The sequence below is a fragment of the Flavobacterium sp. TR2 genome, assembly GCF_025252405.1.
In the GTDB taxonomy this organism is placed as follows: domain Bacteria; phylum Bacteroidota; class Bacteroidia; order Flavobacteriales; family Flavobacteriaceae; genus Flavobacterium.
This window is the reverse complement of record NZ_CP104307.1, coordinates 230,687-288,357: the sequence shown is the minus strand read 5'-3', so window position 1 is coordinate 288,357 and position 57,671 is coordinate 230,687. Positions and strand designations below refer to the sequence as shown.

Here is a 57,671-nt window from a genome sequence, read left to right as displayed (position 1 = left end):
GTGTTGCAAATTTATACAAAATACAGTTAATATAGAGAATGAATTCAAATGAAATTGAAATACATAAAGAATTAAAGAAGTATTTCGGCTTTAGCCAATTTAAAGGCTTGCAGGAGCAAGTCATTACGAGTATTTTAGAAGGAAAGAATACATTCGTAATTATGCCGACCGGTGGAGGAAAGTCTCTTTGCTACCAATTACCGGCTTTAATTCAAGAAGGAACAGCAATTGTTGTTTCTCCTTTAATTGCTTTGATGAAAAATCAGGTTGACGCAATTCGAAGCCTTTCGTCTGAAAACGGAATCGCACATGTATTAAACTCCTCTCTAACTAAAACAGAAATTGCTCAGGTCAAAAAAGATATTACTTCTGGATTGACCAAACTTTTGTATGTCGCCCCAGAATCATTAACAAAAGAAGAATATGTGGCTTTTTTACAAAGTGTTCCAATTTCTTTTGTTGCCATTGATGAAGCGCACTGTATCTCAGAATGGGGACACGATTTTAGGCCAGAGTATAGAAATCTGAGAAATATAATTAAGCAGCTGGGTAAAGTGCCAATTATCGGACTTACCGCAACCGCAACACCAAAGGTTCAGGAAGATATTCTGAAAAACCTTGATATGGCCGATGCAAATACTTTTAAAGCATCGTTCAACAGACCGAACTTGTACTATGAAGTTCGTACCAAAACAAAAAACATTGAGTCGGATATCATTCGATTTATAAAACAGCATAAAGGCAAATCTGGAATTATTTACTGCTTAAGCCGTAAAAAAGTAGAATCGATTGCCGAAGTTTTGCAGGTAAACGGAATCAGCGCTGTTCCTTATCACGCAGGTTTAGATGCAAAAACCCGGGCCAAGCATCAGGATATGTTTTTGATGGAAGATGTTGATGTCGTTGTGGCAACAATCGCTTTCGGAATGGGAATCGATAAACCAGACGTTCGCTTTGTAATTCACCATGACATTCCAAAATCACTAGAAAGTTATTATCAAGAAACAGGACGTGCAGGACGTGACGGTGGAGAAGGACACTGTTTAGCTTATTACTCCTATAAAGATGTAGAAAAGCTCGAGAAATTTATGTCTGGAAAACCAGTTGCCGAACAAGAAATTGGCTTTGCGCTTTTGCAAGAAGTTGTGGCGTATGCCGAAACTTCGATGTCACGCCGAAAATTCCTTCTTCATTATTTCGGAGAAGAATTTGACAGTGAAACTGGAGAAGGAGCCGATATGGATGACAACGTTCGTAATCCAAAACATAAAGTTGAAGCCAAAGATCAAGTGGTTAAACTACTTGAAATTGTTCGAGATACCAAGCATATTTACAAATCAAAAGAAATTGTATTCACTTTAATTGGCCGTATCAATGCGGTTATTAAAGCGCATAAAACAGATACACAGCCTTATTTTGGATCAGGATCTGATCATGATGAAAAATATTGGATGGCATTGTTGAGGCAAGTTCTGGTGACAGGGCTTTTGTCAAAAGACATCGAAACTTATGGCGTAATAAAAATTACCAAAGAAGGTCTGGATTTTATCAAAAAACCAGTTTCGTTTATGATGTCTGAAGATCATGAGTACACCGAAGCAGATGATGAAACTATTGTGGCAGGAGGGAAATCTTCTGGAACTGCAGACGAAGTTTTGACAGGAATGCTTCGTGAGCTTCGTAAAAAAGTGGCTAAAAAACTTGGAGTTCCTCCATTTGTAGTTTTCCAAGATCCTTCCATCGAAGATATGGCTTTAAAATATCCGATAACAATTCAGGAATTATACAATATTCATGGTGTTGGTGAAGGAAAAGCAAAAAAATACGGAAGCGAATTTGTTGCTCTAATCAGCCGATATGTTGAGGATAATGATATTATTCGCCCAGACGATTTGGTTGTAAAATCTACAGGAGTAAATTCTGCCAACAAATTATACATTATTCAGAATATTGATAGAAAACTTCCGCTAAGTGATATCGCTTCTGCAAAAGGGCTTTCTATGGATGCGCTGATTAAAGAAATGGAACAAATTGTTTATTCTGGAACAAAGCTGAACATCAAATATTGGTTAGACGATATTTTAGATGATGATCAGCAGGAAGAAATTCACGATTATTTCATGGAATCGGAATCGGATAAAATCGAAGACGCCTTAAAAGAATTTGACGGCGACTACGATATTGATGAACTTCGTTTAATGCGTATTAAGTTTATTAGTGAAGTAGCTAATTAGATATAAGTTAAAAGTGAGATGTGAAATGTGTTTTCTTTGACACACAAACATCTCACTTTTTTCATTTTACATCTTACTCAGAATAAATTTCTCCACGGTGCGGTTTCAAAGCATCTCTCACTTGAATCATGTTTTCGTCTGTAACGACCATAAAAGCAATGGCATACATTTCGTCTATGACTTTAAATCCTGTAATATTCAGAGGCAATTTTTCTATTGCGATGTATTCTTTTAAATGAATTTCGTGGTGTTCGGCAGTCTTAGCCGAAGCAGGTCCGCGAAAATCCCAAATCAGTTTTATTTTTCTTGACATTTTTTTTTTATTAGGTGCAAAGGTTGTGAGGCGCAAAGGTACAAAGGTTTTTTTTAAGGTTCTATGTAGAGACGCACTGCAGTGCGTCTACGCAATGTATGTTAGTAATATGTTATACGAACTGCCGTAGTTTCTACGATATTCTTTGTGCTGAAAATCTGCTAATTTGCCTCAAACGGCGTGCAAATTTTACAGTAAATGTAAAATCTCATTTCAAAATAGTACTTTTGTATGTTCTTTTCATAGAAAGAAAAGCTAATAGAATAAATAAGACAAAATGCCTAAAGAACTTTTACTTCAAGTTACACCCGAAATCGCTGCAAACGAATCATTGCTTAAAGATTATTTGTCCAAGCAGATAAAAGTTTCTTCAAACGAAATTCAGCACGTTTCAATTTTAAAACGCTCTATTGATGCACGTCAAAAAGCGATTAAAATCAATTTGAAAGTTCTTATTTATTTAAAAGGCGAACCTTTTCAGGAAACTAAACTAGAGCTTCCTATATATAAAGATGTTTCCAACGCACAAGAAGTTATTGTGGTTGGCGCGGGTCCAGCCGGGCTTTTTGCCGCTTTGCAATTAATCGAATTAGGTTTAAAGCCAATCGTATTAGAACGCGGAAAAGATGTTCGAGGACGTCGTCGTGATCTGAAAGCGATAAACCGTGAGCATATCGTAAACGAAGATTCTAATTACTGTTTTGGTGAGGGAGGAGCAGGAACCTATTCTGACGGAAAATTATATACCCGCTCTAAAAAACGTGGAGATGTGACCCGAATTCTAGAACTTTTGGTGGCTTTTGGAGCTTCTGAGGATATTTTGGTTGAAGCGCATCCGCATATTGGGACTAATAAACTTCCGAAAATCATTGAAGATATTAGAAATAAAATCAGGGAATTTGGCGGACAGGTTTTGTTTGAAACCCGTGTTGATGATATTTTGGTAAAGAATAATGAAGTTGAGGGAATCGTAACGCAAAACGGAGATAAAATTCACGCCAATAAATTAATCTTGGCAACGGGACATTCAGCTCGTGATATTTTTGAATTATTAGATAAAAAGAAAATTTTAATAGAAGCAAAACCATTTGCTTTGGGAGTTCGAGCAGAGCATTCGCAAGAATTAATCGATAGCATTCAATATAGTTGTGATTTCCGTGGAGAACATTTGCCTCCAGCACCATATTCTATCGTAAAACAAGTTAATGGCCGCGGAATGTACTCTTTCTGTATGTGTCCGGGAGGCGTAATTGCGCCTTGTGCAACAAGTCCGGGAGAAGTAGTTACAAACGGCTGGTCGCCATCTAAACGTGATCAGGCAACAGCAAATTCTGGAATTGTGGTCGAATTGAAACTAGAAGATTTTAAACCTTTTGCAAGATTCGGAGCTTTGGCTGGAATGGAATTTCAAAAAAGCATCGAACAAAAGGCTTGGCATTTGGCTGGAGAAACTCAAAAAGTCCCAGCTCAAAGAATGATTGATTTTACAAAAAGCAAAGTTTCAGCAGACATTCCGAAAACTTCTTATGTTCCCGGAACAACTTCGGTAGAATTGGGACAGGTTTTTCCAGGTTTTTTGACTCAAATTATGCGTCAGGGATTTCAGGAGTTCGGAAAATCAATGCGCGGTTATTTAACTAACGAAGCTATTTTGCACGCACCAGAAAGCAGAACTTCATCGCCAGTAAGAATTCCGAGAGATCCTATGACTTTAGAGCATTTGCAAATCAAAGGATTATATCCATGCGGAGAAGGTGCGGGGTATGCCGGCGGAATCATTTCTGCCGCAATTGATGGTGAAAAATGCGCCTTAATGATTGCGGAAGCTTTGAAATAATTGACTTCAGGTTTTTTGCTGTAGTAAAAAGATTGCTATCTTAGTGGTTTGATTGTAATAGAATTTGCCCCAAAGATGACAATACAAGAAATAGAAAAGAAATACGGTTTCAATTTTCCACTTTTATACAAGCAATTAGACGCTGATGGAATGCTCGATGTTGGAGAATATGGCCCAAATTGGTATACAGAAGTTTATCCAACCTTAAAAGATAATCCGCCTTTGCTTTTGCATTCTTATGATTTTGAATCGCTGAACTTGAAATCGGTTGTAGAGGAAATAGAAGAACTTCAAGATCCTGAGGATTATCGAAACATCAACCCAGAATTTAAATTTATTCCGTTTGCCAAAAGCGGCGGCGGGGATCATTATTGTTTTTTCTTAAATGAAGAAAATAATGGCGATGTGCCTATCGTTTTTGTCTGGCACGATTCTAACGAGGTCAATTATTTGGCAAAAAACCTTCAAGATTTTATCTTCAAAGTTTTATTGATCGATATGTCAAAACAAGATGTGTATAATGAGCTTACAGATGAGGAGTTTAGAGAAGATATCGAATCGGTATTTAAATCGCACAAAAAGTATCTGACTGAGCAGCAAAATGCAATTCTATCATCCATCTTGGAAAGAGATATTGTGGATTATGAAATAAATGTTTCTCCAAAAATTATAGAATCGGCTAGAGGATTATTGACAGATTTCGAACTGGAATCAATTGTCAACGAAGTGATTCCTTTTGATAAGATGAATCAGAGTTTTAAATATTCAAACGATTAATTTTTAATGTAAAAATATATGGGCTTTTTCTCCAATTTATTTAATAGAAATAATGATCCGAAATCAATCATTTCTTTTGACGTTATTGATGCAATTTATAGCCATTTATATCATGAATGTAATAGTTTAGAATTCAAAGTAAAAGGAATTCATGACACGGTTACCGTAAATTTGTATTCGGTTCCTTCCTCGTTAGATCATGAAGACGGTAGGGTAGAAGTTAAAAGAGCTGGATTTAATAATGCTTATGAAGTTCTGAACGAACTTTATAAAAAACTGAATATTGGAGGCTTGTCAGAAGAAGCGATGCAGGATGATTTGCAGTATGATTTTATTCATATTCAGTTTTATTCGCGACCAAGTCAGGAAATGAAAAAGCACTTTACAAGTGTTATCAATAACTTCATGATTTTCTTTTGCTGTACTAATAGTTTAGAAATAAACGATTTTAGAATGTTATATTCTAGCAGCCATTTTTCTGATTATGTAAAAGGTTTGCTAGATTCTGAATATCTCGATTTTAACAATCCTCAGAGTGAAACTCAGGAAATAGGAATTAAGGATTTCAAAAAAGTTTTGCAGGCCATCTGCCAGTACTTTGCTATTGATATTCCTGCGGGTATTGAGCTTCCGTCTTCAGAAAATCTGCTGCAGGATGACATAGTTGTTATGGAGGAATTTGAAGAGTTTGTCAAATTGGTTTCAAGAAATAGCATTGAAGAAAATGAAGTGAAAAAATATTCAGAGAAGCTTTTTGAGAGTTTCAATGCTGAAACTAAAGCGTATTACGAAACCACAGAAGATCATTTTGCTTTTTTTGACGAAATAAATACGTGGCATAGCGATTGGAAATTTGATCCCGAAGATGCCGAATATTTTATTTCTGAAATGCTTGGAGAAGATTTTAAATTTGATTACCCAGAAGAAACCTATAGTCATGATCTGTTTCCGTACATTCAATCGGAATTGGAAAAATCAAATTTGGAGCTATTGACTTATGAAACCTACGGAGACAGTTATCTGTTTTTTGTGGTAAACAAAGATGAAGTGGAAAGAATTCTTGAGCTGTCTGACCGAACAAAAATTGAAGTTGCACAGTTGTAATAGATAGCCACGAATTCACGAATTATATTTTAAACAATTCGTGAATTCGTGGCGAAAAAAAATTAAGGAATCAAAATAATTTTTCCTGTGCTTTTTCTGCTTTCCAAGAAATCATGCGCTAGTTTTCCTTCGGACAATTTGAAAGATGTTGGTTCTGAAAGTTTGATTTTTCCTTCTGTAATCCAACTGAATAGTTGAGTGGCTCTTTTGATTCTTTCTTCTTTAGAATTTAAATAGCTCCACAAATCGCCTCCAGTTAAAGTTTTAGAATCATCCATTAGCATTCTAGGGTCTACTGGAGCTGGATCGCCGCCGGCCATACCGAAGAAAACAACTTGTCCGCATTCTTTGGTGACTTCAAAACTTTCCATTAAAGTGCTTCCGATACTGTCGTAAACAGTATCTACACCGTTTGGAACCACTTTAAAAACTTCCGATTTCCAATCGTCATTATAAAGAAAAACATGATCGGCGCCTTGTTCGAAACCAATTTTTGCTTTTTCGGCAGATGAGGTTAGCCCGATAACAGTAGCGCCCAAAAGTTTGCTGATTTGTGTTAGAATCTGACCGACTCCGCCTGCAACTGCATGAATTAAAACGGTTTCTCCTTTTGCTGTTTTGTGGCTGTCTGTAGCAAGATAGTGGGCTGTTAAACCCTGAAGCAAAACTGAAGCGGCGGTTTCAAAAGAAATTTTTTCAGACAGCGGAATGATGTGGTTTACATTTACTGCAACCAGTTCTGCATTGGCAAATGGCGCATCGGCAAATGCTACGCGATCTCCAATTTTATATTCTGGATGATTGTTGGCATCGACTACAATTCCTGCACCTTCATAACCAGCAATAAAAGGAGGATTTCCTTTTAAATGATAATTTCCTTTGCGTCTGTAAACATCAGCAAAATTTAATCCGATGGCTTTCATTTCGACTAAAATCTCGTCGTTTTTTAATTGCGGATTAGGGATATCTATATATTCTAAAACATCTGATTCTCCAAAAGAAGAAAAGGTAAGTGCTTTCATTTTTTACTATTTTAAGAAAGCAAAGTTCGTGAAAAATACGGCGCGGTGATGTTTTAAATTTATTGTTTTAACACATAGAAACATAGATTAGCTTTGTGTAAAAAGGCGTTTCACTTGCATCAATTCACATAGCTATGTGCGGAAGCAGGCTTCTTCTTTTTTAGAAATAAAAGATCTATTTTTTCTGTGTTTAAGGAAATTTTTACTGTTTTAAGAAAGAAAAGTTCGTGAAAAATACGGAGCGGTGATGTTTTAAATTTATTGTTTTAACACATAGAAACATAGATTAGCTTTGTGTAAAAAGGCGTTTCACTCGCATCAATTCACATGGCTATGTGCGGAAGCAGGCTTCTTCTTTTTTAGAAATAAAAGATCTATTTTTTCTGCGTTTAAGGAAATTTTTACTGTTTTAAGAAAGCAAAGTTCGTGAAAAATACGGAGCGGTGATGTTTTAAATTTATTGTTTTAACACATAGAAACATAGATTAGCTTTGTGTAAAAAGGCGTTTTACTTGCATCAATTCACATAGCTATGTGCGGAAGCTGGCTTCTTTTTTAGAAATAAAATGATCTATTTTTTCTGCGTTTAAGGAAATTTTTACTGTTTTAAGAAAGAAAAGTTCGTGAAAAATGCGCAACGATGATGTTTTAAATTTATTGTTTTAACACTTAGAAACATAGATTAGCTTTGCGTAAAAAGGCGTTTCACTTGCATCAATTCACATAGCTATGTGCGAAAGCTGGCTTCTTCTTTTTTTATGGAAATAAAATGATCTATGTTTCTATGTGTTAAAGTAATCTTTTAAAATTAGATCTTAGGAAGTTTCATATCGTTAAAAGTGCTTTTCTGTTTAGCCAAAGCTTCAATATCCTGCCATTTTCTTGGAGAATCTGCAGATAGGTTTTCGTATGAATTTTTAAGCATTAGAATATCATCTTCAATGCGAATACCAATATTCCACCATTTTTTGTCGCATTTGCTGTTTGCTGGAATGTAAATGCCAGGCTCAACGGTCAGGATCATATTTTCTTTTAAAGTTCCCATATAATTTCCTTTGTCGTGAACATCTAGGCCAAGAAAATGCGAACAGCCATGCGGATAGTATAGTTTTACATCTTTCGGGTCTGTGATAATTCCTAGTTTAATTAATCCTGCTGTAATAACTTCTTTTGCTTTTTTATTCAAATCCTGAATTGGAGTTCCTTCTTTGCAAATTTTAAAAACTTCCTCTTGCGCATCATAAACAATTTGATAAATCGCTTTTTGCTCTTCAGTAAACTTTCCGTTGGCAGGTATTGTTCTGGTAACATCTGCAGAATAGCCGTGGTATTCAGACCCAACATCCATTAGCAATAATTGGTTGTCCATTTTTGTGGCATTGTTTTCTCCGTAATGCAAGATGCATCCGTTTGCTCCCGCACCTAAAATTGGATGATAGCCTTCGCCTTCCGCGCCATAGTGTCTGTGTATATAGGCGTGAATTCCGTCAGCTTCATTTTCGCTCATATCGGGACCAACTGCTTTCATCACTTCGTTGTGGGCAATGCAGGACAATTTTACGGTTTTACGCATCAAAACAAGTTCTTCTGGCGTTTTGATTTCACGAAGAGAATTTGTGATATTGGTAAACAAATCTGTTGAAGCTTCGCTCTCTTGTGTAATTCCTGCTTTAGATTTAAAAATTTTAACTAAATCAAAAAGATCTGCTGTGTTGTAAGTATAATCATGAATTCCAGGCGCCGATTTATCATATATGATTTTGTCAAATTTTTTGAAGTCAATTGCAAAGCCATTAAAATCTTTTCCGTTGTAGACAGTCGTAAATCCTAATTTCGATTTTGCTCCTTCAGTGCCTAAACGCCTTCCTGTCCATGTTTCGAGAGTTGCATTTCTCTCTCGCACAAAAAGAACTTCAGTGTATTTTTCTGTTCCTTGAGGTTCTTTAAAAAGCAATAAAACAGCATCTGGTTCTTTGTAGCCTGTTAGATAATACATATCAGGATTTTGGTGGTAATTGTAATCAACGTCTTTTGAGAAAACCCTTTCTGGATATGAAAAAACAACGGCAACTGAATTGGCAGGCATTAAAGCTCTAAAAGCGTCTCGGCGTCCTTGATGAAATTCTTTTGTGAGGTAATCGGTTGGCAGGTTTTCTTGCGAATGAACAAACTGCACTGTAAATGCAAATGCAAATAAAAATAGAAATTGCTTCATTTTTTAAGTTAATTGATGATGATTTTTTGGTTTTTAGATTCGTGCAAATTACAAAAAAAATAATGCCACTTGTTTTATTTTAAACATCTGGGCTATAAAACTTTAAAAAAATGTAGTAACTTAGTTACAGAAAAATATACCTTTTGAAAAAAAATAAACTTTGAAGAAACCTGTAACTGGGCACGAATATTGAGAAAAGAACTTTTATAGAATTATTTTAATCTAAAAAAAACAAATTATAAATCTTTAAAATACATTTTTATGAAAAAATACACATTTGCAGTCCTTTCCGTTTTAACCTTATTATTTGCTTCATGTACGGCATCAAAATCTGCTTCAAGCGGCGAGGATTTATTTGGAACAACTTGGGAATTAGAATATATCTCGGGGCCAAGAATAGCATTTGGAGGATTATATCCGAACAAAAAGCCTCAAATTACTTTTGACAAGAAAGAAACCAAGGTTTATGGAAATAATGGCTGTAACGGTTACAGTGCGCCATATACTTTAAGCGGCAAATCTTTAACTTTTGGAGAGCCTGGACCGACAACGATGATGTTTTGCGAAGGTGGAGGAGAACAGACATTTTTGAAACAAATGGAAAAAATTACAAGTTATTCTATTGATAAAGATGGAAAACTAAATTTAATTGAGGGCGATGTGCCAATGATGCGATTTAAAAAAGTAGCCAAACAATAGTCTAAAAATAAATACAGAAGAAAGTGAAATGAAACCAATCATTTCACTTTTTTTGTTTTTATGGCAAAACAGTTTAGTTTAACTGCTTCATATTTTTACTGATAATATTTTTGTCTGCTGCCGTTTTAGCTAAATCAAATGCGGTTTTGAAATGTTGTGACGCTTTTTTTGAATCAATTTCAGAATACAGATTTCCGAGTAGGGAATAATAAAAGTGATTGTCGGTTAAATTCAGTTTTTCTGCTTCTTCGATTGCTTCTGTTTTGCCTTTTACTTTAGACAGGGCATAAGTTCTATTTAAGGCGACAATTGGCGAGTATTCTAAAATAATCAGATTGTTGTAGAGTTCCAGAATATTTTCCCATTTTTCGATAGTTTCTTTTTTGATGGTGTGCCAATAGGCAATTCCGGCTTCCAAGTGATATTTAGAAAGTGAATTTCCAGTTGAAGACTGGCTTAAAAAATAGGTTCCTTTGTTTATTAATTCCTGATTCCAAAGCGATTGGTCTTGGTCTTCATACAAAATAATTTCGCCATTTAACCCAGTTCGCGCGTCAAATCTTGAAGAATGAAAACACATCAGTGCCATCAAAGCATTGGTTTGCGGCAGATTTGTGCTTTCATTTTGAATCAATAAATAAGTCAGGCGCATCGCTTCCGTGCAAAGATCTTTTCGTAAAGTAGTGTTTTGCGAAATCGAGTAATAACCTTCAGAATAAAGCAAATAAATCGTTTTCAGAACGGTTTGAATTCTGTCTTTTATTTCAGAACTGCTCGGATTCTGAATCTTTATATTTTCTTCTTTAAGTTTTTCTTTAGCGCGATTAATCCTTTTGTAAATGACTTCTCTGTTAGACAAAAAAGCATCAGAGATTTCATTTACTCCAAAACCGCACAGTAAATTTAAGGCAAGGGCAATTTGAGCTTCTTCAGAGTTGCATGGATTGCAAACCGTAAAGATCATCGCGAGCTGACTGTCGGCAATATTCTGATCTGATAAATCAATGTCGATTTCAGGATTGTTTAGCGAAGTGTTGTGTTTTATTTCGGCAACAATTTTGGTTTCAAAGACGTTATTTCTTTTCAGGTAGTTTTTGGTTTTGTTTTTTGCTGCGGTATACAGCCAGGCAGTTGGATTTTCTGGAATTCCTTTGATGGCCCAAGTTTCTGAAGCTGCTAAAAAAGTATCGCTTACAATATCTTCGGCGATTTCGATATGCTGAATTCCGAATAAGCTGCAGAGAACTGAAACTATTTTTTGATACTCGGTTCTAAATAAATTGGGTATAAGTTCTTTGTGCTCCATATTCTAAGGAAAAAAATGCCTAAGTAAAGATACAAAGGCATTTTTATATAAGGTGGTTTTTTAATCTAAACGGCCATTCTAATTTCGACATTTCCGCCAAAATTCAAAACAGGACATCCTTGTGCGATTTCGGCAGCTTCGTCATAATCTTTGGCTTTAATAATGATTAATCCGCCAATAGATTCTTTGATTTCGACAAAAGGTCCGTCTGTAATTCCTTTATTCGAATTTACAAGTTTTCCCTGCCCATCCCAGCGCTGTAAAGGTCTTGCCAATTTATCTTGAGCCGCAAGACTCCCGAACCAGTTTTGCCATTGCTGCAAATGCTCTTGGTATTCTTCTGGAGAGGGCTGTGCTTCTTTTGTTTTAAAATCTCTTCTAAAAATCAATAAAAACTCATTCATTTTTTTATGTTTTTATAATTGAATAATCTGTTTTAAGCTGTATAAAGTTAATTGTTTTTAGAAAACAAAAATCAATAATGATTTATCCAAATTGTCCCACTCTATAAGATCCTGGCGTGTTGGCAAATGTGATGTTAAGACGATTCCAGGCATTAATAGCCGCAACGGCAAGTGCAAGATCAATCAATTCTTGTTCTGTAAATTCGGCTTTTGCAATTTCGTAAATTTCGTCTGGAACATCGCAGGCATTTACTGCTTCGGCTAGAGCAAGAGCAACTCTTTCTCTTTTTGTATAATAAGGAGTTTCTCTCCAAACGCTTAATCCAAATAAACGCTGTGGTGTCTCTCCAGCAGCCAAAGCTTCTTTTGAATGCATATCTAAACAATAACCGCAGTTGTTGATTTGAGAGATTCTGAAATTTATTAATTCCATAAGAGAAGCTTCGATTGTTCCTTTTTTCAAGTACCCGCTGATTCCAAATAATGTGCTAATTGCTTTTTGACCTTTTTCGAATAAATTAATTCTAGTTTCCATGATGTATAATTTTTAATTGTTTATACCCTAATAACAATCGAACTTTCAGAATTGGACAAATAATTGGAAAAAAAATGAAATATTTTTTTAATTAAAAGAAAATCCCTGTGTTTGCAGGGGTTGGGGAAATAAAAAAACCGCCCATTTTGATAGACGGTTTCAGAATAATATGTGTATAATCGTTATTTCTTTTTCAATTTGTCTTTAAAAACCTTTTCAAACTTTTCTAGTTTGGGCTGAATGACCATTTTGCAATACGGCTGGTTTTTATTGTTGGCATAATAATTCTGATGGTAATCTTCGGCTTTGTAAAAAACTTTGAAAGGTTCCACTTTGGTTACAATCGGACTGTTGTAAACCTTTGCTTTGTTTAGTTCGGCAATAATGCTTTGCGCCGCTTTTTTCTGTTCGTCATTTTTGTAAAAAATAACAGAACGGTACTGTGTGCCAACATCTGCTCCCTGACGGTTTAAAGTTGTCGGATCATGCACGGTAAAAAAAACTTTGAAGATTTCGTTAATATCGGTTATGTTTTTATCGTATGTAATCTGAACGACTTCAGCATGGCCAGTTGTTCCAGTGCAAACTTCTTCATAGGTTGGATTCGCGGTTTTTCCGCCAGAAAATCCAGAAACTACAGATTTTACTCCGTCAAGATTTTCGTAAACGGCTTCAACGCACCAGTAGCAGCCTCCGCCTAGTGTGATTGTTTCTAGGTTTGCTTTTTTATTTTGAGAAAAGCCATTCGGCGAAAGCGCAAAAAGGCATATTAAAAGTATATTTTTCATTTTTAGATTATTTATTGTCGGGAATAAAATCAAGAGCAATCGAGTTCATGCAGTAGCGTTTTCCGGTAGGAGCAGGGCCGTCATCAAATAAATGTCCTAGATGGCCGCCACAGCGTCCGCAAAGCGCTTCAATTCTTTCCATTCCAAGAGAATTATCATTTTTAAAAACAATGCTCTTTTTGTTTCCCTGTTCAAAAAAGCTTGGCCATCCGCAGCTGCTTGAGAATTTTGCCGTAGATCTAAAAAGCATATTGCCGCAAGAAGCGCAATAATAAGTTCCTTTTTCGTCGGTGTTCCAGTATTTTCCAGTAAAAGGCCTTTCAGTATCAGCTTCACGCATTACGGCGTACACATCTTCAGGCAAAACCTTTTTCCATTCGGCATTGCTTACATTTAATTTCGTTGTGTCGGTATTTGAATAATATGGATTTCCCGGCTTACTGATTTTGTTTTCCATGACAGCAGTTTTTGCAGGTTGTTTTTTTGTGTTTTGTCCGCAAGCTTGTAGAATAAAAAGCGGTATTATAAAAGTGAGACTGAGAATTATTTTTTTCGTTTTCATATTTTAAGCTTTAAATTGAATATTGTTTTTCAAAGGTACGAGGAGACTTATCATGAAAAATGTCACATAGTTGACAATTCAGATATTTTTAAGTATGTTTTAACTTTTTATTAGTTACGTAAAATGAGACAATGTAGTTTTTATGTCTTAATTTTAACAGTTTTTAAATTTTAGCGTATAATTATCGCATTGAAAATCAATAGAATAGAAATTGGGTGAAAAGTTGAGCTTTTGCCAAGCTTAATTAGCATTTTTAAGCCATTTCTTTTTTCGTATTTTTGTTTGCTTAAGAAGCCTTATGATAGAAGAAAATGTAATACTAGTTAATCAAAACGATGAACAGATTGGCTTAATGCCAAAATTGGAAGCACATGAAAAAGCGCTTTTGCACCGTGCCTTTTCGGTTTTTATTTTGAACAGTAAAAACGAAATTATGCTGCAGCAGCGTGCTCATCATAAATACCATTCTCCTTTGCTTTGGACAAACACTTGCTGCAGCCATCAGAGAGAAGGTGAAAGCAATATTGAAGCAGGAAGCCGAAGATTGTTTGAAGAAATGGGTTTTAAAGCTGAATTGAAAGAGCTGTTTCATTTTATCTATAAAGCGCCTTTTGATAATGGCTTGACAGAACATGAATTGGATCATGTTATGATTGGCTACTATAATGAGGAACCCAACATAAACCCAGACGAAGTGGAAGACTGGAAATGGATGAGTATTGAAGATGTAAAAGCAGATATTAAAAAACAGCCCGAAATTTATACCGTATGGTTTAAGATAATTTTTGATGAATTTGATCATTATCTCGAAGACCATAAATTATAGCCAAACCAACCAGAAACAGAAATGAGAGTAACCATATCAAGAAAAGCACATTTTAATGCTGCACATCGGCTGCATCGAAAAGATTGGTCATTTGAAAAAAACGATGCTGTTTTTGGAAAATGCAATAATCCTAACTTTCATGGTCACAATTATGGTTTAACAGTAAGTGTTACAGGAAAGATTGACCCAGAAACTGGTTTTGTTCTCGATGTGAAAGTATTAGCGGATATTATACGAGAAGAAGTAGAAATTCCGTTTGATCACAAAAATCTTAATCTGGATGTTCCAGAATTTGCAGATTTGAATCCGACCGCAGAAAATATTGCTGTTGTGATATGGAATAAAATTAGACAACGAATTCATGCTGACTTTGATCTGGAAGTTGTGCTGAACGAAACGGAACGAAATTTTGTAACTTATAAAGGAGAATAAAAAATGTCATTAAAAATAGGAGATATAGTTCCGAATTTTACTGCGAAAGACAACAATGGAGAACTTTTTGAAAGCCAAAGCGTTTTAGGAAGAAAGCCGCTGGTAATTTATTTTTATCCTAAAGATAATACGCCTGGCTGTACAACTGAAGCCTGCAGTTTTCGGGATCAATACGAAGATTTTAAAGATCTGGGTGCTGAGGTAATTGGTATTAGCAGCGATAGTGTAAAGTCACATCATAAATTTGCCGCTAAACATAAATTACCTTTTATTTTGCTTTCAGATCAAGATAAAAGATTAAGAAAACTTTTTGGTGTCCGCAATAGCCTGTTCGGACTTCTGCCAGGACGTGTTACCTATATAATTGATAAAAATGGTTTGCTGATTTCGATATTTGACAGCGCAAATGCGGCCAAACATATACCGAAAGCTTTAGAAATCGTACAAGAATTAGTATCATAGAATACCAAAATAGTATCAGATTAGAATTAATTAAACAAATATATTAGCCTAAAAAACATGAGTCAAAATTTATACCCTTTGCAATTTGAACCGATTTTGAAAGAAAGAATCTGGGGAGGAGAAAAATTAAAAACAATTCTGAATAAGCCAATCGTTTCTAAAATTACTGGCGAAAGCTGGGAATTATCTACTGTGCAAGGAGATGTAAGTGTGGTTGCAAATGGAGTTTTAAAAGGAAAATCTTTAATGGATTTAATCGATGAAACGCCAGACGCTATTTTAGGAACTAAAGTTTATGAAAGATTTGGAAAACAATTTCCATTGCTTTTTAAATACCTAGATGCAAGAGAGGATCTTTCTATTCAGGTGCATCCAAACGATAAGCTGGCAAAAGAACGCCATAATTCATTTGGAAAAACTGAAATGTGGTACGTTATGCAGGCAGATGCCGATGCTCGAATTATTGTTGGTTTTAAAGAAGATTCAAGCAAAGAAGAATATTTAAAACATTTGCACGATAATACTTTGGTTTCTATTCTGGATGACGTGAAAGCCAAATCGGGAGATGTTTTCTTCTTAGAAACGGGAACGGTTCACGCAATTGGCGCTGGTTTAGTAGTTGCCGAGATTCAGCAGACTTCTGATATTACTTATAGATTATACGATTTTGACCGTGTAGATGCACAAGGAAATAAAAGAGAATTGCACGTAGATTTAGCCCTAGATGCTATAAACTACAATAAAGTTGATACGCAAAAGAAATACGATTCAAAAACCAATACTTCAAATGTTGTAGTAGATTGCCCTTATTTTACGACAAACTTTATTCCGTTAGAAGATAAAGTGGAAGTTTCTAAATCTGGAGAAACATTTACAGTTTATATGTGCATTGAAGGAAGTTTCGAAATAGAATATGACGGATTTAAGCAGGCGTACAAAAAAGGAGATACTGTTTTGGTTCCAGCTGCGATAAATGCATTTGTTTTGAGCGGAAAAGCTTCAATTTTAGAAATTTACATTTCTTAACACTTATTCTAAAGATAATATGTACTTTTGCAGACGCAAATTAAAATTATAAAAAAATGGCAAACGTTAAAAATTTAAAGAAAGACATCAATTTTGTATTAGGAGATATTATTGAGGCAGTTTACTTGTTTGAGATGTCTACAACAGGAAATCCTACTCCAGAAACGAATGCTTTAATCGATGAAGCTATTGCTGCATTTGATACTTTGATTACAAAAGTGAACGCTAAGAACGTTGAAAATAAAAAAGCACACTTTAAACAAATCAATGTTGAATTAGAACAAACTGCTAATCAATTGATTGAAAAAATCAACGCACTATAAGCAAAAAAAAGTGTAAAAAAGTGCAAAATTATTTTGGGAAATTGAAAAACCGCTTTATATTTGCACCCGTAATGAGGCCGATGTAGCTCAGCTGGCTAGAGCAGCTGATTTGTAATCAGCAGGTCGTGGGTTCGAGTCCCTCTATCGGCTCAAACGGAAACCATCACAGAAATGTGATGGTTTTTTTAATTATAGAGAGAGGTGTGAAATTTTTTTTGGAATATTAAAAAACATTTATATCTTTGCACTCGCAAAATAGGCCGATGTAGCTCAGCTGGCTAGAGCAGCTGATTTGTAATCAGCAGGTCGTGGGTTCGAGTCCCTCTATCGGCTCAAAAAACCATCACAGAAATGTGGTGGTTTTTTTTTGTTCCAAAAAAAATAAATTCCAATTTTTAAATTCCAAATTCTAAACATCACCTTTGTCAAAGTTTAAAACTTTGACAAAGGTCTTTATAGCGAAAATTTAAATTTTGGAGTTTTATTGGAGAAGTTTTTCAAATATAGCCTGCGGTTTCAACTGCGGGAAACGTATTTAGGGAAATGCATTATATTGAAGCAATAAAATTGCGCTCTAAGGGGCGAAACTGCTAGCAATGATGTTTTGTGTCTTTTGCAGGAATTTCGTCGGTTTAAGCATAAAAAAAACGCCCTGAATTTTCAAGACGTTTATTTTGTTTTTGTTTTATTCTGCTGGAGTTGCAGTTGCTGCTGGAGCTGCTGGAGTTTTTTGTTCCTCTTTCTTAATTTCGGCAACATATTTTGTCAGTTTCTTTCCGTAAAGCGATTGAGCTACTTTTGGAGTCATCGATTTTTGAATTGTATCAAGAAACTTCAAATTGATATCGTAAATCTCTGCTAAAGCAATATAAGGAGCTACTTCGTGATCTTTATTGTTGATGGCAAAGTTTGTAGCGTACAAATATTTTCTTTTAATATTAGACTGCTGTTTTGCGTCAATGCTGTCAAATGCTTTCTGGTCTTTTCTTTTTAAAGCTTTAAATTTTGACTCAACCATAGAAAGATTTTCATCTCTAAAACGAACATTTATTTTCTGATATTCTTCGTACAATTCTTGGTTCTTAGAACCAGTGATTTTTGCGCCAGCGATGAAGTTGTCTAAATTGGTTTCAATATTAATATTTCCTGGCTCTGCAAAGAATAAAATATTGTTGTCTAATGAATTTGTTACACCTCGATCTAAATATAGATATAACATTTCTGGAGATTCTAATTTAATATCTCTTTCAAAGGCTGAGTTTCCATCAATTTTAATGCTGTCGATGGCAACAAGAGAAGTGTCAACAATTCTTTGGATATATAAAGTTCCGGTTTTTAAACCTTTAATGTTTCCTGTGATGTGTAGGTTGTCAGCGGCTGTTTCTTTTTTGCCGCAAGATGCTAATAGTGCAAGAGTAACAAAAGCAATTAGTGTTTTTTTCATTAGTTTTTGAGATTTTGGTGCAAAATAAAGAAAATAGTTTAAATGTAAAGAAGCAGATGCTGTTTTTATAAAAAAAATAAATCCCAATCTATTTCTAAATTGGGATTTTTAAAGTGGTGCAAGAAAAGGTCTTACATTGATAGTTTGAATGAAGAGCCGTTTTCGTGTGTATAAGTGTAAAGGGCGTCGCAGTCATTGTTTCCGTAATCTACCACGCCATTTAAAATGCCTCCTTGTACTTTCAGCTGTCCTTTAGAAATAAATAGGCATGAATATTTTTTAATCAATGGTTCTTTTACTGTCAGAGTAAGTGTTTCTCCTTTTGATGAGGTTACTGTATGTGTGCCTTCTGTAATCTCATACACATTGTCAGATAAAACAAAAGGAGTATCAACGCCTGCTGTTTGTTTGGTTGTATAGATTCCTGAATTGGTATAAACTGCTCCTTGCGAATCTGTAAGCTTACCATTGGTCACTTTTCTAGTCCATTGTGGTACAGTAGGAGTAGTAGTAGTGTTGGTGTATTCAATAGTTCCTTCTAGCTTAATGTCTTTTATAGAGTAGTCAATTCTTTCAATCGTCATTTTGCTTCCAGTTGTAGTGATTGGTCCAGAAAGTGTTACTTTTAGTTTTCCTTTTCGGACAAGACCATTTCCATCTTTGCATCCAGCTGTTCCAAAATCGGCTAAAAAGACTTTAGGATAATCTCCTCCGTTTGGTGTGGTAATTGTGATCGTGGCACAAATTCCAGCAGGTGTTTCGGCAGTTTTTCCAGTTGATGAGGTGCTGGTGCTGATTAAAAGTCCGCTGTTAAGATCCATTTCGTTTGATGTGTCAACAGCAACAGAAGCTCCAATGCTTCCTAGGTTGGTTGAAACGGTGTCTTCGTTGTGGTCGCTTGAGCAAGAAACATAAATAAGTGCGGTTGCGCAAATTGCTGTTAATAGAATTGCAGTTTTTTTCATAATGGTTTTGTTTTTGGATTAGATTAATAAGGCATTCAAATGTAATAAAAAAAATAAATTACAATAAAAAAAATCCTGTAAGGGTTAGTTTACAGGATTTTACAACGGTTTTTTGAAATAAAAATTATGGTTGGTTATATTAGAATTGATTTTAAACTGATTTGTAATAATTGCTTTTGGCCTTCCTGATTTTTTTGTATTCTTCCCAGTTAAAGCGGTTAAGGAAATCGGCTGCATTTTGCGCTCCTCTAATAAAAAGATCGATTTTTGCATCGTCGGTAAGATTAAAATTCAGCCAATTATGGCTTCCTGTATCAATGTATCCGATTAAGTGTTTGAAATCTGGATTCTTTTGCAGAAATTCAGAATCGTAACCATATCGGGAAGTGTCAAAAAGAGAGCTGATCAAGTTGGAGAATTTTTCATTTTTATTGATTTCGTTTTTGTCATAACCCAGTTTGATTCCGAAAGTTGGAGACGCGGGCACATTCATATTCTCATGAAAGATGTCGATTGGAAAATTTGAAATAATGCCGCCATCCATAAACATAACCTCTGAAGGAACTGATGTTCTCAGGCAGGTTGCGTCGTTCCATTTGTTCCAAGCATCAATTCCGCCTGGAATATTTTTAATTTTAAATGGCGAAAAAAATAAAGGAATCGACATAGAGGCGCGAACAAAATCGGCTGGGTTTTGAACATCTGGGTTGGAATAAAACAAGTCGATCATTTTTGGGAAAACAATTTTGCTTTCGGTAGTGATATCTGCAGTGATAATTGCCATTTGGCTCCAATGATCGACTCGGGTATATTCTGCTTTATCTCCAAGATTGGGCATATTTATTCGGTATAGTTTGTTTTTGTCTGAAATGCCTTTTTCTCTTAAGGCTTTTAAATCGGCATAATTTTTTATTCCTTTTTGCGAAAGCAGATTGGTCATCCATTGATGAAAATTGTTTCCGGGATTTAATCCCAAATCATCTTTAAAATTATCTACGACCTGACAGCCTTTCATCACTAATTTTAGATTTCCGGCATCACTTAGCAATGCGTCAATAAATTCACGGGCATCATGATCGCCGTCAACAAAATCATATAAATTTTTATTGCACAGACAATCCAAAATCCATTCCGATTTTTCGATATCGCAGGTTCCGGCAGCGGCCATAAGCATGGTGTTGATGCTTCCTGCGGAAGTTCCTGCCAAACTTAAAAAACGAATTCCCATTTTTTCTAAAACATATACATAGCCTACCAGCGCGATCCCGAGCACACCACCGCCTTCTTGCACAAGATCAACATATTGGCAGTTATTGTTGTCAATAATGTCTGAGAATTTTTTGTCTTTAATCTGTTCTTTTAAATCTTTTATAATTGCTAGAACTTCTCCGTTTTCTGTAAACTTTCTTTTGTCCATGATTTCTAGAATTTTAGATTTACGAATTTAATTTGTTGATTTTCAAAATTATAGAATCCTGTTCTGTAAGAAAAGGGGAGAATAGCCCTTTTTTGAAGGGGATTTTAGAGCAAAAAAAATCCTGCAAAACTTAATTTGCAGGATTTCTGAATATTTGTTTTCGAATGATTATTTAATCATTTCAAAGCTTCTCTTAACAAATGCAGTAAGCGCTTCACCTTTTAAAAGGTTTTGAGACAATTTAGCCAAATCTAAAGCTTGTTTAACCAAATGCTCTTGGTGTGTTTTATCTTCTGTATTTAAGATGCTAGAAGCTAAGTCAGAATTTGTGTTTACAACCAAATTGTACATTTCTGGCATATTGCCCATTCCGAACATTCCGCCGCCGCCAGTTTGGCTCATTTCTTTCATTCTTCGCATAAATTCTGGCTGCGTGATAATGAATGGAGCTGCTTGAGAATCCATAGCTTCTAACTGAACGCTGTATGCTTTTGGAATGTAAGCTTCTAAAGAAGTTTTTAAAGCAGCTTTTTCGTCATCAGATAATTTTGAGATTGTGTTTTCTTCTTTTTTGATCAAGTTGTCAATATGATCAGAGTCAACACGTACAAAAGTTAATCCGCTGTTATCGTTTTCGATTTTTTGGATTAAATGCGAAATAATCGGAGAATCTAAAAGCAAGACTTCGTAGCCTTTGTCTTTTGCTGCTTCGATATAAGAATGCTGCGCATCTTTGTTTCCGGCATAAAGAACTACTAATTTGCCATCTTTATCAGTTTGGTTTTCTTTTAGTTTTTCTTTTAATTCCTCTAAAGTAAAGTAAGTGTCATCTACAGTTGGGTATAAAACAAATGCACCCGCTTTTTCGTAGAATTTCTCTTCAGAAAGCATTCCGTATTCTAAAACGATTTTAATATCGTTCCATTTTGCTTCAAAATCAGCACGGTTTTCGTTAAATAAAGCTTTCAATTTATCAGCTACTTTACGAGTAATGTAGTTTGAAATTTTCTTAACAGCACCGTCAGCCTGTAAGCCAGAACGAGAAACGTTTAACGGAATATCTGGAGAGTCGATCACACCTTTCAGCATCGTCAAGAATTCAGGAACAATTCCTTCTACGTTGTCAGTAACGTAAACTTGGTTTTGATATAACTGAATTTTGTCTTTCTGGATTTGCATATCTGTACCCAATTTAGGGAAATACAAAATACCAGTTAAGTTAAACGGATAATCTACATTTAAATGAATGTGGAATAACGGCTCTTCAAACTGCATTGGATACAATTCTCTGTAGAAGTTTTTGTAATCTTCATCAGATAATTCAGAAGGCTGTTTTGTCCAAGCTGGATTTGGGTTGTTAATGATGTTGTCAGTTTCAACAGTTTCGTTAACGTAATCTTCTGGAGCATCTTCCGGTTTTGGAAGCGTTTCAGTTCTTGTTCCGAATTTAATCGGAATAGGCATGAATTTGTTGTATTTGTTTAATAAACCGCTGATTTTAGAATCGTCTAAGAACTCCAAAGAATCTTCAGCAATGTGAAGAATGATTTCTGTTCCGCGTGAAGTTTTGTCAGCAGGCTCTAAAGTAAATTCTGGGCTTCCGTCACAAGTCCAGTGCGCAGCTGGCTCATCTTTGTATGATTTTGTAATGATTTCCACTTTTTCAGCTACCATAAAAGCAGAGTAGAAACCAAGACCAAAATGACCGATAATTCCAGAATCTTTAGCAGAATCTTTGTATTTGTCCAAAAATTCCTCAGCACCCGAAAATGCTACCTGATTGATGTATTTTTCAACTTCATCAGCAGTCATACCTAAACCTTGATCGATAATGTGGATTTTTTTACCCTCTTTGTCCACTTTAACTTCAATGATCGGGTTGCCGTATTCTACTTTAGCTTCACCAATGCTAATAAGATGTTTTAGTTTTAGAGTAGCATCAGTACCATTAGAAACAAGCTCACGCAAGAAGATTTCGTGGTCACTGTATAAAAACTTTTTGATTAAGGGAAAAATGTTCTCTACCGAAACGTTAATTTTACCTGTTGCCATATTTTTTAATTTTTTGATTTAATTTGATGATTTTCATTTATTCAAATAGAATACCAATTGTTTTTTGGGTGACAAAATGTCGGAAATGTTAATCTTGAAAGAAAATAAATAGATTCTAAAACAGAAAATATCTTAATGAATCGTATATTTGTGGTACAATAATTGTTAAAAAGGCAAGTTATTAATCTAAAAAAAATTGTACAAATGAAGAAGAGTATTTTTATATGCTTGATTGCCGCTACGTTTTTTGCGTGTAAATCAGCTTCGTCAACAACAGCTTCGTCATCTGAAGCTACAACGCTTTCAACAAAACTTGACAAGAAAACTCAAGTAGCGCTAAAAGGAAATTGGGTGCTTACCAATGTAACTTATCCAGGTTCAGATTATATCAAAGTAAATTCGTTTGATCTTGCAGATTCAAAATGTTTTATTGGAAGTAATTGGAGCTTTATTTCAAATAACAATAAAGGAAATATGGCTTTGACATCACCAAGTTGTACTGGATTTTCTTCTCCAATTGTATGGAGTATAAACAGCCAAGGTTTGTTTGTGCTTAAGATTCTTAATGCAGGTGAAAAAGCTAAGAAAGTAAGAGATGGTTATTTGTTAAAAGTTGCTGGAGTGACTGAAAGTTCATTTCAGTTAGTAGACAACATTAATGTAGGAGGTCAGGTAAAAGATGTGACTTACCAATTTCAAAGAGCTAATTAATATTTTAAAGGGATAAAAAATGAGAAAGATAACGGTTTTAGGATTAAGTAGTTTAATGGTATTAGCTAGTTTTTTTACAAGTTGTGATTCAGTAAAAAATGCAAATAATACACAAAAAGGAGCTGGAATTGGTGCCGTAGCAGGTGGTGTTATTGGTGGTATTTTAGGAAACAACCTTGGAAGAGGCGGAAACGCTGCCTTAGGAGCTGCGATCGGTGCTGCTGTAGGGGGTGGGACTGGAGCTTTGATTGGAAATAAAATGGATAAACAAGCTCGTGAAATTGATCAGGCTTTACCAGGTGCAGATGTTGAAAGAGTTGGTGAAGGAATCCACTTGACATTAAATGAAAATGCGGTTCGTTTTGATACTAACAAATCAACTTTGACAACTCAGGCAAAAGCAAATTTAGATAAATTGGTTCCAGTATTTACTGAATACGGAGATACTGATATTCAGATTTTTGGATACACAGATAATACAGGTAAACCAGAGTACAACTTAACGCTTTCTGGTCAGAGAGCTGCTTCTGTTCAGGCTTATTTAATTTCTAAAGGATTAAAAGCAAGCCGTTTCAAAACTTCAGGTTTAGGTATTGCAGATCCAATTGCAACAAATGATACTCCAGAAGGAAGAGCGCAAAACCGTCGTGTTGAATTCTCAATTACAGCAAACGACAAAATGGTAAATGACGCAAAAGCGGAAGCTGGAAAATAATTTCAAGACAAAATAAAATATAAAAAAAGCTGTTTCATAATTGAAGCAGCTTTTTTTTGACTTTAGAAATTAAACATTGTAAATTTGACGTCTCATATTACAACTCATGCTCGACATACAAAATATATCTTTTTCGTACACCGAAAGCCCCGTTATAAAAAACATCTCTTTTTCTATTGAAAAAGGTCAGAATATTGCCATTATTGGTGAGAGTGGCTGTGGAAAAAGTACGCTGCTCAAGCTTATATACGGACTATACGATCTAGACGAAGGAAAGATTTTTTATGGTGATAAACCGATTTTGGGCCCAAGATTCAATTTGATTCCTGGAATGCCTTACATGAAATATTTGGCACAGGATTTTGATTTATCGCCTTATGAAACGGTTGCAGAAAACGTAGGTAAGTTTCTATCGAACGGTTTCGCCAACATGAAAAAACTTCGTGTTCAAGAATTATTGGAAATGGTAGAGATGGATCAGTTCTCAAATGTGAAGACAAAATTCTTAAGTGGAGGACAGCAGCAAAGAGTGGCTTTGGTAAGGGTTTTGGCTTTAGAACCAGAAGTGATTTTGCTTGACGAGCCTTTCAGCCAGATCGATGCTTTTAGAAAAAATGCGTTGCGCCGTAATTTATTCCGTTACTTAAAACAGAAGGGAATTACCTGTATTATTGCAACGCATGACAGTACAGATGCTTTGTCTTTTGCAGATCAGGCAATTGTGATGCGAAATGGGGAAGTCTTGGTAAAAGATGATCCTGCAAAAATATATGAAGATCCGCAAATTAAATATGTTGCCTCTCTGTTTGGTGAAGTAAATGAAATTCCGACTCATTTATTGTTGTCCTATGCAGACGAAACTCATAAGACGTTGGTTTATCCGCATCAGTTTAAAATGGTTTCAGAGTCAAGATTGATGGTGAAAATTAGGAGAACATACTTTAGAGGAAGCCATTATTTGATAGAAACTGTTTATAAAAGACAGTTGATCTTCTTTGAAAGCGAGATCGATTTGCCACTCGAACAAGAAGTGTTTTTAGCTTTGAATTATTTATAATTAGGGAATGTGTCAATTAGAAAAATTAGATAATTTCTAATTGTTAAAATAGTAAACCCGACAGTTTTTAAGAACCTGTCGGGTTTACTTTTGGAATCAAATTATGAATTTAGTTTTTCAGATATTTTTCTAAAAATTGATCCTGTTCCCATAACAGGTGCAGAATATTTTCTTTTGCCGCATATCCATGAGATTCTTTAGGCAAAATAACCATTCTCGCTGGAGCTCCCAATCCTTTTAAGGCTTGAAAATAACGTTCTGTCTGTAAAGTAAATGTTCCAGGATTATTATCTGCTTCTCCGTGAACCAATAAAATAGGGGTTTTCATTTTTTCGGCATTCATAAATGGAGACATGGTGTTGTAAACTTCTGGAGCTTCCCAGTAATTTCTTTGCTCAGATTGGAATCCGAAAGGTGTTAACGTTCTATTGTAAGCACCGCTTCTGGCAATTCCACAGGCAAAAAGATCAGAATGCGTCAATAAATTAGCTGTCATAAATGCCCCATAAGAGTGTCCTCCAACAGCCACTTTTTTACGGTTAATATATCCTAAAGCATCAACGGCATCAATTGCTGCTGCAGCGTTGTCAACCAATTGTGAAATAAAGTTGTCGTTTGGTTCTGTAGTTCCTTCACCAATAATTGGGAAAGCCGCATCGTCTAAAACAACGTATCCTTTTGTAACCCAATACACAAATGATCCATAATAAGGAAATGTGAATTCATTAGAATTTTGAGTCGATTGCGAAGCACTGTTTCTGTCTTTATATTCTGCAGGATACGCCCAGATCAATAAAGGAAGTTTTTCTTTTTTACTTTTATCATAGCCAGCAGGAAGGTATAAAGTTCCCGAAAGTTCCAATCCGTCTTTGCGTTTGTATTTAATAACTTCTTTGCTAACGTTTTTAATGCTTTCAAAAGGATTTTTAAATGCCGTAATTTGGGTTACGCTATTCTGCTTTTTAATATTTCTGAAATAGTAATTCGGATATTCTGTTTTGGACTGAATAAGAACTAAGACTTTGCCAGACTTGTAATCAACAATCTCATAAATATCTTCTTTTTTGTCTTTATAAGGAGAAGTGTAAATTCGTTTATTTTGTAATGTTTTAAAGTTAAATTCATCTATAAAAGGAAATTGTCCTTCTTTTGTGTATCCTTCTCCAATTCTGTAAAGATTATCTTTTTCGATAGCCAAAGCAAATTTGCCGTACTCGTTTTTTCTAGTCTCAAAAAAGCCTGGATCAGAATAGACATCCTGCGAATTTCTATCTGTAATTACTTTTGGCTGCTGACTTGGGTTAGACGGATTTATTAAATATGTTTTGGTATTTCTGGTGTCGTACCATTCATCTGTAATAACTGCTAAATTGTCGTTCCCCCAGATAATGTCGCTAAAACGTTGTGGCGTTTTTGCCATTGATGAAGCTTCTTTATCAAAAGGTGCCTCCCAAAGAAAAATTTCATCTCTAAAATCTACTTTGTTTGAAGGATCGCCTTCATCTAAAGCCACAGCATAAAAAAGAGTTGCAGGCTTGTCATTTCTCCAGTTCATCTCTCTTTTTCCTTTTCGGACAGCCATAAAACCTTTTGGCATAATTTCGTTTAACGGTACTTCGTTAACCGTTTTGATTTCTTTACCCCTTATGTCATAAACAATAGTTTTGGAAGGAAATCTGTTTAATGGAACCACGTAAGAAAATGGTTTGTGAATAGTAGTTAGCATAATATAATTGCCGTCAGGAGAAATTTTTTCTCCGGCAAACATTGCAGCCTCTTTAAACAAAACAGCGTCACCATTTATTTTTACTTTGTATAATTCAGAAGTAATGCTGTTTTCAAAATTAATCTCATCATTTTTGTTTTTCAGCATATCGGGATATGTTCTGTTTTGAGATTTTTCTCCAGAAGTGGTAGAAACAATTGGACCAGTTGGCAAATCTTTTTTTGAGTCTAACAGTGCAGGTTTGTTTTTAGGAAGCATTTTAACTAAAATGGTTTCGTTGTCTGAAAACCAGCTGAAGGGATTTCCTAAATTAGCATTTACAGTTGCTTCAGTAAGTTTTGTAGCCTTTGCCGTTTCGACATCAATAACCCAAAGTTCAACGCCAGAACTAGCTGTATGAGAAAATAAAATCTTTTTGTCGTTTGGAGACCACAATATATTGGCGATTTTTGGATTATCGGGTAAGCCAGAAACCTGAACCGCTTCTTTGTCGCTTACTTTTCTTAGTGTAAGATTGTTGAAATAAGTTACAGTGCTCGAAATATTAGTAACGGGATTGATTCTTAATCCTGCAAGACGAACTTCGTCCTGATTTAAATCGTCGAGTGTTTTATAGGTATTGCGATACATCAAGAGCATATTTTCTTTCTTTGTATCCATTGATACAGAAGGAGCCCTTTGATAATCGGCTAAATCAAGAATAGATTTGGATGGTTTTTGATAAGTTAGATTCTCTTGGGCAAAAGAAAAAAAACTTATATTTAAAAATAAAAACAGCGTAACCTTTAATTTCATAGTGTAAATTTTATGGGTTTCTAATAGGATTCAAAATGTTTGTCTAAAATACTTTTATGTTGTTACATCTTGCGCCTGATTTTTAATTTTTTTCAATGTTTATGTCTCAAAATTATCTTTTCAAGAAGTAAATGATGATAAGTGCCTGTATAATTAAAATATATTAAATTGCTAATAACGAAAAAAATAGTAATTTGTACACATATATTTTAAAGTATGCGTAAATTTGCAATCCAATTTTTTAATAAATAATAATAGATTATGTATCATTCAAAAATAGCTGGTTTAGGATATTATGTTCCTTCCAATGTCGTAACTAACGATGATTTGTCTAAGATAATGGATACCAATGATGAATGGATTCAGGAAAGAACTGGAATTCAGGAAAGAAGACACATCATTCGTGGAGAAGATACCACGACTTCAATGGGAGTAAAAGCAGCTAAAATTGCAATAGAGCGTTCGGGTGTTGCCAAAGAAGATATTGATTTTGTAGTTTTCGCTACATTAAGTCCAGATTATTATTTTCCAGGACCAGGTGTTTTGGTTCAGAGAGATTTAGGTTTAAGAACAGTTGGAGCATTAGATGTTAGAAACCAATGTTCAGGATTTGTCTATGCACTTTCTGTTGCCGACCAGTATATTAAAACCGGAATGTATAAAAATATTTTGGTAATAGGTTCTGAGGTTCATTCAACAGGATTAGATATGACAACTCGCGGGCGAGGTGTTTCGGTAATTTTTGGAGACGGAGCAGGAGCAGCAGTTTTAAGCCGTGAAGAAGATTTGACAAAAGGAATCTTATCGACTCATTTGCATTCTGAAGGAGAACACGCTGAAGAATTGGCTTTGCAGGCACCAGGAATGGGCGCGCGTTGGGTGACAGATATTATTGCAGACAATGATCCAAACGACGAAAGCTACTATCCGTACATGAATGGGCAATTTGTATTCAAAAATGCTGTTGTGCGTTTTGCAGAAGTAATTAATGAAGGATTAGAAGCAAATGGTTTGCAGGTTTCAGACATTGATATGCTGATTCCGCATCAGGCAAATTTGAGAATTTCGCAATTCATTCAAAACAAATTCAAATTAACAGACGACCAAGTTCATAATAATATCCAAAAATACGGAAACACAACAGCAGCATCTATTCCGATTGCGCTGACAGAAGCTTGGGAACAAGGAAAAATCAAATCTGGAGATACGGTAGTTTTAGCAGCTTTCGGAAGTGGATTTACTTGGGCAAGTGCTATTATTAAGTGGTAAAATAATCATCTTACATTTATATTTTTTTAAAACCTGCATCTTATTTAGGAGCAGGTTTTTTTTATAAATTGCATGCTTAAATCTGACAGGTTTTTAAAACCTGTCAGATTTCATTTGGAGAAAAATTATTTAAATCAAAATGAAAAAAAATCAACTGGAAATAGCTTGTTTTAATTATCAGTCTGCATTAATTGCTCAAGCAAATGGTGCGGATAGAATTGAGCTATGTGAAAATATGAAATTGGGAGGAACTACTCCAAATTCGATTTTGGTAGTGAAAGTCCGTGAAAGTTTAAATATAAAAATGCACGTCATTATAAGACCTCGCGGAGGAGATTTTGTTTATTCGGATGAAGAACTTACCGAAATGAAACAAGACATCAAACAATATAAAAAACTAGGTGTCGACGGTTTTGTTTTTGGAATTTTGAAGGAAAATGGAAAAATAAATAAAAAGCAGAATAAAGAATTAGTGCATCTAGCACACCCATTATCTTGTACTTTTCACCGTGCTTTTGATGTGGTTAAAAATCCTGAAAAATCTCTCGAATCAGTAATTGACTGCGGTTTCAAAACAATTTTGACTTCTGGTCAAGGCGTAAATGTGGAGGAAGGAATTATGGCACTAGAAAGACTTCAGGAATTGGCAGGAGATCGAATAGAAATTATGCCAGGAGGCGGCTTGCGCTCTTCAAATATAAAATTACTGCAAGAAAAATTAGATTTGACTTTTTATCATTCCTCTGCAATCACAGACAATTCTGAAATTGCGAACCCAGAAGAAATAAAGGAATTGCGCAATTTCTTATAATATCATCAAAACAAAAAAAGTCTGGAGTTGGCAAGCTCCAGACTTTTTTTCTACAAGAAATTATTCAAAAATTATTTAAAAAATCTTCTCAGACAAGATTAGAACATTCCGCCCCCGCCTTTGTTAGTATTGTCGTCTCTTTGTTTACGCTGTAGATTTTTAATTTTTCCGCCACCAAAGTTATATGTCAAACCAAAGTAAACCGTTTGACTTTCCCATTTAAACTGACCTGCTTGCGGATAAGGATTTAATGTGTCGAAAGCATATTTCATAGTATTGAAGACATCATTAAAACGAACACTTAAATTCATTTTGTTGTCTAGCAATGTATAACGCGTACCAATATCCATTTTGTACATTTCGTGACTGTTGTTTTGAAGCCCATCTGTAGCGCCTCTATAAAATCCGAAAGCTAAGAAACTTAAACGTTTGTTTACTTTGAAATTAGAGTTCATACGTCCATTAAATGCAGCAACGGTAACGGTTTTATTTGTTGGTCCAATTTTATTTTCTTCTGGAATAAATGCATATATAACTCCTGATTGATCAATGCTAGAAAAATCGATCGATGGTTGGATATCCCACCATTTTGTGATTTTATAATTAAATGACATTTCAAATCCGTAAGCAGTATTATGGTCAAAATTTGTAAAACTCATGATCTGTTTTTGCCCGCTTGCATCTGTAGGATCTGGATATAAAATTCTGCTGATCTGGTCATTAATGCTTCTTACGAAAACTCCAGCAGTAAAACTTCCTTTCTCAAGAGTTTTAGTATAATTAACTTCAACTGAGTTGGTAAACTGAGGACGTAATTCTGGGTTTCCGATAGAAGTAACTAGCGGAGTAGCAAATTCACGAATAGGTTTTGTCTGCTCTAAACTCGGGCGGTCAACACGACGGCTATAGCTTAATTGCAAAGTATTTTTCTCAGTGATATTGTATGTTAAATAAGCCGATGGATACAAAGTAATGTAATCATCATCAAATTTCTCTTTGCCATAATTTAAGTTGGCTTGAACTTTATAGCTTTCAAAACGTGCACCTACTTGGTAGCTAAGCTTTTTGAATTTTTGCCCAAATGTTACATAAGCCGAATAAATATCTGTGTCATAGGTATAGTGAGACGTTTGGTCTGCAACAGGAAGCAACGGATTTCCGGTAATGTAATCGTTTTCAGTTCTTGTAATTCTTGCTTCTGCTCCAGCTTCAAGAGTCGTTTTTTCGTTTAACGGATTAACGTAATCTACATTTATAGTGCTTAATTTTCTGGTTCCTTTCAAATAATCTTCATAGAACACATTTCCAGCAGTATTGTCTGTTTTTGTCGTTTCAGTATCAAAAGAAGCGTTTTGAGTTTCTTTATTGTCACTGTAGTTGGCTTCAAAATCTAAAGTATGGCCTTCTTTTTTAAAGATGTGCTTGTATGCTAAATTGTAAGTTCCAACTTGGTCTGGTCCCCAATATCTTGATTTTTGAAAGATATTCGAAATATCAGAACCAGTTACATTATTGTAGTCAATATCTGTGTCTACATAACCTTTTCCATTAGATTTATTCTGGTTAGTGTAAAAAGATAAAGTATTATGATCATCGATTAGATAATCCATTCCGATTTTGTATAAATAAGAATCATTATCATTCAAAACATTTATATTTTGAACAATATCTTCATCAAATCTTTGGATGAATCCCGTGTTTTGATATGTTCCAAAGTTTTGTCCCACGTTTCCGAAGAAGTTTACTTTTCCGGTTTTATAGTTTAAATCTAAAGACTGATTGTATTTAGCCGTTTTACCAAAAGTAATACCGCCGCTGTAGCTTCCATTAAAACCAGTATTCGCATTTTTATGCAAAATAATATTAATAATTCCAGACATTCCTTCTGGATTGTATTTTGCACTAGGGTTAGTAATTAATTCAATTTTCTTGATAGAAGTAGATGGAATTTGTTTCAATAACTGAGCAGGATCAATATTTGTTGGACGTCCGTCAATTAATACACGAACATTATCATTTCCGCGAAGCGAAAGTTTTCCGTCCTGATCCACATTCACAGAAGGAATATTGTTCATAATGTCAGAGGCAGAAGCTCCCGCCGTAGTTAAATCTTTACCTACAGTTACTACTTTTCTATCAATTTTTTGTTCGATAGTAGAGCGCTCGCTAATAATGTTAACGCCTTTAAGCTGAGTCGCCTCTTCTTCAAGCGAAACATTTACAGTAGCAGTTTTTTTGTTTTCGCTCAAAAGCACAGAACCGATATATTTTCTAAACCCAATGTATTGAATTTCGATGGTGTAACTTTTTAAAGCAATATTTTTAAAAGAAAAGTCTCCGTTATCATCTGTATTAACGCCAGAAACTACTTTGCCATTTTCTTTAAGCGAAACTGTAGCATAAGAAATTGGGGCATTGTTTGACTTTTCTGTAATTTTTCCAGAAACACTTCCGGTATTCTGGGCCTGTGCAGTTGCGATTATTCCCAATAACGCAAACAGAAAGAATTTTAATTTCATGATTTTTTTACTGATTATTTTTTTTGATTTGATTGATGATGATTTCGTTTTGTTAGTTTTTCTTTTTTGTTTTTTCTTGACTTCAAAAAATTTAAGGTCTCTATTAAGACTCTTTTGCGGTTGATATGTTACAAGAAATTGCAGAAAAAAAAATATTTTTTTTCTCATCGGCTGTTTTGTAAGAGTTTAGTCTTTTGGTTTTTTGATAATTTTAACAATTAAAAAATGTGCTTTTTTGTCAAATTGAAACTCTTTTCTCGAATTTAATATGTTTTTGATTTTCTCTAATTGATGAATATGCAGTATCTTTGCTCACTTTAAAATAAGTTTACATGTCATTACAACAAATTCTTACACCTTCTATACAAAAAGCAATACAAGCATTATTTGATGTTACTGTTGATAAAATCGAGTTTCAAACTACTAGAAAAGAGTTTGAAGGAGATATTACAATGGTAATTTTCCCGTTGCTAAAAGTGATTAAAAGCAATCCTGCAGAATTGGGAAATAAAATCGGAAATTATCTAGTTGAAAATGTTTCTGAAGTTGCACGCTTTAATGTAGTTTCAGGTTTCTTGAATATTGTGATTTCAGACAGCTATTATGTAAATTTCTTCAACGGAATTAAAGACCAAAAGCAATTCGGATTTGTAACTCCAAGTCCTGATGAGAAAGCGGTTATGGTAGAATATTCTTCTCCAAACACCAACAAACCTTTGCACTTAGGACACGTTCGTAACAATTTGTTAGGATATTCTGTTGCAGAAATTTTAAAAGCTTCTGGTAAAAAAGTCTACAAAACGCAAATTATCAACGATAGAGGAATCCATATCTGCAAATCGATGCTGGCTTGGGAGAAATTTGGAAACGGTGAAACTCCTGAAACTTCTGGTTTAAAAGGTGATAAACTAGTTGGTAAATATTATGTAGAGTTTGATAAAGCTTACAAAAATGAAATTAATGGTTTAATAGAAGCTGGTAAAACAGAAGAAGAAGCCAAAAAACAAGCGCCAATCATCATTGAAGCACAGGATATGCTTAAAAAATGGGAAGCTGGTGACGAGAAAGTAATTGAACTTTGGAAAAAAATGAACCAATGGGTGTATGATGGTTTTGCCACCACTTATACCAATCTTGGAGTTGATTTTGATAGATATTACTACGAAAGCAATACTTATTTGTTAGGAAAAGATGTTGTTCAAGTAGGTTTAGATAAAGGAGTTTTTGAAAAAGATCCAGACGGTTCTGTTTGGATTGATCTGACAGATGAAGGTCTTGACCGTAAAATTGTTTTGCGTTCTGACGGTACAGCAGTATACATGACACAAGACATTGGAACAGCAATTCAGCGTGTAAAAGATATGCCAGATGTTGGCGGAATGGTTTATACAGTTGGAAATGAGCAAGATTATCATTTTAAAGTTTTGTTCTTAATCTTGAAAAAATTAGGTTTTGACTGGGCTTCAAGTTTGTATCACCTATCATACGGAATGGTTGATTTGCCTTCTGGAAAAATGAAAAGCCGTGAAGGAACCGTTGTAGATGCAGATGATTTGATGCAGGATATGACCGATACAGCAAAACAGATTTCAGAAGATTTAGGAAAACTGGATAGCTATTCTGATGAGGAAAAAGCAAAACTATACAAAACTATAGGCCTAGGAGCTTTGAAATATTACATTTTAAAAGTAGATCCTAAAAAACGCATCTTGTTTAATCCAGAAGAGTCTGTTGATTTTGCTGGAAATACAGGTCCGTTTATCCAATACACATACGCGAGAATTCAATCGATAATCCGTAAAGCCGATTTCGATTTTTCTGCTGCAATTGAAATTGAAGAATTGCACGAGAAAGAGAAAGAGCTGGTAAAACAAATTGAACTTTTCCCTGAAGTAATTCAGAATGCGGCTCAAAATCATAGTCCGGCATTAATTGCCAATTATACTTACGATTTAGTAAAAGAATACAACTCTTTTTACCAGTCTGTACATATCTTAGGAGAAGTTGACTTAACAAAAAAAGTATTCAGAGTGCAGCTTTCTCAAAAAGTTGCCGAAGTAATAAATTCTGCATTCCATTTATTAGGAATCGAAGTTCCAGAAAGAATGTAAGAATTTTTAAATATATTCAAAATAGCCAAAAGCCAGTAATTTTTAAATTATTGGCTTTTTTTTATATTTTTTTGTCTCATCTAGTATTTTTTGTAGTCTAATTCTGTAGTAATTTTGATTCAAATAATAAGAAGAGCTTTTTGTTGTAAGAAAGAAAAGTATTTGAATAAGTAAAAGATATTTCCTTATATCATTATTAACTATTTTGAATTAGTACGCTTTTAGAGAATTATGGTTAAGGTTCTAAACCGTTTGGTCTTTAATGCCAGGCGGTTTTTTATTTTAAAAGTTAAAACCCTATATGTGATTATTGTAAGGTAATATTTATATTATTTAATGTTAAATGTTCTAAAATTCTTGTTAAAATTATTTTTTTGTAATATGTTCGCTACATAATTTTAAAAAGAATAATCTTATGAAACAAAAATTAAAAGTATTCACAATGCTTTTTCTTTTTCTTGCACAATTTAGTTTTGCTCAAGAAAGAAAAGTGACTGGAACAGTTTCTGACAACTCAGGGATGCCAATGCCGGGTGTTAGTGTTTTGGTTAAAGGTTCAAAATCTGGAGCTCAAACAGATTTTGATGGTAAGTTTGCTATAAAAGCTACTCCTAACGATCTACTGGTGTTTAGCTATGTAGGAATGAAAACTCAAGAAGTGACTGCTAGCTCATCTGTACTTAATGTGAAGTTAGTTGCAATTGCACAAGAACTTGAAGGGGTTGTGGTTACAACTGCTCAAGGTATTAAAAGAGAAAAAAAATCTCTAGGTTACGCTTCACAACAAATTAAAGGAGCTGATTTAAATGGTGGGGCGCCAACGTCAAACGTTGCGAATCTTTTGCAAGGAAAAGCGGCAGGGGTAGAAATCACAAGAAATACTAACTTTGGTGGTTCTACAAACGTTGTAATTCGTGGTAATAAGTCATTAACAGGAAACAATCAAGCTTTATGGGTAATTGATGGTGTGCCAATCGATAACACAAACTCTAATGCTTCAAGCCAACAGACAGGAGGAGGAGGTTATGACTACGGTAACGGAGCGTCAGATATTAATCAGGAAGATATAGAATCGATCAATATCCTTAAAGGTGCTGCGGCAACTGCTTTATATGGTTCAAGAGCTGCAAATGGAGTGGTTATGGTTACTACTAAAAAAGGAAAAACTAAAACAGATAATTCTATTGGTCTTACTTTATCTAGTGGTTTTACAAATGGAAGCATTGATAAATCTACTTTTCCTCAGTACCAGAATAAATATGGCTCAGGTTATGGATTAGGAACTTCATTTTTAGGAGCTGGAAATCCAGATACAGTAGATACTTCAAATGATGCTTCTTACGGAGATAAGTTTAATGGAGTTCCTGTTTATCAATGGGATGCTTTTACGCCATCTTCTCCTAATTACGGAAAAGCGACTCCATGGCAAGCGGCTAAGAATGGTCCTGTAACTTTTTTTAAGCAAGCGCATACTTTTACAAATAGTATTGCTTTTGAAAAAGCAACAGAAAAATCTACTTTGTCATTGTCTTATTCAAATTTTGATCAGACGGGTATATTGCCAAATAGTGAGTTGAAAAGAAATCAGTTAAGTGCTCGTTTCAGCCAAAAAATTACAGATAAATTAACTGCTAACATTTACTCAGCAGTAACTTTACAAAACACAATTGGAAGAAACTCAACTGGATATAGTGATAATATCATAGGGTCTTTCCGTCAGTGGTGGCAGGTCAATACTGATGTGCAAGCTCAGAAAGATGCCTATTTCAATTCTGGAGGACAAAATGCTACATGGAATTTAGCAGATCCTACAAGTGTTGATGGTTTGGTGCCTATTTATTGGGATAATCCATATTTTACACGTTACAAAAACTACTCTTCAGACAATAAAACTAGATTTATTGGTTATGCTTCTCTTAACTATGAGATTGCTCCTTGGGTATCAGCAATGGGTAGAGTTTCCTTGGATTCTAATAAACAGCTTCAAGAAGAACGCAGAGCGATTGGATCTGTTGCTTCAGGATTTGGTTTGTCTCCAGTAGATGAAACTTCAGGCTACCAAAGAAATGATTTAAATTATCAAGAAATCAATTATGATTTAATGTTGAACTTCAATAAAAAATTTGGAGAAGATTTGAGTTTAACAGGAGTATTGGGGTCTAATATTAGAAGACAGCATAATGATAATGTATTGTCGTCGACAATTGGAGGTTTAGTAGTTCCAGAAGTATATGCATTATCAAATTCAAGATATGCACTTCCTTTCCCAAGAGAAACTAAAAATGATATTGGCGTAAATGGTATTTATGCTCAAGGTTCGTTAGGTTATAAAAACACCTATTTTATTGATGCTTCTGTAAGAAGAGATATTTCTTCTACTTTGCCAAAAGGAAATAACTCTTATGTTTATCCGGCTATTTCTGGTGCAATTGTATTTTCTAATTTATTGCATGCAGATTGGTTGAACCTTGGAAAATTAAGAGCCAATTATGCTGAAGTAGGAAATGACGCATTACCGTTGCAGTTAATAAATACTTTCACAAGAAGTTCTAATTTCCACGAGCAGCCTGTTTATAGCAATATGGATGAAAGAACATCTGTAAATAGAAACCCTAATCTTAAACCTGAGAGAACAAAATCTTTTGAGTTTGGTTTAGAAGCAAGTATGTTAGATAATAGATTAGGTTTTGATGTTACGTATTACAAAACGCTATCAGTTGATCAAATTGTTACGGCTGCAGTATCTTCTGCTTCAACTTATACGGATGCAGTGGTTAATGGTGGTACGATAGAAAATAAAGGTTTTGAAGTTCAATTAACAGGAACTCCAATAAAAACAAAAGATTTTAGATGGGATATTGTCGTAAACTGGTCAAACAACCGAAGCGCTGTAGTTTCTTTGCCTAACGGATTAGAAAATCTACAATTAGCTTCTTTCCAAGGGGGCGTAACTTCTAATGCAACTCCAGGCGAGCCTTACGGAGCTTTAAAAGGAACTGATTATGTTTATACTAATGGACAGCCAACTGTTGATCAGGCTACTGGTAGATATATGATTACTCCAACTGCAGATAAAATAATCGGAAATATAAATCCAGACTGGATCGGTGGTATCAGAAATAAATTCAACTATAAAAATGTGTCGTTAGGATTTTTAATTGATACCCAGCATGGTGGAGACATTTTTTCTTTAGATATGTATTATGGTCTTGCAACTGGATTGTATAAAGAAACTGCTGTTGGCAATATTAGAGAAACGGGTGTAGTAAATCAAGGTGTTAAACCTGATGGAACCCCAAATACTATGGCAGTTGTAAATCCGGGTACTTTTTCTAATAATTATGGTTATACGGCAGCGCCTAACAAAGCTTTTGTTTATGATGCTTCTTACGTTAAATTGAGAGAAGTTTCTGTGTCTTTCAATTTCCCAAAACCATGGTTAGCCAGAACTTTTATAAAAGACGCTACGTTTAGCCTATTAGGAACTAATTTATGGATCATCCATAAAAACTTGCCTTATGCAGATCCAGAAAGTGGCTTGTCATCAGGTAGCAAATCGAGAGGTTACTCTACAGGATCATTGCCTACAACGAGAGATATTGGGTTTAACTTAACGCTTAAATTTTAATACAGAGAAAGATGAAAAAAATTATATATGCTTTGGGAATTTTGATTCTCACAATATCTTGTAATGAGGACAATCTAACCGATTTAAATCAAAACGAGAAAAATCCAGAAGTGGTGCCTGCGTATACTTTGTTTACAAGTGCAATTAAAACGACTGCAGATCAGGTAACAAATACAAATGTTAACAGAAATATTTTCAGATTAGTAAATCAGCAGTGGACGGAAACAACTTATACAGATGAAACCAACTATAACTGGACTACCAGAAAGATTTCTGATAGTCATTGGACTGCCTATTTTGCAGGTCCGATTGGTGATTTAACGAAAGCAAAAAAATATTTGACTGAGTCAGTAATTGCTTCAAACGATCCTGATTTTGCTGCAAAAACAGCAGTTAAGAAAAATCAATTGATATTAATTGATATTTTGACTGTTTACGATTTTAAAATTTTAGTGGACACTTTTGGAGATATTCCTTATTCAGAGGCTTCTAAAGGATCTGATAATTATTTGCCTAAATATGATAAAGCAATTGATATCTATACAGATCTTATTGCTCGATTAGATAAGGATATTGCTAATCTTGACGTTAGCCATGCAGGATTTGGTGCTGCCGATGTTCTTTATGGCGATAGTATGTCACACTGGGCGAAATTTGCAAACAGCATCAAATTACAGTTGGGAATCAATCTTAAGGCATCAGGGCTAAACAATACTTTGGCTGATGCTACAATTACGTCAGCGGCAAAGGGAGCTTTTACTTCTAATGCAGATAATGCAAAGGTTGTTTATATGAATGCTTTACCAAACACAAATCCACTTTATGTAGATATGGTATTCTCAGGAAGACATGATTTTGTACCTGCCAAACCATTTGTTGATGCTTTGAATGCTTTAAATGATCCGAGAAGAGTAGCGTATTTTGCTAGCAACAAAATGCCATATGTAGGAGGAGTGCCGGGTGTCAAAAATAGTTACGGTAGTTTTACTCATGTCAGTGATGCAATTCAGGCACCAACTTTTCCAGCGACTTTATTAGATTACGCAGAAGTTCAATTTTTATTGGCTGAAGCTGTAGAAAGAGGTGTTGCTGTTGGAGGTACTGCTGAAGCGTACTATAATGATGCAATTACTGCTTCGATGCAGGATTGGGGAGTAGCTCAATCTAGTATTACAACTTATTTAGCCAATCCTGCTGTTGCTTATGTTACCGCAGCACCTACTTGGCAGCAAAAAATTGGACAGCAAGCTTGGTATGCCTCGTATAATAGAGGATTTGAAGGATGGACTTCGGCAAGAAGATTAAACTTTCCAGCACTTACCGCACCGGCTACTGCTGACCCAGCTGCTAAAGGTCAAGTTCCTGTAAGAATGACTTACCCAATTAGAGAGCAAACTCTAAATCCTACCAATTATAAGGCTGCAGCAGCTGCAATTGGAGGAGACTTCTTATATACTCCACTTTTTTGGGATAAATAATATTTAAAATGAAAAACATGAAAAAATATATAAAACAATTTTCTTTATTGGTTTTATTTGTGGTATTTGCTTCTTGCAGTAATGATATTGGTGATGATAGGTCAATGCCACAAGCAAGCGGAAGGCCAGTGCTTGGAGCAAGCACGAATCCAGTTAGGACAGCTGCTGATGCAAAATTTTTGCGTACAGATTTAGGGAAACCTATTTTTATTTACACATTTTTAAAAGAAGGTGTAACACTTAAATCGCTTGAGATTCATAATGATACAGCAGCTTCTGGTGCTGTGGTCGTTGGAGCGAAGGTAGCAGATGCAACAGTAGATAAAGATGGAGCAACTGCTTTATTTAATTCTTCTGCATTAAGCTCTAATCCTGCGTTTAGTGGTACAGGAAGCAAAACAATCCGTTTGGCTTTTGTTGCTACTTTTTCGGATGGTTTAACACTTACAAACGGTGGGGTATTAACAATATACTAATTGTTGTCTCATTACTATATAATAAAAACCACCAGCATTGCTGGTGGTTTTTTTATGCTTTTTTATTTTTTAACGAATTTGTCGATAATAGCATCAGATTCTGCTTTTGTTGCATTTGGCTTTAAGTCAAATAAAAGAGAATACAAGGCTTTTCTTTCTACTTTTGCTTCTAGATTTAAATCTTGATGTCTGTCAAAAAGAGTCTGCCATTTGTCACGAACGTTTTTCCAAAGAGCATTATTTTCTTTCCACCATTTTTGAGCAGCAATACATTTTACATCAGGAACTTTAGTGTAAACATCAAATCCTTTTTCTTGCGCTAGCAATACATCTTTTCCAGCATCATCACGAACTAATTTATCATTGTCTTGTTCATGGTTCCATCCTGTAGAAGTGATTTCGTGAATGTTTCTTCTTTTCAAAACATTGTAATCGTTACGTTTTGTTTGTTCTCTTCTTGGAAGCGGAGCATCGGCAACGTTTGCCCAATAATCTTGCCCATCAACGTGTACCCAAGTTGAAGATCCTTCGTATCTCGGGCTATCGTCTACTTGATATACTTTTTGAGTCCATTGACCTTTAACCGCTTTTTTGTCTAATTTTTTGTATTTCCAAGAATTGCCTTTGTCAAAAGAATATAAGTCTGTGTTTTCGTATAGCCAATCTTGTCTCCAGTGTTTGATGATCATATCGTCACTTACAATCAATAAATGCTGCATTACAATTTTGTTAGGAGTATCTTCCAATAATTCTACCCATTCTAAAGCAGATTCGTGTTTTGTTTCAGAAGGCTTATAAGTAAGAGAATCTTTTGGATAAGAGAAAGTTTCTGTGAAATTAAACTTTACCTCATAACAACCACACATCGATTTAATAGATTTTATGTCTTGTTGTTTTTTGTCCTGACTAAAACCAAGACTAGATGTTAAAGCCATAGCGGCTGACAAAAAAAGGCTTTTTGAAATCATAACTTATTGTTTTGTTTTTAAAATTTTCGCAAATATATAAATTTAATTTAGAACAATTAAAAATAGTTATATATTTGCCTCGATTATTAAGACTGAATAAAAATAATGAAAATTAAATTTACCCTTTTTGCTGGATTTCTATTTTGTACATACTCTTATGCTCAGCAGAAAGACAGTATTGCCTCTAAGGAAAAACTTTCTGAGGTTGTTGTGACAGGACAATTAGAGCCACAATCGATTAAGAAATCTGTTTTTAATGTTCGCGTGATTTCTAAAGAGGACATTAAACAATTGGCAGCAAATAATCTTTCAGATGTTTTGAATCAGTATCTGAATATAACAATTCAGAATAGTGGAAGTGACGGGCGTTCAACGGTTTCAATGTTCGGATTAGATTCGCAGTACTTTAAAATTTTAGTAGATAATATTCCATTAGTGAGTGATACAGGAATGGGGACTAATGTTGATTTGACGCAGGTAAATCTTGACGATGTAGAACGCATCGAAATTATTGAAGGTTCAATGGGAGTAACTCATGGGGCTAATGCTGTAAGTGGTATCTTAAATATTATCACAAAAAAAGGAGGGCCTAATAAATGGGACATCAGTGCAACTATTCAAGAAGAAACAGTAGGCAAAGAATATTCGTTGACTGATAAAGGCCGACACATTCAGTCTGCAAAAGTTGGACATAACTTCAATGATAATTGGTTTATTAATCTTGGCGGAAATCATAATAATTTTAAAGGTTTTTATGATGATAAGCAGGGAAAAGATTATAGTGTTAATGATGGTTTAAGAGGATACAGCTGGCTGCCGAAAGAGCAATGGGTTGGTAATGCCATGTTAGGCTATCAAAAAACTAATTTTAAGATTTTTTACAAGTTTGATTACTATGGTGAAAATGTAGACTATTATAGTCCAGTTTTAGTTCCTCAAGATAATTACCCTTTTCCAGAAACCTATTTCGCAAGAGATAAACGCTACATCACAAATCGTTTTTATCATCATTTGAATGCAAATGGGAAACTTTTTTCTAAGTTAAATTATAATGTTTCCGTTTCACATCAAAAACAGGAACGAGATGCAGAGTTGTTTGATTATCAGATGGAGACTAAGCAAGAATCAAACAATAACAGATTTACATATCAGTCTAAAGAAGTTCTTTATTCTACAGGAACTCTAAGCAACTTCTTTAATAATAAAAAAGTCGATTTTCAGCTTGGCTATGAGATTACGAACGAAAATGGGTTTTATAATAGTGCTGCAGGAACATTTTTAGACGATCAGCTTCAGTCTAAAGATGTTAGAAAAAGACTAGAAAATTATGACATTTTTACGGTTGCCGAAATTAGTTTAACAGATAAATTTTCTATTCGTCCGGGTCTTCGATATTCGTTTCAGTCTGCTTTTGAAAACCAATATGCGAGTTCGTTAGGACTGAAATATCTTTTCAAGAAAGGATTAGAAGCCCGAGCTTCATTGGGTAAATCATATCGTACGCCAAATTTTGATGAATTATACACCTATTTTGTTGACTCAAATCATAATGTGCAGGGAAATCCAAATTTGGTTCCAGAAAACAGTACTTCGTATGAAGTGAGTTTTAAGAGGTTATGCAACTTTAAATCGGGTTTGCAAGTTGCTAATAATGTAGCAGTGACTTTTTTGGATGTCGATGATAGAATTGATATGGTATTAACTCAAATTACTCCTTCGAAATACAAATACATCAATATCAACAAATATAAAATGTGGAATATTTCGACAACAGAACAATTCGCTTATAAAAACTGGAATTTAAAAGTGGGAGCAGCTGTAGTTGGGATTTCGCAAAAACTTGATTTGGCCGAATTGAATATTACTTCAGATGATAAATACTTGTATTCATTGCAGTTAAATTCGAGTATATCATACAATATTCCTAAATGGAACACCCTATTTGCACTTTATTACAAATACAACGGACAGCAGCAGCAATTTGCTACCGGAACTGATGGCAATGGCAATGCAGCGTTTTATTTAAACGAAATTAAGCCATACAGCTGGATGGACGCTTCTATTAGAAAATCATTCTTTAAAAATCAATTTGAAGCTACAATTGGAGCACGTAACATATTTAATGTGACCAATGTACAGATTACACAAGGTGGTGGCGGGCCTACTGGCGGCGCGCATGGAGGAGGAGGTGTATCGGCTATGATGCTTGGATACGGCCGCTCTTATTTTCTTAAACTTACGTATAACCTAAATTTTAATTAATATATAAATACCATGAAAAAGAACTTCGTTTTAATTCTTTCTTTCGTTTTACTGGCTTTTACAGCTTGTAATAGTAACGATGATGGCCAGCAATCAGATGTAGCTGTTGCATTTGCTGAAGCTTCATACAATTTGACAAGTGACGCAACACCAGTTCAAATAAAATTTTCTAAAGCAGCTCCAGCTGCAGGAACAATTACGCTTGATATTACAGAAACTGCAGTAGCCTATACTACAGATTATACTACAACTCCTGCGGCTACTGCCAAAAAAGTAGTTATTCCGTTTGCACAAGGTGCAACTTCAGTTGAGTTTACTTTTAATAAAATCAAAAGCGCAACTGGAACTGAAGTGAAAAATGTAGTTTTCACTATTTCAGGAACTTCTTTTGGAGCTCAAATTTCTGGAAACAAAACAATTCAGCTAAATTTTAATGAAACAGCTTCTTTAGGAACGGCTTTAGCGCCTGAAGTTGGCGGTCCATTACAGCCAAATCAAGTTTATGTTGATTTAAGCAGCGGGAAAATGATAAACGTTGCTAGAAATTCTTGGGATTTAGGATTTTATTCTGGTTCAGACTTTAGAGTAGTATTAAATGGCTCTGTAAAAATGGCAGCAAAGAAATTAACAAGCACTAATATTGATGAAGTTCAAGTTGCAGATGAAACTATGATTATTGCTCAAGGAACAGGATTTTCTAATCAAGTTGATGATTCAGCTGGAGATATTACAAAAACTGCTATTGCTGCAATTTCTGCAACTGATTCTGAAAACAAAGTATATTTACTTTACTTAGGTAACAAACCTGCTGCTACTGCGCCAGCTCTAGGAAAAGAAGGTGCGGTTGGTGGAGAAACAAGAGGATGGAAAAAAATTAGAGTTTTAAGAAGCGGAAGCGATTACAAAGTTCAATATGCTGATATTGCAGCAACAACTCACGAAGAAGTTGTAATTTCTAAAAATAGTGCTTATAATTTTACATTCTTAAGCTTAATCGATAAAAAAGTAGTGAATGTTGAGCCACAAAAAAATCAATGGGACCTTAACTTTACAACTTTCGTAAACGTTATTCCTAATGGGGCAACAACAGTGCCATATTTCTATCCAGATTATGTGACAAGTAACTTAAACGGTAATGCAAAAGTGTATCAAGTTCTAACTTCTGCATTTACTTATGATGCTTTTACATTGGCAAATGTTGATAATGCTAAATTTACTGCAGACCAAAGAAATATTGGATCAAATTGGAGAAGTACAAGTGTTGTAGGTCCTGATGGAAATCCAGTTACTCAATTTGTGCTAAAAACAGATCGTTTCTTTGTAGTTAAAGATCCTGCTGGAAATGTTTATAAATTGAAATTTACTGGCGGTGCAAAAGCTGATTTGGAAAGAGGTCACCCAACATTCCAATATGCTCTTTTAAAATAATTTCAAGAATGAAAAAATCTAAAGATTATAAAGAATATTTCATTTTAACTTAAAAATGTTTCGGCATCAAAATCTAGTTAATCATTAGCTTTGTTTTTTTTATTTTTTTTTGATAAGGAGGTTAGAATTTTTCTAGCCTCTTTTTTTGTTCTACTTTCTTGTTAAAATTAAATAGAAACAAAATGTTATTCTATCTTTGCACAAATTTTTTCTGCAGCAAGTGATCCATTATTTATTGGTTTAGTTTTTGAATGCAGTTCTTCATATTTTTTTATAATTATTAAGTGAATACAAAATCTTATTTTTTTCAGTCCTTCGCGATCGTTGCTTTAGCGGTTGTTGCTTTTATTGGATTTAAGCAAATCCTTCCGGACAAAATATTTTCTGAGAGTAAGTTAGATTCTAAAAATATATTAATAGATAGTCTGCTTTTAGAATCTGTTGCCCAAGATTCTCTTTCTTTGGATAAGGACAGCATTGCTGCAAGTGAAAAAGAACTGAATCAGCAGAAAATTGTTTTTGATGAAACCGAAGGAATTGAGTTTCCTGCTGAAACATTCGAAAATTATAAAGGATATCAATATCTGATTTCTTTTTATGAGAAATTGTATCAGTTAGAAAAAAATCCGCAGAATAAGGTTAGAATCGCTTACTATGGAGATTCTATGACCGATGGCGATTTGATTGTTCAGGACGTTCGTACCAATTATCAGGAACGTTTTGGTGGAAATGGTGTTGGTTTTGTGTCTATTACTTCAGAATCTGCAGCCTCAAGAGGTTCTGTAAAATCAACCTATTCCAAAAATTGGAAAACGCAGTCTTACTTAAATGTAAAAAGACCAACAAGTCCTTTCGGAGTTAACGGCCACGTGTTTTTTGCAAATGATAAATCCAATTCAACTTGGGTTCAATATGAAGCCGGACTTAACAAATATTCTACCTCTTTAGATAATGCAACATTATTTTATGGGCGTTCTGCTAAAACAGGAAAAGTCAATTTTATTATAGGAAAAGATACGCTTAAGAAAAGCCTTTCGCCAAATAATCTCGTGAACACACTGAAAGTTTCGTCAGGAAGTTTAAAAGCTTTTAAAGCAAATTTTGTTCAAGCAGATTCTATTCCGATTTACGGATTTAATTTTGATAACGGAAGTGGAGTTCATGTTGATAATTTCTCGCAGAGAGGAAATTCAGGACTTCCAATTTCGATGTTCAATGCAGACGTGATGAGAGCTTTTAATAATAGCTTAAAATACGATTTGATTATTCTTCACTATGGAACGAATGTTCTGAATTACGGAACCAAAAATTATTCTTGGTATGAAAAAGGAATGACAAAAACCGTAAACAAAATAAAAGAATCTTTCCCAGGGGTTTCTATTTTAATTGTTTCAACTGCCGATAAATCGACAAAATATGATTTAGAAATGAAAACCGATTCGGCTGTAGTTCCTTTAATGAAAGCGCAAAAACACTATGCATTAGAAACTCATGCAGGATTTGTAAACTTGTATACTTTGATGGGAGGAGACGGTTCTATGATTAAGTGGGTTGATGAAACTCCAGCAAAAGCAAACAAAGATTATACGCACTTTAATCAGCGCGGAGCAAAAGCAATTGGCAATTTGCTTTATGGACAATTAAATAAAGGATACGAAGAATATAAAGTTCTCAGACAAAAAAGAGATGTTGAAGGGACTAAGCCAAAACCAGTAAAAAGAGCCAGACCCGATTCTGTTTCAGTAACAAAAGACAGTGTATGATAAACAAACTTATGGTTTTCTTTTGTTGCCTTTTTTTCTCGACAAATGAAAATCCCCCCCAAAAGTACATACAGCCAACAACTAAAAGTATGATTCAAAAAGTGGATACAGCAGCAATTGATGCGCCTTCTGATGGTCAGATTTATAACGCAAAAGCGATAAGCGATTTTTTCCAGAAGCTGGAAAAAAATGAAGATCAGAAGAATCAAAAAATCAATATTGTGCATATTGGAGATTCGCATATTCAAAGCGATTTAATGACCAATGAAATCAGGAAAAAACTGCAGCAAAGGTTTGGAAATGCCGGCCGCGGTTTGGTTTTTCCGTATCAATTGGCCAAAACAAACGGATCTTATAACGAACGTTTTAAATCGAACAGAGCTTGGGAAAGCTATAGAAATATTCACCCATTTAAGCAATGTCCGGTTGGGTTAAGCGGAATTGGGCTTTGGAGAGATTCTGGCGGATTTGTAGTGGAGATGAACGTAAAAGATCCAGCGTATAAATTCAATACAATAAAAATTATTACGCCTCAGAATCAGAATATGTTCGATTTGGCCATTTCGTCTAAAATCAATTCTATTCAGACAACAGAACGAAAAGTTATCACGCATAAAATTAAAAAAGGTGAAGTGCTTGGAACAATTGCTGATAAATACAATGTTTCGGTTGCTGATATAAAAAGAGACAATCGCTTAAAATCTAATAATATTCGAGCAGGAAGAACATTAAAAATTGCAACAAACGAAACAAGGCCTAAGACGATTTCAATGTCAGAATTTGTTCCGTTAGCAATAGAATCAGATGCTTATTCGCATTATTATAATTCAGAAAACGCTTTAAGCCGAATTTTCTTGATTCCGAACAAAGAGGCAAAAGATTATGAGTTAAACGGAATTGTTTTAGAAAAAGATGCTCCAGGTATTATTTATAGCGGAATTGGGGTAAACGGGGCGAAATATTCAGATTACAATAAATATCCGCTGTTTTTTGAACAGTTAAAATCGTTGCATCCCGATCTTTTGGTTTTTTCATTAGGAACAAATGAAAGTTACGATCACTTAGATGCAGAAAATTATATTAAAGAATTACGTAAGTTTATTAGCAATGTAAGAGCACAGAAAATAGATGCGCCAATAATTGTAATGACGCCTCCGCCATCATTGCTGAGAAGAAAACCCAATAATTATATTAATGATTATACCAGACAAATTATTGATATAGCTCAAAAAGATCGTCTTGCAGTTTGGGATTTGTACGACGAATTTGGAGGCATGAGCGGAATCAGACAATTAAAAGTGCAAGGGTTAATTGGACCAGACTGGGTTCATTACTCAAAAAAAGGATACGAGAAACAAGGAGATTTGTTTGCTCAAGCGTTTTTAAAATCATACGATAATTTTAAATTAAAGAAGTAAGTTGACAACAATAGAAAGCATTAATAATTGGTTTATTCAAAACTTTGGTGCAATTACAATAGAACAAGTTAAGAGTTGGTTTGTTTATAATCCCGACGAAAAACTTTTATTTAATACCGGTTTATTCCTAGGTTTATTTCTGGTTTTTTATTTTGTGTATGGGTTTTTACGCAAAACATTTTATTTGAGATTAACGTATGTTATTCTCTTTTCATTATTCTTTTATTATAAATCAAGCGGAATTTATTTTCTGCTCTTATTGCTTTCGTCTGTTGTAGATTACGGCTTGAGCCAGATTATTTACAGAGAAAGCAGAGATGGAGTTAAAAAGCTGTATCTGGTGATTAGTGTAATTTTGAATTTGGCGCTTTTGGGCTATTTCAAATACATGAACTTCTTGATTGTGACTTACAATGATATGTTTCATGGTCATTTTGCACTTCATGATGTTTTTCTCCCTGTCGGAATTTCGTTCTACACGTTTCAGTCAATGAGTTACATTATTGAAATTTATCGTGAAGAAATTAAGCCGACAAAAAACTACATCGAATATTTATTTTTCGTTTCGTTTTTCCCGCAGTTAGTTGCTGGGCCAATTGTGCGCGCAAAAGATTTCCTTCCTCAGATATATCAAAAATTAAACCTGACGAAACAAGATGTAAACAATGCTTTGTTTTTGATTATTGGAGGTTTAATTAAGAAGACTGTAATCTCAAATTACATATCGGTAAACTTTGTCGATCGTGTTTTTGATACGCCGATGAGTTATACTTCTTTCGAAAACCTAATGGCTTCGTACGGATATGCCATTCAGATTTACTGCGATTTTTCTGGATATTCAGATATGGCAATTGGTATTGCATTATTGTTAGGCTTTAAATTGCCAGCCAACTTTAGAACTCCATATAAATCAACTTCGATTACCGATTTCTGGAGAAGATGGCACATTTCGCTTTCTACTTGGTTGAAAGACTTTTTATACATTTCGATTGGTGGAAATCGCGAAGGATCTTTCGCAGGATTTTTGTTTCCAAGTTTATTTTTCTTTGGATTATTGCTTTGGGGAATGTCTTGTTATAATGAAAGTGTAATTCCGCTCATCATTGCTGGAAGCAGTATTGTGGTTTTCTGTTTGTCATTTTTACTTTCAAGTAAAATAAAACAAACTTTAGTAACCAATTTTAACTTGTTTACGACAATGCTTTTAGGAGGATTGTGGCACGGAGCAGGAGCACAGTTTATTGTTTGGGGAGCGCTTCACGGATTAGCTTTGGCAGTTCATAAAATATTTATGGAATTTTTCCCTTCAAAGAAAGATAAGAGCCCGAATTTCTTGTGGAGATTTTTCTCAATTCTTATAACATTCCATTTCGTAGTTTTCTGCTGGATCTTTTTCCGCGCCAGAGATTTCGAAACAGCTTTGCAAGTAATTAATAATATTGGCCAATTGACTTTCGAACCAGAACTTTGGAAAACGATTATATTAGGATATAAAAATGTTTTCGGATTAATGCTGTTCGGTTATGTTTGGCATTTCTTGCCAGAAACATTCACAAACGGAATGAAATCGGTTTTCGACAAAACACCTTTATTAGTAAAAGCAATAATACTTGGTTTCGTTTACTGGATTGTATACGCAACAGCCGTTGCTGGTTCGCAACCGTTTATTTATTTCCAGTTTTAAAAGTAAGGTTCAAAGGTACATAGTTACAAAGGCGCAGAGGTTTTTCTTTGCGCCTTTTTTGTTTGCCACGAAGGCGCAAGGGCGCTAAGTTTTTTTTCTCGCAGATTACGCAGATATTTTATTGATGGAGAATAAAAAAACTTTGCGCCCTTGCGAGCAAATAAAAATCTGCGTAATCTGCGAGAGCAAAACAATTCGAGAAATTAGCGTAATTCGTGGCCAAAAACTTTGCGTCTTAGTGCCTTCGTGGCAAAAAATTGCGTATAAATAAAAATTGCCTGAAATATCTAATTAGATTATCTTTGCACTTCAAATAAAAGAAATAGTATGTTTGATAATTTAAGTGATAAGTTAGATAAAGCGTTCCATATATTAAAAGGGCACGGTAAAATTACAGAAGTAAACGTTGCTGATACCTTAAAAGAAGTTCGTCGTGCCTTACTTGATGCCGACGTTAACTTTAAAATTGCTAAAGATTTTACTGCTAGAGTAAAAGATAAGGCGATTGGACAGGACGTATTGACAACCTTACAGCCAGGACAATTATTAGTAAAACTGGTAAAAGACGAGTTGACAGAATTAATGGGTGGAGATGTTGCTGGTGTTAACTTATCAGGAAATCCAACTGTTATTTTGATGTCAGGGCTTCAAGGTTCTGGTAAAACTACTTTCTCAGGGAAACTAGCTAACTTCTTAAAAACAAAGAAAAATAAAAAACCACTTCTTGTTGCCTGTGATATCTACCGTCCCGCGGCGATCAATCAGTTGCACGTTGTGGGAGATCAAATAGGTGTTGAGGTTTACTCAGAACCAGAAAATAAAAATCCTGTAGAGATTGCTCAAAACGCAATTAAACACGCTAAAGCAAACGGATTCAATGTTGTGATCGTCGATACAGCAGGTCGTTTGGCAGTAGATCAGGAAATGATGGATGAAATTGCGCGTGTACACAAAGCAATTCAGCCGCAAGAAACATTGTTCGTTGTAGACTCTATGACAGGACAAGATGCTGTGAATACAGCAAAAGCTTTCAACGATATCTTAAACTTTGATGGAGTTATTTTAACGAAATTAGATGGTGATACACGTGGTGGAGCTGCGCTTTCAATTAAATCTGTTGTAAACAAACCAATCAAATTTGTAGGTACAGGAGAGAAAATGGAAGCAATTGACATTTTCTACCCAGATCGTATGGCTGAGCGTATCTTAGGAATGGGAGACGTTGTGTCTCTTGTTGAAAGAGCTCAAGAGCAATTTGACGAAGAGGAAGCAAGAAAACTTCAAAAGAAAATCGCGAAAAACGAATTTGGTTTTGATGACTTCTTAACGCAGATTCAGCAAGTGAAGAAAATGGGTAATATGAAAGACTTGGTTGGAATGATACCAGGAGCTTCAAAAGCCATGAAAGATGTTGAAATCGAAGATGACGCTTTCAAACATATCGAAGCGATCATTTATTCGATGACGCCAGCGGAAAGAAGCAAACCAGCCATTATCGACGTAAAAAGAAAAGCCAGAATCGCTAAAGGTTCGGGAACAAAAGTCGAGCAGGTTAACCAGCTGATGAAACAGTTTGACCAAATGAGCAAGATGATGAAGATGATGCAAGGCCCAGGCGGAAAAAATCTGATGAAAATGATGGGAGGTATGAAAGGGATGCCGGGTGGTATGCCAGGAGGAATGCCGAAATAATAAAACTAAAAGTTTCAAGTTTAAGGTTTCAAGTTAAGAGGCCAAAACTTGAAACTTTTTTAATTACATAAATATTTAAGTTTCATTTTCAACTTGAAACATAAAACAAATTAAACCTGAAACAAAACAACAAAATGCAACTACTAGACGGTAAAAAAACATCTAACGACATTAAAAACGAAATTGCAGCCGAAGTTCAATCCATAAAAGCAGCTGGAGGGAAAGTGCCTCATTTAGCAGCGGTTTTGGTTGGGAATAACGGAGCAAGTTTAACTTACGTAGGAAGTAAAGTAAAATCATGCCAAGAAATTGGTTTCGATTCAACTTTAGTTGCTTTGCCAGAAACCATTACAGAAGACGAATTATTGGCTAAGATTAAAGAGTTGAACGAAGATGATAACCTAGATGGGTACATCGTTCAGTTGCCTTTGCCAAAACATATTGATGAGCAGAAAATCTTATTAGCAATCGATCCAGACAAAGACGTTGACGGATTTCATCCAACAAACTTTGGAAGAATGGCTCTTGAAATGGAAAGTTTTATTCCAGCAACACCATTCGGAATTATGGAATTGTTAGAACGTTATAAAGTAGAGACTGCCGGAAAACACACCGTTGTTATTGGAAGGAGCCACATTGTTGGGCGTCCGATGAGTATCTTGATGAGCCGTAAAGGAAATCCGGGAGATTCAACAGTAACATTAACACACAGCCGAACTAAAAATTTAGCTGAATTTACTAAAAATGCTGATATCATTATTACAGCTTTAGGAGTTCCAGAATTCTTAAAAGCGGATATGGTAAAAGAAGGAGTGACCGTTATTGATGTTGGAATTACACGCGTAGACGATGCATCAAATCCAAAAGGATACGTTATTAAAGGTGACGTTGATTTTGATGGCGTAAGCAAAAAAGCATCATTCATTACGCCAGTTCCAGGTGGAGTAGGGCCAATGACAATTGCAATGCTGCTTAAAAATACACTTTTAGCAAGAAAAATGAGAAGCGCGAGAAACCACTAATTTCTTTTCAAAATATTTTACAAAGCCTGTTCAATAGAACAGGCTTTTTTATTGCGCTAAAACTTTTCTAACGTATAGAAACATAGAACTTGGCTTCTAAAAAAGATATTAAGCAGAAACAAGTTTCTCACATAGTAAGCTTAAGCCTTATCGATGTTTATTTAGAAAAAGTGAAATGTCTTTATAGCCAGAATATATGTCTCTTAGTGTTTAAAAAAACGCTCAAACTGCCATTTTAATATTTAATTAATAGTTTAAAGTTTCGGTTCTTAAAAATAAAGGATACTTTTGCAGCACTTTAAAAAATAACCCTTCTCCAAATGGACGATTATTATTATTCGTTAGTATTAAATTAAGCAGCTTTTGAAATTTCAAAATGCTGCGCTAAAAACCTGTATTTTGAAATGAAAGCCTTTTACACAAACAACAACGGATTGGTAGAAATCCAAAAATGGACTTCAAATTGCTGGATTCACATCGAATCTCCAACAGAATCAGATAAGAACTATTTATTAGAAGAGCTTCAAATTCCCGAAGCATTCTACAATGATATTGAGGATATCGACGAAAGACCTCGTATTGAAATCGAAGACGGTTGGACTTTGATCATTATGCGTATTCCCATAAAAAGCGGCGATGTAAAGATCCCGTTTCACACCGTGCCTCTCGGAATCATTTTTAAAGACGATATCACTGTTACCATAAGTTTTTATAAAACAGAAATCATAAAAGATTTTGTGGCTTATTCACAACGCAAAAACATCGAAATAGAAGATAATTTCAATTTAGTTTTAAGATTGCTTTTGTCATCAAGCGTTTGGTATTTGAAATATTTGAAACAAATCAACCATAAAATAAAACTGGCAGAAGATAATTTAGAGAAATCAATCAAAAATGAAGAATTGCAAGCCTTGCTTCAAATCGAAAAATGCTTTGTATTCTTTATCACGTCGCTAAAAGCAAATGATGTTTTGTTTCAAAGAATCAAAAATCTTAAAGCGCACAAAGCCAGTTACGATCCAGAATTGTTAGAAGATGTCGAGATCGAATTAAATCAGGCGCAGGACACAGCCAATATTTACAATAACATCTTAACAGGAATGATGGATGCTTACGCTTCTGTAATCTCAAATAATATGAACAATATTATGAAGCAGATGACGTCAATTTCGATCATTCTTATGATTCCAACCCTAATTGCCAGTTTATACGGAATGAACGTCCCAAACGGATTAGAAGAAAGCAAATATGGCATCTGGATCTTGCTTTTAGTTTCAATAATTTTATCAACCTTTGGAGTCTTCCTATTCAAAAGAAGAAGATGGTTCTAAAACTTTAAATAATGCAAAGCCTGTTCGTTAAGAATGGGCTTTTTCGTTTTTATGCTTTGGGCGTGACCCCGACGCGTTGAGAGGGCAAACATACTTTACGCTTATGCGCCCTCTCAACGCGTCGGGGTCGGGCTATCCGCGCTACTTCGGTAGCCAGCTCCTATCCCTCACGCAACTTTACGGAGGGACCTAACAGTTTTTTAAAACCTGTTAGGTCTTGTTGAAACAAAAAAAGTTATTTTTTTACTTGCCATTTCAAAATAAATAATAACTTTGTAACGCAAAGTACTTTAATTATGAATCAAAAGCATCAAGAAGATTTAGCACATATTCGTTCCATGATGGAGCGCTCTTCAAGATTTATATCGTTAAGCGGACTTTCGGGAGTTTTCGCAGGTCTTTCGGCTTTAATTGGTGGAATCTATGTATACCAGTTGTTTAAGGCAAATGGAATGGATTATCTTAATGATGATCATAGATTATATTCTGCCAATTTAGTTTCAGAATTGTTCTGGATAGGAATCGGAATTTTAATGTGCGCTTTTGCATTTGGCATCTTTTTTACCATTAGAAAAAGCCGAAAATACAATCTGCCGATATGGACATCAGCAACCAAGAAAATGCTGTTCAATTTAGCAGTTCCTCTTTTTGCAGGAGGAGTGTTCTGTTTGGCTTTAATGTATCACGGGTACTTTGGGCTGGTAGCGCCATCTACTTTGCTTTTTTATGGTTTAGCACTTATTAATGCAGAAAAATATACTTTTTCTGATGTAAAATATTTAGGTTTCTGCGAACTTTGTTTAGGGTTAATTGCTCTTTTCTATATCGGATATGGATTGCTTTTCTGGATTCTCGGATTTGGAATCCTGCATATCTTATACGGATTAGTAATGTTCAAAAAATACAAATAATTGAATGGGAATTATTGACAAACTAAATAAAGATTTCGAAAGCCGTGTCAGACTGGGTATCATGTCCGTTCTGATGGTTAACGACTGGGTAGATTTTACCGAGATGAAAACGCTTTTGAATATCACCGATGGTAATTTAGCGAGTCATTCTTCTGCTCTGGAGAAATCTGAATATATTGAGATTAAGAAAGAATTTGTGGGCAAAAAGCCCAAAACATCTTATCAGGTAACACCGCTTGGCCGCGCGGCGTTTAAAGAGCACCTTTCTTACCTCGAAAAATTAATGAAATCCTAAAAACTAAAATTTTTTACCTAAAAACTTTGAATTACAAAGTACTTTTAAAAATTAAGATCATGAAAAAACATCAAATTATCTTCGTATGTACAGCGGTTTTTATACTGCTTTTTTACAATGAATCTGTCGGAATCAATATTTCTATTTTTGGCGTTTTGCTGACGCTCTTAATTAGTTATTTCTTTCAGGAGAAGCTTGTAGACAGATCGCATCTTATCTTGGTCATGACCTCTATTTTGTCATGTTTCGCCTTTGCTTGGTATGGAGATGCGGCATCTTTTTTTGCTTTAGCACTATCAATTTTGTTTTTGCAGTTTAAAACGCAGGAGAGAGAGCTCAAAATTGTGCAAATCTTTCCGCTTATATTTTTAAACGGATTTACTTCGATAGGACGCATTTTTATTTTTAGACAATGGCTTCCAGAACGAAAAATCCATAACGATTTTGCCAAGAAGCTGGTGGCATTTGTAGTTATTCCAGTACTATTTTTAGGATTGTTTTTTATTGTTTATTCTTTTGGGAGCGATCATTTTTCTTCGCTATTTACAGACTATGAGTTTGATATAAATCTGCCGCAATTAATTGCAATGTGCATTTTAGGGTTTTATATTTCGTTTAGTTTTTGGAATTATTGGGTTCCAGATGCTTGCTACGAATTCAATCCAAAGCTAAATAATGATTTCAGCGATGTTTCTGAAGTCAAAAACCAAAGCACATTTTCATTCCTCGACTTGGACTTCGAAAGAAAAAGCGGAGAAATTACCTTGTTTCTTCTAAATATTATGCTTTTAGTTTTTATTGGAACGTACAATTATGAACAATTTTTTGAAGTTATTGAGAAAACAAATCTAAGCGCCGACACACATGAACGCGTAAATGCGGTTATTTTCTCAATTCTAATGGCGGTTGGAGTAATCCTGTTTTACTTTAAAGGAGGTTTTAATTTTGATGAAAAAGCTAAAGCTTTAAAAAATCTGGCAAAAGTTTGGCTGGCATTAAATGTAGTTCTAATTGTAAGCGCTATGGCTAAAAATACAGAATACGTTTCGTTTTATGGACTTACTTATAAAAGGCTAGGGGTTTATGCTTTTCTGATTCTTGCAATTATCGGATTGGCAGTTTCGTTTCAAAAGATAAGAAAGCAAAAAACCAACGCGTATCTTTTCAACCAAATGGTCTGGTATTTTTATGGAACAGTTCTTTTATGCAGTTATGTAAATTGGGGGAGTTTGGTGACTAATTATAATATCTCTGTAAATAAAGGAGTAGAACCGGTCTTTTTAAGCGGATTGAATTTTAATGATGACATTCGCCGTGAATATTTCAAACAAAACAGCCTAGACGGGAAATATGCAGAAGCAGTAAGAGAGGAATTGATTTTGAACTATCAAAATTCAAACTTTTTGTCAAAAGCCTTGTATTATGAGTTTTTGGATAAAAGAGAATAGTCTAAAAAATATTTCAAAGGATAGTTTTTTTGCTGTAAAACCCCAGAGAGGTAAAATATTTATAGCATTATAAAAAGACAAATGATAAAAGCTCCAGAGAGCGACATATATTTAAGAATAAAATTATGTCGCTCCTGTGGAGCTTTGTGCCGTAAACATTTGTCTTTTGCTACAAATAGTTTGATTCTCTCAAGCTTGCAAAAAATCTACAAATTTGCCTCTTTTTATTTATTATCTCCTCTTTTTTTAAATCGAGGATCATGTTTTGAAATAAATGTTTTTCTTCTAGTTGGAGTTGAAGCAGAGCTTGAATTTTCAACTTTAGGAAAACTCGCTTCTTCAGTTTTGCTTGAAGGTTCAATAAGTTTATTGAGTTCTTTTATTTCAGCATCAGTTAAATCACGATAACGGCCAACGGGAACATCCAAAGAAATATTGATAATTCTAATGCGTTTTAAAGCTGTAACTTCATAACCCAAATATTCAGACATTCTTCTAATCTGGCGGTTTAATCCCTGCGTTAGAATGATCTTAAAAGTATATTTGCTGATTTGTTCTACTTTACACTTTTTAGTAACCGTATCTAGAATCGGAACGCCATTTCCCATTCTCTGAATAAAGCGTTCTGTAATAGGTTTGTTTACCGTAACGGTATATTCTTTTTCGTGATTGTTTCTTGCGCGAAGAATCTTATTGACGATATCGCCGTCATTGGTCATGAAGATTAATCCCTCACTGGCTTTATCCAATCTTCCAATCGGGAAAATTCGTTTCGGATAATTAATATAATCAACAATATTATTTTTGACTTCTAAATTGGTTGTGCATTCAATTCCCACAGGTTTATTGAAAGCCAGATAAACCATTTTTTCGTTTTTTTCAACGATTAATTTTCCGTTTATGCGCACTTCATCATCTGGCGAAACTTTGGTTCCCATTTCTGCAACAGTACCATTTACGGTCACGCGTCCTTCTTCGATCAATTTATCAGCTTCACGACGAGAACAATAGCCCGTTTCTCCAATAAATTTATTAAGACGTTTTAAATTTTCTTCCATACTGCAAAAATAGGCAAAAGTTTAGACATCTTAGAGTTTTAGATTTCAGACTTTAGACTTTAGATTTTGAAAAAAAACTTTGTTGCTTTCAGCCTCTGTACCTTTGAACCTTTTTTAGGAATCATGAAAAGCCGAACTGTCTTCTGGAGTTTCTTTTCTGTCGAACATTCCGTAGTCACGCACTACAGCTGCAATTCGTAAATGATAATTTTTAAAAACTTCATTTCGGCCTTTAGCTTGTGCGGCACGATGCATTTCAAGATTTCTCCATTGCTGAATGCTTTCTTCATCTCTCCAAAAAGATAAAGACAGCACTTTTGAAGGATCGGTAAAGCTTTGAAATCGCTCTATC

The 57,671-nt window shown here is 34.8% G+C and carries 47 protein-coding genes and 2 tRNA genes (1 of these 49 cut by a window edge); 32 read left to right on the top strand and 17 right to left on the bottom strand.

Translation table 11 applies throughout. The features are described 5' to 3' along the window. Window positions 1-38 precede the first annotated feature (38 nt). On the top strand, window positions 39-2,234 hold the full coding sequence (gene recQ / locus N4T20_RS01360; protein ID WP_260671369.1) for a DNA helicase RecQ: 2,196 nt from the start codon (window positions 39-41) through the stop codon (window positions 2,232-2,234). Window positions 2,235-2,307: 73 nt separating this feature from the next. Here recQ and N4T20_RS01355 read toward each other — a convergent pair whose 3' ends face one another. Then, window positions 2,308-2,547 (bottom strand): hypothetical protein, encoded by a 240-nt coding sequence (locus tag N4T20_RS01355; RefSeq protein WP_260671368.1) that lies wholly within the window; start codon window positions 2,545-2,547, stop codon window positions 2,308-2,310. A gap of 277 nt (window positions 2,548-2,824) precedes the next feature. Here N4T20_RS01355 and N4T20_RS01350 point away from each other — a divergent pair, with 277 nt between their 5' ends. The 3 genes from N4T20_RS01350 to N4T20_RS01340 all read left to right on the top strand — a co-directional run bounded on the left by N4T20_RS01350 (window position 2,825) and on the right by N4T20_RS01340 (window position 6,265). Continuing rightward, complete coding sequence (locus N4T20_RS01350) at window positions 2,825-4,384, top strand: NAD(P)/FAD-dependent oxidoreductase (RefSeq protein ID WP_260671367.1); 1,560 nt, start codon at window positions 2,825-2,827, stop codon at window positions 4,382-4,384. A 75-nt stretch (window positions 4,385-4,459) separates the two neighbouring features. Beyond that, window positions 4,460-5,161 carry an SMI1/KNR4 family protein gene (locus tag N4T20_RS01345; RefSeq protein ID WP_260671366.1) on the top strand — a complete coding sequence of 234 codons (702 nt, stop codon included), beginning with the start codon at window positions 4,460-4,462 and terminating at the stop codon, window positions 5,159-5,161. Window positions 5,162-5,179: 18 nt separating this feature from the next. Further along, window positions 5,180-6,265 (top strand): hypothetical protein, encoded by a 1,086-nt coding sequence (locus N4T20_RS01340; RefSeq protein WP_260671365.1) that lies wholly within the window; start codon window positions 5,180-5,182, stop codon window positions 6,263-6,265. Window positions 6,266-6,327: 62 nt separating this feature from the next. Here the strand turns inward: N4T20_RS01340 and N4T20_RS01335 are convergent, their stop codons facing one another. Beyond that, window positions 6,328-7,287, bottom strand: a complete 960-nt coding sequence (locus N4T20_RS01335) for a quinone oxidoreductase (RefSeq protein ID WP_260671364.1) — start codon at window positions 7,285-7,287, stop codon at window positions 6,328-6,330. Window positions 7,288-8,095: 808 nt separating this feature from the next. Beyond that, window positions 8,096-9,502, bottom strand: a complete 1,407-nt coding sequence (locus tag N4T20_RS01330) for an aminopeptidase P N-terminal domain-containing protein (protein ID WP_260671363.1) — start codon at window positions 9,500-9,502, stop codon at window positions 8,096-8,098. Window positions 9,503-9,763: 261 nt separating this feature from the next. Here N4T20_RS01330 and N4T20_RS01325 point away from each other — a divergent pair, with 261 nt between their 5' ends. After that, window positions 9,764-10,201 (top strand): META domain-containing protein, encoded by a 438-nt coding sequence (locus N4T20_RS01325; protein WP_260671362.1) that lies wholly within the window; start codon window positions 9,764-9,766, stop codon window positions 10,199-10,201. Between the two features lie 73 nt (window positions 10,202-10,274). On the opposite strand, the gene N4T20_RS01320 is transcribed toward N4T20_RS01325, so the two are convergent. From N4T20_RS01320 to msrB, 5 genes are all read right to left on the bottom strand, one after another. Beyond that, entirely contained in the window at window positions 10,275-11,507 is a 1,233-nt protein-coding gene (locus N4T20_RS01320) for an RNA polymerase sigma factor (RefSeq protein ID WP_260671361.1), read from the bottom strand. A gap of 65 nt (window positions 11,508-11,572) precedes the next feature. Then, complete coding sequence (locus N4T20_RS01315; protein ID WP_260671360.1) at window positions 11,573-11,911, bottom strand: YciI family protein; 339 nt, start codon at window positions 11,909-11,911, stop codon at window positions 11,573-11,575. 82 nt (window positions 11,912-11,993) lie between these two features. Continuing rightward, a complete protein-coding gene (locus N4T20_RS01310; protein ID WP_260671359.1) occupies window positions 11,994-12,446 on the bottom strand; it encodes a carboxymuconolactone decarboxylase family protein in 453 nt (150 codons plus the stop codon). Between the two features lie 182 nt (window positions 12,447-12,628). Next, a complete protein-coding gene (msrA, locus tag N4T20_RS01305; protein ID WP_260671358.1) occupies window positions 12,629-13,234 on the bottom strand; it encodes a peptide-methionine (S)-S-oxide reductase MsrA in 606 nt (201 codons plus the stop codon). Between the two features lie 7 nt (window positions 13,235-13,241). Next, on the bottom strand, window positions 13,242-13,796 hold the full coding sequence (gene msrB / locus N4T20_RS01300; protein WP_260671357.1) for a peptide-methionine (R)-S-oxide reductase MsrB: 555 nt from the start codon (window positions 13,794-13,796) through the stop codon (window positions 13,242-13,244). 298 nt (window positions 13,797-14,094) lie between these two features. On the opposite strand from msrB, the gene idi reads away from it, so the two are divergent. The 7 genes from idi (at window position 14,095) to N4T20_RS01265 (ending at window position 17,198) form a co-directional block, all read left to right on the top strand. After that, the gene (gene idi / locus N4T20_RS01295; protein ID WP_260671356.1) at window positions 14,095-14,622 is read left to right on the top strand and encodes an isopentenyl-diphosphate Delta-isomerase; all 528 of its coding nucleotides are present in this window, start codon (window positions 14,095-14,097) and stop codon (window positions 14,620-14,622) included. 21 nt (window positions 14,623-14,643) lie between these two features. After that, window positions 14,644-15,054, top strand: a complete 411-nt coding sequence (locus tag N4T20_RS01290; protein WP_066033610.1) for a 6-carboxytetrahydropterin synthase — start codon at window positions 14,644-14,646, stop codon at window positions 15,052-15,054. 3 nt (window positions 15,055-15,057) lie between these two features. Next, a complete protein-coding gene (locus tag N4T20_RS01285; RefSeq protein ID WP_260671355.1) occupies window positions 15,058-15,516 on the top strand; it encodes a peroxiredoxin in 459 nt (152 codons plus the stop codon). A 57-nt stretch (window positions 15,517-15,573) separates the two neighbouring features. Beyond that, on the top strand, window positions 15,574-16,542 hold the full coding sequence (locus tag N4T20_RS01280; RefSeq protein WP_260671354.1) for a type I phosphomannose isomerase catalytic subunit: 969 nt from the start codon (window positions 15,574-15,576) through the stop codon (window positions 16,540-16,542). 56 nt (window positions 16,543-16,598) lie between these two features. Further along, the gene (locus N4T20_RS01275; protein WP_012022371.1) at window positions 16,599-16,865 is read left to right on the top strand and encodes a hypothetical protein; all 267 of its coding nucleotides are present in this window, start codon (window positions 16,599-16,601) and stop codon (window positions 16,863-16,865) included. 76 nt (window positions 16,866-16,941) lie between these two features. After that, window positions 16,942-17,015 (top strand) — tRNA-Thr (locus N4T20_RS01270). A 109-nt stretch (window positions 17,016-17,124) separates the two neighbouring features. Next, window positions 17,125-17,198, top strand: a tRNA-Thr gene (locus N4T20_RS01265). A gap of 352 nt (window positions 17,199-17,550) precedes the next feature. Here N4T20_RS01265 and N4T20_RS01260 read toward each other — a convergent pair. From N4T20_RS01260 to htpG, 4 genes are all read right to left on the bottom strand, one after another. Continuing rightward, window positions 17,551-18,309, bottom strand: coding sequence for a DUF4369 domain-containing protein (locus tag N4T20_RS01260; protein ID WP_260671353.1), 759 nt, complete (start codon window positions 18,307-18,309; stop codon window positions 17,551-17,553). 131 nt (window positions 18,310-18,440) lie between these two features. Continuing rightward, a complete protein-coding gene (locus tag N4T20_RS01255; protein ID WP_260671352.1) occupies window positions 18,441-19,274 on the bottom strand; it encodes a hypothetical protein in 834 nt (277 codons plus the stop codon). 151 nt (window positions 19,275-19,425) lie between these two features. Beyond that, window positions 19,426-20,691, bottom strand: coding sequence for a patatin-like phospholipase family protein (locus N4T20_RS01250; protein ID WP_260671351.1), 1,266 nt, complete (start codon window positions 20,689-20,691; stop codon window positions 19,426-19,428). Between the two features lie 168 nt (window positions 20,692-20,859). Beyond that, window positions 20,860-22,743, bottom strand: coding sequence for a molecular chaperone HtpG (gene htpG, locus N4T20_RS01245; RefSeq protein ID WP_260671350.1), 1,884 nt, complete (start codon window positions 22,741-22,743; stop codon window positions 20,860-20,862). A 204-nt stretch (window positions 22,744-22,947) separates the two neighbouring features. Between htpG and N4T20_RS01240 the strand changes: the two genes are divergently transcribed. The 3 genes from N4T20_RS01240 (at window position 22,948) to N4T20_RS01230 (ending at window position 25,226) form a co-directional block, all read left to right on the top strand. Continuing rightward, the gene (locus N4T20_RS01240) at window positions 22,948-23,454 is read left to right on the top strand and encodes a lipocalin family protein (protein ID WP_260671349.1); all 507 of its coding nucleotides are present in this window, start codon (window positions 22,948-22,950) and stop codon (window positions 23,452-23,454) included. Window positions 23,455-23,473: 19 nt separating this feature from the next. Then, a complete protein-coding gene (locus N4T20_RS01235) occupies window positions 23,474-24,169 on the top strand; it encodes an OmpA family protein (protein ID WP_260671348.1) in 696 nt (231 codons plus the stop codon). Between the two features lie 106 nt (window positions 24,170-24,275). After that, window positions 24,276-25,226 carry an ABC transporter ATP-binding protein gene (locus N4T20_RS01230; RefSeq protein ID WP_260671347.1) on the top strand — a complete coding sequence of 317 codons (951 nt, stop codon included), beginning with the start codon at window positions 24,276-24,278 and terminating at the stop codon, window positions 25,224-25,226. A 109-nt stretch (window positions 25,227-25,335) separates the two neighbouring features. Here N4T20_RS01230 and N4T20_RS01225 read toward each other — a convergent pair whose 3' ends face one another. Further along, window positions 25,336-27,747, bottom strand: coding sequence for a prolyl oligopeptidase family serine peptidase (locus tag N4T20_RS01225; RefSeq protein ID WP_260671346.1), 2,412 nt, complete (start codon window positions 27,745-27,747; stop codon window positions 25,336-25,338). A 261-nt stretch (window positions 27,748-28,008) separates the two neighbouring features. On the opposite strand from N4T20_RS01225, the gene N4T20_RS01220 reads away from it, so the two are divergent. Continuing rightward, entirely contained in the window at window positions 28,009-29,016 is a 1,008-nt protein-coding gene (locus N4T20_RS01220; RefSeq protein WP_008464493.1) for a 3-oxoacyl-ACP synthase III family protein, read from the top strand. Between the two features lie 139 nt (window positions 29,017-29,155). Beyond that, the gene (locus N4T20_RS01215) at window positions 29,156-29,827 is read left to right on the top strand and encodes a copper homeostasis protein CutC (RefSeq protein ID WP_260671345.1); all 672 of its coding nucleotides are present in this window, start codon (window positions 29,156-29,158) and stop codon (window positions 29,825-29,827) included. A gap of 98 nt (window positions 29,828-29,925) precedes the next feature. On the opposite strand, the gene N4T20_RS01210 is transcribed toward N4T20_RS01215, so the two are convergent. Beyond that, complete coding sequence (locus tag N4T20_RS01210; RefSeq protein ID WP_260671344.1) at window positions 29,926-32,346, bottom strand: TonB-dependent receptor domain-containing protein; 2,421 nt, start codon at window positions 32,344-32,346, stop codon at window positions 29,926-29,928. Between the two features lie 332 nt (window positions 32,347-32,678). Here N4T20_RS01210 and argS point away from each other — a divergent pair, with 332 nt between their 5' ends. The 4 genes from argS to N4T20_RS01190 all read left to right on the top strand — a co-directional run bounded on the left by argS (window position 32,679) and on the right by N4T20_RS01190 (window position 40,039). Next, the gene (gene argS / locus N4T20_RS01205) at window positions 32,679-34,457 is read left to right on the top strand and encodes an arginine--tRNA ligase (RefSeq protein WP_260671343.1); all 1,779 of its coding nucleotides are present in this window, start codon (window positions 32,679-32,681) and stop codon (window positions 34,455-34,457) included. 415 nt (window positions 34,458-34,872) lie between these two features. Beyond that, window positions 34,873-38,085: a SusC/RagA family TonB-linked outer membrane protein gene (locus N4T20_RS01200; protein ID WP_260671342.1), complete on the top strand. Its 3,213-nt coding sequence runs from the start codon at window positions 34,873-34,875 to the stop codon at window positions 38,083-38,085. 11 nt (window positions 38,086-38,096) lie between these two features. Further along, complete coding sequence (locus tag N4T20_RS01195) at window positions 38,097-39,563, top strand: SusD/RagB family nutrient-binding outer membrane lipoprotein (protein WP_260671341.1); 1,467 nt, start codon at window positions 38,097-38,099, stop codon at window positions 39,561-39,563. A gap of 17 nt (window positions 39,564-39,580) precedes the next feature. Next, window positions 39,581-40,039 carry a hypothetical protein gene (locus N4T20_RS01190; protein WP_260671340.1) on the top strand — a complete coding sequence of 153 codons (459 nt, stop codon included), beginning with the start codon at window positions 39,581-39,583 and terminating at the stop codon, window positions 40,037-40,039. Between the two features lie 62 nt (window positions 40,040-40,101). On the opposite strand, the gene N4T20_RS01185 is transcribed toward N4T20_RS01190, so the two are convergent. Next, on the bottom strand, window positions 40,102-41,007 hold the full coding sequence (locus tag N4T20_RS01185; RefSeq protein WP_260671339.1) for a DUF6607 family protein: 906 nt from the start codon (window positions 41,005-41,007) through the stop codon (window positions 40,102-40,104). 105 nt (window positions 41,008-41,112) lie between these two features. Between N4T20_RS01185 and N4T20_RS01180 the strand changes: the two genes are divergently transcribed. The 11 genes from N4T20_RS01180 to N4T20_RS01130 all read left to right on the top strand — a co-directional run bounded on the left by N4T20_RS01180 (window position 41,113) and on the right by N4T20_RS01130 (window position 56,261). Further along, on the top strand, window positions 41,113-43,269 hold the full coding sequence (locus N4T20_RS01180) for a TonB-dependent receptor plug domain-containing protein (protein ID WP_260671338.1): 2,157 nt from the start codon (window positions 41,113-41,115) through the stop codon (window positions 43,267-43,269). Window positions 43,270-43,281: 12 nt separating this feature from the next. Further along, window positions 43,282-44,697: an HmuY family protein gene (locus tag N4T20_RS01175; protein WP_260671337.1), complete on the top strand. Its 1,416-nt coding sequence runs from the start codon at window positions 43,282-43,284 to the stop codon at window positions 44,695-44,697. Window positions 44,698-44,981: 284 nt separating this feature from the next. Next, entirely contained in the window at window positions 44,982-46,460 is a 1,479-nt protein-coding gene (locus N4T20_RS01170; protein WP_260671336.1) for an SGNH/GDSL hydrolase family protein, read from the top strand. A gap of 89 nt (window positions 46,461-46,549) precedes the next feature. Beyond that, the gene (locus N4T20_RS01165) at window positions 46,550-47,878 is read left to right on the top strand and encodes a GDSL-type esterase/lipase family protein (protein WP_260671335.1); all 1,329 of its coding nucleotides are present in this window, start codon (window positions 46,550-46,552) and stop codon (window positions 47,876-47,878) included. 1 nt (window position 47,879) lies between these two features. Beyond that, a complete protein-coding gene (locus N4T20_RS01160) occupies window positions 47,880-49,562 on the top strand; it encodes an MBOAT family O-acyltransferase (protein ID WP_260671334.1) in 1,683 nt (560 codons plus the stop codon). A gap of 327 nt (window positions 49,563-49,889) precedes the next feature. Continuing rightward, window positions 49,890-51,254, top strand: a complete 1,365-nt coding sequence (gene ffh, locus N4T20_RS01155) for a signal recognition particle protein (protein WP_260671333.1) — start codon at window positions 49,890-49,892, stop codon at window positions 51,252-51,254. Window positions 51,255-51,388: 134 nt separating this feature from the next. Beyond that, complete coding sequence (locus tag N4T20_RS01150) at window positions 51,389-52,276, top strand: bifunctional 5,10-methylenetetrahydrofolate dehydrogenase/5,10-methenyltetrahydrofolate cyclohydrolase (protein ID WP_260671332.1); 888 nt, start codon at window positions 51,389-51,391, stop codon at window positions 52,274-52,276. A gap of 404 nt (window positions 52,277-52,680) precedes the next feature. Then, window positions 52,681-53,607, top strand: coding sequence for a magnesium transporter CorA family protein (locus N4T20_RS01145; RefSeq protein WP_260671331.1), 927 nt, complete (start codon window positions 52,681-52,683; stop codon window positions 53,605-53,607). 296 nt (window positions 53,608-53,903) lie between these two features. Beyond that, a complete protein-coding gene (locus N4T20_RS01140; protein WP_260671330.1) occupies window positions 53,904-54,518 on the top strand; it encodes a hypothetical protein in 615 nt (204 codons plus the stop codon). A 4-nt stretch (window positions 54,519-54,522) separates the two neighbouring features. Further along, window positions 54,523-54,813, top strand: a complete 291-nt coding sequence (locus tag N4T20_RS01135; protein ID WP_008464519.1) for a winged helix-turn-helix domain-containing protein — start codon at window positions 54,523-54,525, stop codon at window positions 54,811-54,813. 59 nt (window positions 54,814-54,872) lie between these two features. Beyond that, complete coding sequence (locus tag N4T20_RS01130; protein WP_260671329.1) at window positions 54,873-56,261, top strand: DUF4173 domain-containing protein; 1,389 nt, start codon at window positions 54,873-54,875, stop codon at window positions 56,259-56,261. Window positions 56,262-56,485: 224 nt separating this feature from the next. Here the strand turns inward: N4T20_RS01130 and rluF are convergent, their stop codons facing one another. After that, entirely contained in the window at window positions 56,486-57,319 is an 834-nt protein-coding gene (gene rluF, locus N4T20_RS01125) for a 23S rRNA pseudouridine(2604) synthase RluF (RefSeq protein WP_260671328.1), read from the bottom strand. 114 nt (window positions 57,320-57,433) lie between these two features. Then, window positions 57,434-57,671, bottom strand: partial view of an antibiotic biosynthesis monooxygenase gene (locus N4T20_RS01120; RefSeq protein ID WP_260671327.1) — the 3' portion only. The gene runs 110 nt beyond the window's last position; only the last 238 of its 348 coding nucleotides appear in the window; its start codon lies beyond the right edge, outside the window; its stop codon occupies window positions 57,434-57,436.

Coding starts and splice junctions, on each gene's coding strand:
- N4T20_RS01185 (WP_260671339.1), bottom strand. CDS start 41,007: ATGATTTCAAAAAGCCTTTTTTTGTCAGCCGCTATGGCTTTAACATCT.
- N4T20_RS01330 (WP_260671363.1), bottom strand. CDS start 9,502: ATGAAGCAATTTCTATTTTTATTTGCATTTGCATTTACAGTGCAGTTT.
- N4T20_RS01350 (WP_260671367.1), top strand. CDS start 2,825: ATGCCTAAAGAACTTTTACTTCAAGTTACACCCGAAATCGCTGCAAAC.
- htpG (WP_260671350.1), bottom strand. CDS start 22,743: ATGGCAACAGGTAAAATTAACGTTTCGGTAGAGAACATTTTTCCCTTA.
- N4T20_RS01275 (WP_012022371.1), top strand. CDS start 16,599: ATGGCAAACGTTAAAAATTTAAAGAAAGACATCAATTTTGTATTAGGA.
- idi (WP_260671356.1), top strand. CDS start 14,095: ATGATAGAAGAAAATGTAATACTAGTTAATCAAAACGATGAACAGATT.
- N4T20_RS01285 (WP_260671355.1), top strand. CDS start 15,058: ATGTCATTAAAAATAGGAGATATAGTTCCGAATTTTACTGCGAAAGAC.
- ffh (WP_260671333.1), top strand. CDS start 49,890: ATGTTTGATAATTTAAGTGATAAGTTAGATAAAGCGTTCCATATATTA.
- N4T20_RS01150 (WP_260671332.1), top strand. CDS start 51,389: ATGCAACTACTAGACGGTAAAAAAACATCTAACGACATTAAAAACGAA.
- N4T20_RS01225 (WP_260671346.1), bottom strand. CDS start 27,747: ATGAAATTAAAGGTTACGCTGTTTTTATTTTTAAATATAAGTTTTTTT.
- N4T20_RS01190 (WP_260671340.1), top strand. CDS start 39,581: ATGAAAAAATATATAAAACAATTTTCTTTATTGGTTTTATTTGTGGTA.
- N4T20_RS01315 (WP_260671360.1), bottom strand. CDS start 11,911: ATGAATGAGTTTTTATTGATTTTTAGAAGAGATTTTAAAACAAAAGAA.
- N4T20_RS01200 (WP_260671342.1), top strand. CDS start 34,873: ATGAAACAAAAATTAAAAGTATTCACAATGCTTTTTCTTTTTCTTGCA.
- argS (WP_260671343.1), top strand. CDS start 32,679: ATGTCATTACAACAAATTCTTACACCTTCTATACAAAAAGCAATACAA.
- N4T20_RS01320 (WP_260671361.1), bottom strand. CDS start 11,507: ATGGAGCACAAAGAACTTATACCCAATTTATTTAGAACCGAGTATCAA.
- N4T20_RS01355 (WP_260671368.1), bottom strand. CDS start 2,547: ATGTCAAGAAAAATAAAACTGATTTGGGATTTTCGCGGACCTGCTTCG.
- N4T20_RS01290 (WP_066033610.1), top strand. CDS start 14,644: ATGAGAGTAACCATATCAAGAAAAGCACATTTTAATGCTGCACATCGG.
- N4T20_RS01165 (WP_260671335.1), top strand. CDS start 46,550: ATGATTCAAAAAGTGGATACAGCAGCAATTGATGCGCCTTCTGATGGT.
- N4T20_RS01135 (WP_008464519.1), top strand. CDS start 54,523: ATGGGAATTATTGACAAACTAAATAAAGATTTCGAAAGCCGTGTCAGA.
- N4T20_RS01140 (WP_260671330.1), top strand. CDS start 53,904: ATGAATCAAAAGCATCAAGAAGATTTAGCACATATTCGTTCCATGATG.
- rluF (WP_260671328.1), bottom strand. CDS start 57,319: ATGGAAGAAAATTTAAAACGTCTTAATAAATTTATTGGAGAAACGGGC.
- N4T20_RS01215 (WP_260671345.1), top strand. CDS start 29,156: ATGAAAAAAAATCAACTGGAAATAGCTTGTTTTAATTATCAGTCTGCA.
- N4T20_RS01220 (WP_008464493.1), top strand. CDS start 28,009: ATGTATCATTCAAAAATAGCTGGTTTAGGATATTATGTTCCTTCCAAT.
- N4T20_RS01195 (WP_260671341.1), top strand. CDS start 38,097: ATGAAAAAAATTATATATGCTTTGGGAATTTTGATTCTCACAATATCT.
- N4T20_RS01310 (WP_260671359.1), bottom strand. CDS start 12,446: ATGGAAACTAGAATTAATTTATTCGAAAAAGGTCAAAAAGCAATTAGC.
- N4T20_RS01340 (WP_260671365.1), top strand. CDS start 5,180: ATGGGCTTTTTCTCCAATTTATTTAATAGAAATAATGATCCGAAATCA.
- msrA (WP_260671358.1), bottom strand. CDS start 13,234: ATGAAAAATATACTTTTAATATGCCTTTTTGCGCTTTCGCCGAATGGC.
- msrB (WP_260671357.1), bottom strand. CDS start 13,796: ATGAAAACGAAAAAAATAATTCTCAGTCTCACTTTTATAATACCGCTT.
- N4T20_RS01210 (WP_260671344.1), bottom strand. CDS start 32,346: ATGAAATTAAAATTCTTTCTGTTTGCGTTATTGGGAATAATCGCAACT.
- N4T20_RS01255 (WP_260671352.1), bottom strand. CDS start 19,274: ATGAAAAAAACTGCAATTCTATTAACAGCAATTTGCGCAACCGCACTT.
- N4T20_RS01235 (WP_260671348.1), top strand. CDS start 23,474: ATGAGAAAGATAACGGTTTTAGGATTAAGTAGTTTAATGGTATTAGCT.
- N4T20_RS01130 (WP_260671329.1), top strand. CDS start 54,873: ATGAAAAAACATCAAATTATCTTCGTATGTACAGCGGTTTTTATACTG.
- N4T20_RS01230 (WP_260671347.1), top strand. CDS start 24,276: ATGCTCGACATACAAAATATATCTTTTTCGTACACCGAAAGCCCCGTT.
- N4T20_RS01180 (WP_260671338.1), top strand. CDS start 41,113: ATGAAAATTAAATTTACCCTTTTTGCTGGATTTCTATTTTGTACATAC.
- N4T20_RS01335 (WP_260671364.1), bottom strand. CDS start 7,287: ATGAAAGCACTTACCTTTTCTTCTTTTGGAGAATCAGATGTTTTAGAA.
- recQ (WP_260671369.1), top strand. CDS start 39: ATGAATTCAAATGAAATTGAAATACATAAAGAATTAAAGAAGTATTTC.
- N4T20_RS01325 (WP_260671362.1), top strand. CDS start 9,764: ATGAAAAAATACACATTTGCAGTCCTTTCCGTTTTAACCTTATTATTT.
- N4T20_RS01145 (WP_260671331.1), top strand. CDS start 52,681: ATGAAAGCCTTTTACACAAACAACAACGGATTGGTAGAAATCCAAAAA.
- N4T20_RS01345 (WP_260671366.1), top strand. CDS start 4,460: ATGACAATACAAGAAATAGAAAAGAAATACGGTTTCAATTTTCCACTT.
- N4T20_RS01240 (WP_260671349.1), top strand. CDS start 22,948: ATGAAGAAGAGTATTTTTATATGCTTGATTGCCGCTACGTTTTTTGCG.
- N4T20_RS01175 (WP_260671337.1), top strand. CDS start 43,282: ATGAAAAAGAACTTCGTTTTAATTCTTTCTTTCGTTTTACTGGCTTTT.
- N4T20_RS01260 (WP_260671353.1), bottom strand. CDS start 18,309: ATGAAAAAAACACTAATTGCTTTTGTTACTCTTGCACTATTAGCATCT.
- N4T20_RS01280 (WP_260671354.1), top strand. CDS start 15,574: ATGAGTCAAAATTTATACCCTTTGCAATTTGAACCGATTTTGAAAGAA.
- N4T20_RS01250 (WP_260671351.1), bottom strand. CDS start 20,691: ATGGACAAAAGAAAGTTTACAGAAAACGGAGAAGTTCTAGCAATTATA.